The organism is Ruminococcus sp. RTP21484sp1_RTP21281st1_A8_RTP21281_210402 (genome assembly GCF_040914025.1).
In the GTDB taxonomy this organism is placed as follows: domain Bacteria; phylum Bacillota; class Clostridia; order Lachnospirales; family Lachnospiraceae; genus Blautia_A; species Blautia_A faecis.
On record NZ_JBCPGE010000028.1, the window covers coordinates 1 to 57,671 of the forward strand.

The following is a 57,671-nucleotide window of genomic DNA, read 5'->3' on the forward strand; positions in this document are numbered from 1 at the left end:
AACTTTCCTTCTCTTTGGTTTCGGATCAAATCAGCTTCCTTCAATATTGCCAGATGTCTTGATATGGATGCTCCCGTTACTGAAAAATGTGCGCATATTTCTCCGGCTGAAAGCCGCCCATTCTTCAATAAGTTCAAAATCTCACGTCGTATTGGATCTGCCAGTGCTTTTAATGTATCCTGTATACCCAAAAATTCATCACACCCCTTTATTTAACATTTAACCTAATTGTTAAACGTATTATAATGCAAGGGATATCATGTGTCAAGAACCAGTTACTTCAAAAAACTGCCTGGGTAGCAAATAAAGACAGAAGCATGGTTTTCCCTGTTCTGCAGAAACAGATCTGTTTGATGCCGCCATCCTTGCCCATCCGGAGAAGATTATTGTCAAACGTCTCCTGAAAAGTGAATGCCTGGCAGGGCGTGAGCCATACTAGAAAACTGAAATTCACTTATTTGCAACATAAAAGCTCTATCGTATTTTGAAGCACCAAAAATCTAACTTTTGGACAGATCAAAATACGATAGAGCTTTTTGTTATTAGAATCAGTGAGCTTTTTGTGGAAGCTGGCAGTTATAAGCGATTCCAAGCGGTGTGACCAAAAGGGGATGAACCGGCCGGTAAACTGGAAGGTTCAGCTTCTTCTCAAACACGCTGGTAAATTCCTGAAAGCTTGCAGAGCCGCCTACCACATAAACTGCAGGTATCTCATAGCCTTTTAGAAATTTCTCGGTAATGGATGCCATTTTTTCAACCGTTGCCTTAATAACCGGAAAAATTTCCTTCTCTTTTTCCGGAGTGGTCTTCAGAACCTCTGCCTCTTCGTAGGGAATCCGGTAATGACCGGCAACTGTCATCGTCATATGGCTGCCCCCAGTTGCCTCGTCATCCGTATAGATTACCTTGCCATCCTTGAGGATGCTGATGCCGGTTGTGCCGCCGCCCACATCTACAACTGCACCGTCGGTAATCTTTAATACAGCAGCGGCCGCAGTAGGTTCGTCAACAATGTTGGTTACTTCGAAACCGGCACCTTCCAATACATATCCAATGCTCTTCACACTGCCTTCTGAAACTCCCGGAGGAATGGCAGCAGCGGCATAGAGAAGCTCCGTGCCCAGCTTTTCTTCCAGTTCTTCTTTTAATTTTGTAACCAGCTGAACAGATTCGTAATAATTCACAATAACACCGTCACGGATTGCATGGGAGGGTGCAGAGACACCGGCAATAGGACGATTCGTACTATCTACAACTGCAAGAACCGTGTTCGCAGTACCAAGATCCACGCCTACCTTCAAACGCCCTCTGAATTTTTTACATTCACCAGTGCGTACCAGTTCTGCAAAATTTGATAAAGTTCTGTTTTTTAGTTCCATATCCGAACACTCCATTTCTAATAAATCTGGAAGCTGTGAATCAGTGTACTGATACATTCATATTTTGCAGTGATTCGCAGCGATAATGTATTTATTATATATGAAAAAAGGCGAAAAAACAATAATTTTGCCCGGAATATGGCTCATTGCCGGCGTAAATTAAAATGGCAAAGTAAGCTGATCCAGTAGCTTTAAACAGTCCTCCTTTGAATATACCATAGGACTTCCTGGCAGTGACTGAACGAAATCCTGAAAGATCCGGCACAATGATTCGTCTGAAATATGAATATTACAACAATATGTGCCAAATAAAAAAGCGTTTGTCGGGTAAATATTAATCTTGTTTTGCGCACTGACAGAAATGGACAGATAGTCAGGAAGTTTCAGCTGTGTCGGGCGGGTGATAAGGCCACAAATATTATCCTTTGCAATATCTGACCGCAGCTGCCTGAGCATGGCAAGAATGTCTTCGTGCTCAAGAGGAGGTACAAACTGAGGCGGTAAATCTACAATAACATTGCTGTTGAAAAGATCCAGCAGCCCTTTTTCCGTGAATATAGAGTAGTACCGCATAGAATTTTGCCTGAGTACAGAAAAATGCCTTTCCACCAATGCAAGCATATCCTGATACGGAACATTACTGCTTCGCATATACTTGTGAATACCTTGCTGCTTACCCTGGTCAAAACAATGTTTGGAAGCCAGTTTGATAAGGCGGAGAAATTATTAGGGGAAACTCCGGATCCGTTGCTTGTCTATGGAGTAGAAGTTTCGATACAGATGTACATAGCCGAATTGTCAGAACCGTTGAGGGAATTATATGTGGTAGGATATTCTCTTCCTACTACTTCAGAATATATTTATATGAGCACGGCGCAGAAGATTCAGCATATTTTTTCACAATATATAAAAGAAGCAGAATTGAAAGATTTTTATGAAATGGACATTGCCTCTGCCGGAATCACCAGAGGATTTATGGCAAAAAAATGCGACCTCTATTTTACCATGGAGAATAAATTAAGAAGATTACTGAAATGCTGCTTTACCTTATATAAAGTACCGGAAGCCAAACAAGAGGAAGTAATAGGTCAGATCTTAAAAATGGATCTGAAACCAATTGCAGAGAAAATCATAGAAGACACAGTAAGAAAAGCAGAAGAAGGATTTGAAGCAGTTTTGGCAGAAAAGTAAATATTTTGAAAATTATATAAGTATAAAAGGACTGACAAAAACCTGTCAGAAGTAGCAGCGACCTGCACAGAAGATGGATTAACGGAAGTAAGATACTGTGAAATCTGCGGTGCAGTATTTGCAGCACAGAAAGCAGTGAAGGCAACAGGCCATAAAGAAGTAATAGACAAAGAAATAAATGCCACGTATTTTACTCTTTAAGGATCCTGAACCTGAGGAAATTAATGGATTTAAAGACATTACAGAAGCTGTAAACTTTTTAGATATAATTATCCAGTGTGACGGACAATCAATAAATAATAAAGAGCATTTCTGCTTCACTCATAGAACAATTGAACCACATGAGGAGCGACGTGTTGAATATAGCGATGGAAGAACCGAAATGGGATGCTTTAAGTGCGAGACATGCTCCTGGAGAAGAACTATTCGGTATATAAATGAACCATCGTGGTATGCAGATTAAAGATATCCGGGGCACAAATTGTCATGTTGTTCATATCTGTAAGGAAATTTACAGAAATTAAGGGGCTGGAAACAGTCCCTTTTCAAATATTTTTGGAAAGTTACAGGGAAAACATATGGATAAAGTTTTGAAAAACTGTGCGTCGCATTCTCGTTACTTCAGTGATGAGCTAGGCGCACTATTTTTTGAAAATAAGCAGAACAAATGTTTGTAAATTCTATTTGCATATGGTACAATTCATTAGGAAAGTATCAGATTCAGAGCAAACAAAAAGAGCAATTCTGAGAAAAACTGGAACTGCTCTGAATGTGATTCTTTCCAATTGAATTGTCTGGTAATCTATATAGATGAAAAATGGAGTTTGCCTTAATCAAAATGTAATCTAAAAAATGAGATTCCATTGAAAAGCAAAATAATTGGCAGGAGGATATCTTATGTTTCGCGAGATGAGAAGATTTAAGCAACAGGTTTCACAAGATGAATGTAAAAAAATATTAAAAGATGAAAAAAGAGCTGCTTTTTCTGTAATTGGTGATGAAGGGTATCCCTATACCATTCCAATTAATTTTTACTATGAAGAGGCTGATCATACGATTTATTTTCATGGAGCCAGAGAAGGACACAAGATGGATGCAATCCAGAAATGTAATAAAGTGTGTCTGACAACCTGGAACCAGGGTTTCAAAAAAGAAGGGCACTGGGAGTGGAATGCCACAAGTGTTGTTGTGTTTGGAAAAGCAGAACTTATCACAGATATCAAGATTATAGAAGACCGTCTTCGAAAACTGGCAGAAAAATATTACCCTACAGTAGAAGAAGTAGAAAAAGAAATGAATGGTTCTGCAAGAAGCCGTGTCCAGCTATTTGCAATCAGAATTGAGCATATGACAGGGAAGCTTGTAAATGAGAAATAATATGTAAGAGAGTTTGCTGACATAAAAAAGAAGGGAACACATTTATGATTATTCAGACCGGTATGCGGACGGATATCCCGGCGTTTTATTCGGAATGGCTGTGTAACCGGATAAAAGAGGGCTACGTGATGGTTCGGAATCCATATCAGCCGCAGCAGGTAACAAGATATACCTTTTCGCCTTCTGTGGTAGATCTGATTGCGTTCTGCTCGAAAAATCCGGCGCCTATGCTTTCACACATGGATTTACTGAAAACATATGGAATGTACTGGTTCGTTACCATTACCCCTTATGGAAAAGAAATAGAGCCTCTGGTTCCAGATGTAGAAGCGGTAATAGATACATTTCGGCAACTGGCTGAGATTACAGGACCGGATTCCATGGGATGGCGTTATGACCCTATATTCCTGAATGAGACTTATACGCCAGAGGTCCATATCCAAAAGTTTACACAGATCGCACAGGCCCTTGAGGGCTATACCCATACCTGCGTGATCAGTTTCATCGACCTGTACCAGAAAGTGAGAAGAAATTTTCCGGAAGCCCAAGCTGTACCAAAAGAAAAACGTCTGTCACTTGGGAAAACCATGATACAGATAGCCGCGGCACATGGAATGAAAGTATATCCCTGTGGAGAAGGAACAGAATTAGCCTGTTATGGGGCAGATTGCAATGGCTGTATGACACAGGAAACATACGAAAAAGCCCTCCATACCACGCTGGATATACCGAAAAAGCAGCCACTACGGAAAGAATGTGCCTGTTTTATGGGAAATGATATTGGAGCATATAATACCTGCCTTCATGGATGCAAATATTGTTATGCTAATTACGATACCAAAACGGTTCGTCAGAATTATGCTTTGCATGATCCGAAATCCCCGTTTTTGATTGGAAATTTAAAAGCGGATGATAAAATACATCAGGCGGATCAGAAAAGCTGGATCGACGGACAACTGGTTCTGAAATTTGATTGATAGAAGGAAAAGCTATATGGAAAAGCTTTTGAAAGAACACTGAGCATAAGGAGAGTCTGAAAATGGCAAAATTATATTTCCGCTACGGAGCAATGGGAAGCTCGAAATCAGCAAACATACTAATGGTCCGTTATAACTACGAAGAGCGCGGTCAGTATGCCGTTTTGTTAAAACCAAGAACAGACAGCCGGGATGGAGAACGCAAGATCCAGTCTCGTATGGGATTATCTGCTTCAGCAGAATACGTGGATGAATTTTTAAAAGAGATCTCTACGATCTGGAAAAAAGAAAATACAGAATACCGGTATCAGGGAAAGAAAGTGGATGCAGTTCTGGTGGATGAAGCGCAGTTCCTTTCGGAAGCGGAAATAGACACTTTGTCCGACCTTGTGGATTTTTATAATATTCCAGTGATCTGCTATGGACTGCGCACCGATTTCCGCAACCGCTTATTTCCTGGCTCCAGACGTCTGATGGAGATTGCAGATGTCATTGAGGAAGTACCGACTGTCTGTTGGTGTGGAAAACGTGCACAGTGTAATACCCGGTATGCAAATGGAGAAATTGTACGGGAGGGTGCGCAGATCATGCTTGGCTCCAATGAAAGCTATGTGGCGCTTTGCCGGAAGCACTACAAAGAAGGAAAATTATGGAAAGAAGCTGGAGCAGAAAATGAAACGAGCACCAGGAGGAACTGTAAAATTATGGAAAAGGAGTAAGATATAAGAGAAAGGGGACTCTTCTATGAGTAAGAAAAAGGCAGCTTTTATCTGTGTCCATAATTCATGCCGCAGCCAGATAGCAGAAGCATTTGGAAAGCATCTGGCATCTGATATATTTGAAAGCTATTCTGCCGGCACAGAGACAAAACCGCAGATCAATCAGGATGCAGTCCGGATTATGAAAACGTCATATGGAATAGATATGGAAGCAGATGGTCAGTACAGCAAACTGATTCGCGATATTCCAACTCCTGATATCGTGATTTCCATGGGATGCAATGTAGGGTGTCCGTTTATTGACAGGCCTTTTGACGATAACTGGGGACTGGAAGATCCAACGGGAAAAAACGATGAGGCGTTTAAATTAGTTATAGAAGAAATCAGGAAGAAAATCCTTGAATTAAAGAAGAATGCGTCTTGATAACTTGCAAAACGATATTTTGATAGGAACAGATAGATGAAGCATGCTTGATAATCTGGATACCAAGACGTCTGCCAATAATCATGGAAAGGTGTGGAATACCAGAAGAAATCATATCACATGGAGGCTGTATGTGGGTCTGCACATTACCAGATCGCTGCGTACTGGTCCAGAGTTTTGAACAAGCCTGCGATTAAAGCGTATCAGGCATCCAGACGTGGGATTGTTCTGACAGCAAATTATACTGCTACGCAAAAGGGGGTAAAGAAGTGCCTGTCCGGATCTGGTTGTTGTTCCGCCCAGAATGGAGCTTTATCTACAGTTTTCTTCCATGCTGCAGGAGATTTATGGAGAGTATACCGATCTGGTGGAGCCTTATGGATGTGATGAAGCGTGGCTGGATGTGACTGGAAGTACCGCCTTAAAAGGGGATGAAAAAAAGATTGCAGATGAGATTAGAAGCCGTGTAAAAAAGGAATTGGGGATCACAGTCAGTATCGGGATTTCGTGGAATAAGATTTTTGCTAAGCTTGGAAGCGATTATAAAAAACCAGATGCGATCACCCAATTTCATAAAGAAAATTACCAGAGTATCGTCTGGAATCTTCCTGCAGCTAACCTTTTGTATGTCGGAAGATCTACCAGAACGATGTTAAACCGTTATGGGATCAAAACCATTGGGAAAATTGCAACGTCAGATCCAGATTTCCTGGAACGACTGTTCGGGAAGATGGGACTGGTCTTATATTCCTTTGCAAATGGCTGGGATGATTCTCCTGTTGAACCAGAAGGCTATGCGGCTCCCATTAAGTCCATTGGTAACAGTACCACCACACCAAGAGACTTAGCAACTAACCTGAATCCGTGAAGTTCATTCTTTAAGAGAACCAATCTTCCAAAGGTAAGTTTGTTTCATGATGTGAGCATACTTCTGTGGCTTTTTCTGTATCAGCACCGGGAACAAAAGCAGTCACTGGGCAAAAAAGGGTACACGAAATAAGCCTGCTATAAAATTGCTTTGTTACTTATGAGTTTGTGACAGCATATTTCTGACAGATATCAGAAAATATATGTCGCCAGATGTTGCTTCTTCCGAGGCCGGTTATCAACTGGCGTGCATGCATGGTTATATGTCCTGCCATCATAATCAGGTTGCTGATAACTGTGCGTAAACGACGGCGTTTAACATCCCTCTTCTGACGGGGTGCCCGTCCTCCAATTGTGCCCTGACCGATCATACGGAGAATGTTATATGCGATCATCCCTAATTCGAGTATCAGTGCATTGGTCGCGAACTTTCCGGATGGAAGCCGCTCCAGATCCATGTCTGTTTTTACCTCACTATGAAACTGCTCACATTCCCCATGGGCATGATACAGACTGATGATTTCCTCATCCGGGTCACCAAGGTTTGTCCACCAGGCTTCAACTTCAATATCGGGAACAAGGTTGAACTGACCATACTTATCAATGGTTCGCTCTGTAATCTCGTATCCGGCACGGAGTGTATACTCTGTATTGAACTGCTTACTGGTAACGGTTTTCCAGTCACTGCCTATATAGACGGTTTTTCCGTCTCTGGGACTGGTTACATTCCGGCAATACTGCTTTGCCATTTCAAACCAGTCATCCGTGCTTTCTCGGCGAAGTTTTCGCTTGATAATGAAAAAGCTTCAAAGTAAGGTTTGCCCATGCAAAGCATTCCAAGGTAAGTGAGTACAATATCACCATTTTTAATCTGATGCTGAGACCGATTGGATGTCACGTCCATGCGATTGAGTTTTTTGATGAAATCGCTTTTCCCAAGGAGGGCGCCAACAACAGCCAGACCGCTGGCTGGGATAATACGTTCATTTGTAAACTCAACAATAATGTTCTTATTGGTGTTCAGTGTGATTCGGTGGTTGTTATTCATGGTAAAAGACTCCAATCCATAGATTTTGTTATGTCTATTTTACCACAGACTGCTTTCACCTGGTGGGTGAATAACAATATTGGAAAAAAATATTGCAAAAGCATGAAACTATAGGGTTTAAGGAGTATGTGAGGAAATCAACTTCACGGATTCAGGAAAAACCAATAAAGCAGACAATAGATAATATTCTCAGTAACGCAGCCAAAAGTAGAATGTCTCCATGACAGCAGAATATAATAAATTAATTCTAAAAATAAAGGGAGCTCTTTAATGAAGCAAAAACCCTTATTGATCAGCCTGTTAATTTCTCTGGGAACCGGAGTGATTGCAGGCTTTCTTACTTTTAAAAGTATGGAACAATACTAGAATGAGCCGCCTAATAATTGTGAAAATCAAAATTCAGTAATACGGAATATAGAAAATCAGGAAGTTAATCTTTTATCAAAAGAAGAGCTTTGCAAACGGCAAAATCAAATCAGATGAATGTCTTTTTACACTATATTTTGACTATTCACGCAAAAATATAGACAGAGAAACTAGATTTAAATAATATATATAATATAGATATAAAAACAGTTAAAAGAAGAAAGGAGAAAAAATAGAGAAAGCATGTTTGCTATCTTTTGTATTGCTGTTCAGTACTTTAAGTCAAAGTATTGTAGCAACAACCGTGTATGCAGGCAATATTCTTATGATGGAACAAGATTCAGAATTACCTGTAAAAGAAGATCAAGCAGATATTACGGATCAGGATCATCAAGAGAAAAATACTGATACAGAAAACACAAATTCAGATAAAGAACAGGGAACTGAAGAAAGCACGGATTCAGATAAAATAGTTACCGCATATGTATAAAATACAAGGGGGTTAAATCAATGAAATTTGATGTTAAAACACAGGGAAAGAAAATGGAGGTTGCTTTGGAAGGAAGAATGGACTCTGCAACAGCACCGGGATTTGAGAAGGAGATTTTCCAAAAGCTTGATGGAGTTACTGAGCTTGTTCTGGACTTTACCGATCTTGCGTATCTTTCCAGTGCCGGATTAAGAGTTCTTTTATCCTGTCAGAAGAAAATGAATGCAGCAAAGGGAAGTATGGTTGTAAAGCATGTCAATGAAATTATTATGGAAGTATTTGAAGCAACCGGATTTGACAGTATTTTGACAGTCGAACAATAAAAGACAGATGAAAATGGGGAAAAGAATATGACAATTGAAGAGAGAAAATTAACACCTGCCGGACAGGGGAATCTGCAACAGATCAAATTGGGAATACCGGTAGTGGAAGCATTGAATCGGATGGCAGAGGATCCCATGGGGGAAAATGAAAAGCTGCTTTTAAGGATTCTGGAACAAAATAAGGATACGGAATATGGAAGGAAATATGGCTTTGCGAATATTCATTCCATAGAAGAATACCAGAAGAAGGTTCCGGTCAGTGTATACGATGATTATGCAGGCTATATTTTAAGAATGAGTGAGGATGGGGAGGAGAATCTGATTACCTCCGGTAAGGTTGTACATTATAACAAGTCTTCAGGAACGGTTGGAAATCCCAAGCGTATACCGTTGACGGAAGAGGCTTTTCAGGTTTTTCAGAAGTATAATGGTCCCTACCGTATGGGTCTGGTCGCAAAAGAACTCGGAGAAGACTGGATCAACGGACGGAATATGTCCATTGCGGAATCCATTGCAGAGATCCAGCACGTGAAAAGCGGTGTTACTTATGGGGCTTTGTCAGTAAAAATGATCGGTGAATTCCGCCCTTACCTCGGAATGAGTTTTACATCTCCCGATGAAGCAATTTATCCGGAATCGGAAACCAACACCAGATATCTGCATGCACGTTTCGGACTGATGGACCAGGATCTTACGAATATGGCAGCGAACTTTCTTGGATTTTTACTGGAAGTATTGCGTTATATGGAACAGCATTGGGAGCTTCTGGTTAATGATATTGAACAGGGAACGATTGATCTGGGTATTAAAATGTCAGAGGAAGTCCGTTCCAGTCTCTTAAAGAAAATTCAGCCCATGCCGGAGAGAGCGCAGGAACTGAGGGGAATTTTCATGCAGGGGTTTGAGGAACCGATTGTACCGAAGCTGTGGCCTCATGCACAGTTCCTTACCGGTGTCGGTTCCGGTGGATTTAAGGTTTATGCTGATAAGATCAAAGAGAAATATATGGGAGAAAAAATAGCCCGTTATTTTACCGGAATTAATGCATCTGAAGGCATGATCAGTGTCCCGTACCGGTTAAATGATGAGAAGAGCGTGCCGGTTCCGGACAGTATGTTCTATGAATTTCTGCCGACAGACGCAGATGATGATTTCTCCAAAATAGTAACGATAGATCAGCTTGAGACAGGTAAAGAATATGAAGTGATTGTTACGAATCTTTCCGGTTTTTACCGGTATCGTATGCGTGATGCGGTAAAGATTGCAGGAAAATATAAGAATCTGCCGATTCTGGAATTCATCGGACGTATTGATCAGACAGTCAGTATTATGGGGGAGAAGACAACAGAAGTGGCACTCAGGACTGCCGCAGAGGATACAGCAAAGCAGCTTGGCTTTGACATGATTGATTTTACAGTATATCCGGATGTTGAACATGTTCCTCCACGTTATACTTATTTTATGGAAATCGAAAGCCTTCCGGAGGGGATGAAAGCAAAGGAAATCCGTTTTTTTCTGGAGAGGAATCTTGCTAAGGCCAATCCGTCCATGGGAGATAAGGTGGCAAAAGGAATCTGTGCGCCAACTAAGTTAAATATCTTAGAGCCGGAGACATATAGCTTATACCGTGATCTGATGATAATGAAGGGAATTGCGCCGGCACAGCTGAAGCCTGTGCACATCATCCGGAATGAACTGCAGCGGAAATTCTTTTTCAGTCAGACAGAATACGGGGTGGAGCTTGTAAAATAAATGGAAGGACTTTGTGAAAATAAAAGGAGAAGCCTATGAAAATTTTAGCTTTAGTAGCAAGCCAGGACAGTACTGTGGAAGATGTTAAGACAAATGGAAGAAGGCAGATGCAGGCACTGATAGGTAAAGATAAGGAAGTGCTTTTCTGCGAATATTCCACGATTGAAATTTGCAGGAACGGGGAACTTGTGATCACCTGTCTGGGCGAAAAAATGGAAAAGCCGGATTATTTCTGGCCACTACTTGGATCCACGGATGGATTTATTCTGGAGAATATGCTTCAGGATGCGGGAATTCCATCTATTTTAAATCTGCGTGAGCTTCAGGTCGCAAGAAGTAAGATTGCAACTTATCAGAGATTTGCACAGAATGGAATACGGGTGCCTGATACGATGGTGTTTTTCAAAGATTCTGATCCCGAAACACTGTCTGGTCGTTTTGGTTATCCATTTGTTGTGAAGCCGGACAGTGGATTTGGCGGGATTGGTGTAGAACTGATCCATAACGGCCAGGAGCTTAAGGATTACTTTGCAACTCTTTCCTATGGACAGGCTTATGTGGCACAGGAATATATTGCTACTTCCAAAGGAAGAGACATCCGTGTTGTTGTTCTCCATGGCAGATATTATTTTTCGATGGAGCGCCATGCATCGAATCCTGATGAATTCCGTTCGAATGTACATGTGGGTGGAACTACACAGGAGAAGACTCTTACCGAAGAAGAAAAGGTATTCTGTGAAAAGGTGGCGTCCATATTTGATCTTCCGATTATCGGACTGGATCTTATGATTGGTGATGGAGAGTATGTGCTGGCAGAGGTAAATGCATTTCCGGGTATGCCGGGGCGTAAGATGATGGATGCATATGCTTCCGTTATTGATGATTTTATGGAGGGACAGGCATGACCGGATTTTTGCGAAGAGTATTAAGCCCATACAGGGGACTTTTGATACTGGTCATTTTACTGCAGCTTGGTCAGTCCTTTTTAACCATGTATCTGCCAACAATCAATTCCAGAGTGATCGATTATGGTGTGGCGAATGCGGATGCTGCATATATCATGCATCAGGGAATTCTCATGCTGGGAATAGCTCTTATCCAGTTACTGCTATCAACCTTGGCTGGTATTTTCGGAGCAAAGGTGGCACTGATGACCGGACGGGATTTGAGGGAGCAGGTTTATGAGAAGCTGATACATTTTTCACGCAGGATGATCGGAAGCATGGGAGCTCCTACGCTGATTACAAGGGCAACAAACGATGTACAGCAGGTAATCCAGTTTATTACGTTCTTATTTACCGCGATTATCGCAGCACCGATGATGTTTATCGGAGGTCTTGTGCTTGCCTTGTCCCAAAGCGTGAAGCTTTCGGTGGTATTGCTTGTGACGATACCTCTGCTGCTTGGGGTTTCTGTGGTATTTTTAAAGCTGATCCTTCCTTATTATAGAGAACAGCAGACGAAAATAGATGAGATGAATACCGTACTCAGGGATCAGATTTCCGGTATCCGTGTGGTAAAGGCCTTTACGAAGGAACAAGGCGAGAAGGAACGCTTTGAACGGATTAACGGAGATCTTTCAAGGATTAATACCAGCATCGGTAAGATTACAGGGCTGATGCAGCCAATCTTTACCCTGACAATGAGCTTTGCCAATATTTCGCTGATCTGGCTTGGCGGCCGTATGGCGGGGAACGGTCAGGTACAGATTGGACAGGTGATCGGCTTCGTAACCTACATATCCTTTATTCTGACAGCAACCCTGATGGCTTCCATGATTTTTATTATGCTGCCAAGAGCCGAGGTATCGGTTACACGTATTGAAGAGATTTTAAACAGTGAAAGTGAAATTCAGGACAGAGAGGATGCTTTTTTGCCAGAGCAGTTCCGGGGAGAAATATGTTTTGAACATGTGACGTATTCCTATGCACCGGATAATGAGCAGGTGGAGCCTGTATTGAAGGACATTTCCTTCTGCGCACAGCCGGGTAAAACGACGGCGATTATCGGATCTACCGGATGTGGTAAGACTACCTTGCTTGATATGATTCCACGTCTTGCAGATGTGACAGAGGGGACGGTCTTCGTAGATGGCATGGATGTCCGGAAGCTGTTAAGGCATGAGCTTGATCAGGCAATCGGCATGGTTCCGCAGAAGGCTTTCCTGTTTTCGGGGACGCTGGAGGACAATCTGCGGGATGGAAAACCGGATGCAACACAGGAAGAACTCTGGGAGGCTCTTTCGATTGCGCAGGCAAAGGAATTCGTGGAGAAAAACGAACGTGGTCTTAAGATGAAGATTTCCGAAGGGGGAACAAACTTTTCGGGCGGGCAGCGGCAGCGGCTTGCAATCGCAAGAGCAATTGTCCGCAGACCCTCCATCTATTTGTTTGATGATTCGTTCTCTGCACTGGATTACCGGACAGACCAGGAGCTGCGAAGAGCACTGAAGCCGGTTACACAGAATGCGGCTGTGATTATTGTTGCACAGAGAATCAGTACCATTAAGGATGCTGACCAGATCCTTGTGATGAATCAGGGACGTATTGAAGCGGTTGGAACACATGAAGAACTCATGCAAAGCAGCCGGACTTATCAGGAAATTGTGGCTTCCCAGCCCACAGATAAGGAGGTGGCATCATGAGTACAAAGCAGAAAAAGACCATACAAAAGGGGTCTTTCAAGCGGCTGTTAAAGCTCTTCTTCTTTAAAAATAAGATGCTGACCGCTCTTATGCTGTTCAGTATTATTATTTCAGCGGTTGCTACAGCGCTGGGACCGCAGTATCTGGGGTATGCAACGGATTCCATTGTACAGGATATGTCAAACCCGGTAAGCAGTAACATTCACTGGGACCGGTTTTTCTTCTGGGCAGGGATATCGAGTGTGATTTTTCTGATCCAGTTCGTATCGAAATGGCTGTCCGCATGGTTTTCCACACGGATCATCTCTGATACGGCGAAAGAATTGCGCAGTCAGGTAGAGACAAAGCTATGGTCGCTGCCATTAAATTATTTTGATACAAACAGTCACGGAGATATCATGAGCCGGACCACAAATGATATTGATAATGTGGTCACGACTCTGAATTCTTCCGGTGCAGATACGATTTACAGTATTTTCCAGCTGGTCGGGATGATTGTCATGATGACTGCAATTAACTGGAGGCTGGCATTGATCACTGTGATCATTATTCCGGTCTCGGGCTGGATTGTGACCCTGATTTCCAGGTTTGTGCGTAAGGAATATCAGAAGCAGTGGTATTATACCGGAATGATTAACAGTAATGTGGAAGAGAGTGTGAACGGACACAATATTGTGAAGCTTTATGGTCAGGAAGAGAAGTTCGTGGAAGCTTTCAGGAAGCAGAATCGTCTGCTGTATGAATCTTCCTTCAAAGCTATGGCCGTATCGAACCTGATTCAACCATTGTCCCGGTTCTTTACGAATCTGAATTATGTGATTGTGGCATTGGGAGGTGCTTTACGGGTAATATCCGGACAGATGACGGTCGGAGATGTGCAGGCATTTATTCAGTATACCAGACAGTTTCAGACACCCTTTTCCAAGCTGTCCCAGGCGTATTCTTCACTGCAGTCCGGAATAGCGTCTCTTGACCGGATCTATGAGCTGTTAGATAGTGAAGATCAGGCTGAAGAAAAACCGGAAGCCAGAGAGAGCTACCGGTTGCAGGGAAAGATCGATTTCCGGGATGTGAGCTTTTCTTATGTACCTGAGAGGAAGCTGATTGAACATATGAACCTTGTTGTAGAACCGGGCCAGATGGTCGCTATTGTTGGAGGAACTGGTGCCGGCAAGACAACACTTGTAAATCTGATTGAACGATTTTATGAAGTAAACATTGGAGAAATTATTTTTGATGACAAAGTAGAAATTCACGACCTTACAAGAGCATGCCTGCGGGAGAACATTGCAATGGTTCTGCAGGACACCTGGGTGTATAAAGGAACGATCGGAGACAATCTGAAATATGGTTTGAAACGGGAAATCACGGAAGAAGAATTCCGGAATGCATGCCGGGAGACCTTCGTGGATCAGTTTGTAAGTACACTGCCTGATGGTTATCAGACTGTAATTTCCAATGAAATGTCAAGCCTTTCTGCCGGAGAAAAGCAGTTGTTGACGATCTGCAGGGCATTTCTTGTGAAACCGAATATTCTCATTTTGGATGAGGCAACAAGTTCTGTAGATACCAGAACCGAAGCCATGATTGATCAGGCACTTGATAAGCTGCGGGAGGGACGGACAAGCTTTGTCATTGCCCACCGTCTGTCCACAATTCGCAATGCAGACGTAATCCTGGTTATGGAGAACGGGCATATCGTGGAGCAGGGCAGCCACAAAGAGCTATTAGCACAAAACGGAGCCTATGCCAGATTATATCAGGCACAGTTTGAATCATAGAAAATAGGCGGAGGAAGAGATTATGCGTATTGTATTTTATAGTGCGTCAACATCAGCACATTCCAATTCATCAACAAAAACAACCTACCAGCCGTTCCGGGCAGATACCTGGGATGAAATGGACCGGCTTTATCCGGACTGCGAATTTGTTGTAGCAGGACCCCTGAATGGTTCTTACATTTTTGACGTGGCAGATGGGGAAATCTGCAAAAAACCTGAGAAGGTGAAATACGTGCTTTTGGAGAGTGGAATGAGTGCGGAGGATACGGCAGAGCTGATTGCACAGCAGAGACCGGATATTGCTGTAGCAATTGCATCGGGAGCCGTTCCCTTTGACTGGGTACCGATCAAGACCGCTCTCATTGCTGAGGAATTACAGAAAAGAGGAATTGCAACCATTGCCAATAATACGCTGGTGTCAGTGGCAGCATTTGATAAGTGGCGTAGTAATATCATGTTCCGCAGCTTTGTCAAAGCGGCAAAGGGAATCTATATTCACCATGAGCTGTTTCTTGCGGAGAAGAAGAATCCGGGTGTCAGTGTAAATGTATATAAGGAATATGTTTTTTATCGGATTAAGGAAATAAACTTTCCGGTCATTGTGAAGGATACATTAGGTGCAGGGTCAATCGGAGTGGAAATCATGAACTCCTATGAGGAAGTAGAGAGCTTTCTTAATTCCGATCGGAACAATTCAGATATAATGGTGGAAGAACTGATTCAGGGAGAACAGTTCGGAACGGAAATTCATGGTGTAGAGGGACGTTACAGTGTCCTTCCGCCGATCGCCTTTTCTGTAACAAAAGAGGGCATTACAGATCCGTTAAGCTCTGTAAAATTTGGTCCGGTGACGGATCCTTCCTATCATTTTGAAAAGGTACAGGAAGAACTGCTTAATATGGCACAGAGTTTGAAATTTGAAGGAACGGTGCAGGTCGATCTGGTTTACCGGGCAGGAGAATGGTATATTATCGAAATTAATCCAAGATGGTCCGGAATGACAACAACAACGGCTGCCATGGAGGGAAGAAATCCACTATCTATTTTTGTGGACAGTATACTCGGAACTGACAAAAATTACAGTATGAAACGGAACCTGAAATATGCATTGAACTTTAAGATGAAAGCAAGGTCGCAGGAGGATCTGATCCGATTATATGGGAATCCGCATGTGGATTATATTATGCAGCTGGAAACCTCAGTGGCAGGTATGGAGAAGATCAACTATTGCGAGGTTGTTATCAGCACCGATCAGGAAAAAGAAGATATTATGAATATCCTGAATGAACTGGAAGAGGAATTCCCGGGGCTTGTTTCCGATGATGTGAAAGCAAATGCCGGAGAGCTTGTTGCAAAATATCAATGAGAATTCGGCGGTCGATAAAACCGCCGTTTTCTGCTGTTTGGAGAAATTAAAACCATTTTGCAGCGTATTGTTGTAATTGTTCCTGGACATTCCGGTAGCTGTATTTGCTGACCGGGATTATTTCCTGATTATTCAGTGTGATTTCAAAGCGTCTGATTGAACGGACAGCATACAGAGAAACAATGTAGCATCTGTGACATTGCACGAAGATATCTTTCGGCAGAGTTTCACGGACTGCAGAAAGGGATTTATATATCTTCGTGACAGTACCGTCCTGAAGGTGAATCTGCAGTTCTTTATTGATTATTTCAATATAGGTAATATCCCTGATATGAAAGGATACAGTTCTGGACGGAGTGTCGATTATAATGGATTTCGGGATCAGATGTCGGATTGCACGGGTTAGTGCTTCTGCAAGTTTTTGACGGCTGACCGGCTTGAGGATATAACCTACAGGTTCAGCAGAATATGCATCGAATACAAATTTCTCACTGCTGGAAATGAAGATAACGGGAATTTGGTTTTCAGTGTCACGGAGACATTCTGCAAAGCTGATCCCATTGTTTTCACCCAGCATAATATCAAGAATCAGAATGTCACAGCTTTTGGGAGTATTCTGCAATGTATTTTTTAATTCTGAAATAGAAGTATATTTTCGAATCTCGCAGGATTCTCCCATGGATGCTAAAATATCGATGATCATTTCTGATATCTGCGTTAAAAAAATCGGTTCATCATCACAGATGACAATATGGTACATAGTGAAAGCCTCCTATTATTCGTTATTTTCGTCAAGACAAAGCGTTGTTGTTACAGCAAAAAAGCCACCACGTACCTGTACGTTCAGTATACCATTGTATTTTTCGGCGATACCATTGATGATCTTAAGACCGTAACCGTGCCTGTCACTGTTCTTTTTACTGGATTTATATTTTCCATTCGTGATTCTCAAGTTATCCTCATTGCAGGAGTTTTCACATTTAATAAACAGAAAATTTCCCTTTGAATGGAGATTCAGTCGGATGACCCGCTGTCCTTCAGAAACCTTCTGACACCCTTCTACTGCATTTTCCAATATATTTGTCAACATCCGGCACAAATCAATGTCTTCCATGTTGAGTCTTCTGCCAATGATAATACTGTACTCCACTATGGCTTTATAACGGCTGGCACGTTCTGCGAATTCTGAAAGGATGGAATTGACCAGAGCATTGGCTGTGTAGGTGACAAAAGGAAGCTGTTCGGCTTCTTCAGTAAATTTCTGTATATACTGTCTGGCACCTGCATAGTCCTCCTGTTTAAGATAGGAGGACAGGGCATTCATATGATGCCGGATCTCATGGTGTATTTCCAGGATATGTTCATTGTTTTCTGCCTGATTCCGGTAGTTTTCCAGCATGCGCTCGGAAATCCGCTGTTCTTCCTGTTTGCTGCGGATGTATCCCATGACACTGAAGAATACGGCATACACCACGAAAGCAAATACTGCAAACAGTACAAACATAACATGGACAACTATATTATTGGAAAGATTTATTATGCTTGAGAACTGTGCAATGCTGGCAATCAGAATAAACAAAGCAGGGAGGGAGCAGAGAATCTTCCAGATACGTGATTCCAGATCTGCATTGATCATAGTACGGATTCGCTCCATCAGCATGAGAAATGGTTTCGCAAGAACCAGATTTATGATAAGTGTGAGAGCCAGTGCAAAGGGCGGATACATAAAATAATCGGATGGAAACCGGAAAGTACGGTGCAAAAAGGTAACGGTGCTTGTAACAAAGAATCCGTAGCTCATTACAACAAAAAATACAAATAGTTTTTCTGCTATTTTTGCCTGGATGATAAAACAATACAACACTCCGAACAGTAGCAGGGCAATATAAAAAATAACATTCCAGATCAGCTCTTTGTAATCACCGCCGATGTTGAACTGTGCGATAAGAGAAAACGGAATGACCATTACAATAAAAATGGACAGTGCCATAAGCATTGTCTTTTTTGTGCTTAGGCGGAAACGATCCCGGAATGGATACAAACAGAAAAATGCATAAGGAAAAATCTGAAGAGAAAATCCGCAGAAATAACGCAATGCTATCATAAAACCCTCCTGTCATAAAGATAGATAATGGCCAGGTTACCTATTAAAAATAAGTATACCATTGGCAGAGGGCAAAATCAAATCATATGAAGGTCTTTTCACACCATATTTTGACTATTCACGCAAAAATATAGACAAGGAAGTCAAATTCAAATAACATAAATAATATAGATGCAGAAAACTGTCAAAATGAGGAGAGCTTTTGATACGGTATATATGCCCGAAAGTTTGCTTTTACTGGCATCGTAAAGGAAAAAATATAAGAAAAGGAGACTAAAAAATGAAGAAAAGAATGATTATTGTGACGGCACTGATTATGGGAACTCTGGGAGCAGAATGTGTGAGTGTCCAGGCATCGGATACGTTACCTGAACTGACAAAAGACAATGCACTGGAACAGATGATGAAAGCAGGAGAAACAGACAGTCTTGTAAGCAATCATAAAAGCTATGAAGCTACCTGTGAATATATACTGCAGAATACAAAGGTATATGACTATGAAGATTCTGAAGTGATGTATGTAGATATGTATGGTACTACCCAGATGCTCTATAAAGATGGCGAATTAAAATACGGAAAAGAAGGAGATGAGTATCTCTCCTGTCTGTATATTGATGAAGCAGATGGAAATGCAGATGATCTTATAAGCTTTTACACAGATGAAACCATAGAGGAAGAAGTGACGGATCTGAAGGAAGATGGTGATACGATCATTATACAGACAAAGGTACCTGAAGAACTTACGCAGAGCACATTGAATTCTCAGGGAGATGGAGAATCCTACACAGAGGGAGACTGGATTTCTATGGAATATGTGGTTGCTTCGGATGATTACAGACCACTGAAACATACTCAGATTCTGAATCATAGGGACGGCACTTCGGAAGAAGCTTCGAAGATGGAATTCTCCTACGGCGTGGACAGGCCTGAGGATGTAGCAGATCTCTGTGAAAAGTACGAAGAAGCAGAAAAAGCAGAAGGTGATGTACGTAATGTGACAGTTACTGCAGCTCCTGGTACAGAGCAGGAAAAGGATTATACAATCACGGTTCCAGCAGATAATCATGTATGGATCATGCTTCATGACGATAATTCTTATTACATTATGTATACAGATAAGGAGTGTAAAGAACTGTACGAGCCAGAGGAAGATGTGAAAGAAGACACACATCTCTATGCAGAGATTGAGTCTTATGAAGAGGCGGAGGATGAAGTATGAGGAGTTTGAGCGTATTTATCAGGAATATTATCTGAAAATTTTGACATTTATACATAAAAGAGTTCCTGATCTGTATGAAGCGGAAGAACTGACTGGAGATGTATTTCTGTCTTTTTACAGAAATATGGACAGTTATGATGAAGAAAAAGGTAGTATAGCTACCTGGTTGTATGCAATCACAGCAAACCGCCTGAAAAACTATTATAGGGATAAAAAGACTCATTATTCTCTGGAAATCCTGAAGCAGCAGACAATTCCCCGGGAAAAAATGCCGGAAGAGATTGTGGCAAAGATTATGAGAGAAGAGACATTAAGAAAAAGTCTGGAGCAGCTTTCTGACAGAGAACGGGAAATTCTTCTGGGAAGATTTTATTATCAGAAAAGTTCCACAGAGCTTGGCAGGCAGATGAATTTATCACCGGGAAATGTAAGGATGATACAGAAACGTGCTCTGGAGAAGTTGCGAATGATTATGGAAAAACAGGGGGAATAGGCGTTCAGGCTACAGAGACTCTGCCTGAACTGACTGGGGATAATGCATTGTAATAGATTATGAAAGCCGGATGACATATTTCAGATATGAGATATTTGCATATGGGTAGTTTGAAGAGGAGGGAATTGTATATGTGGACAAGGAGAGAATTGAAAGAGTGTGCCAAACAGCTTTTAAAGATAAATTATTGGAAAGCAGTTCTGGCAGGAGTTATATTATCCCTGATTGGAGGTTCAGGAGTGGTCTCGGTAGTAGAAAGGTCTTCTTCCGGAAGTTTTGATGAAGTGATAGGCGCAGTAGAAACTGATGATTTTGGCCTTGTTTTAGGAATTGCACTTGGAATTGTGGCAGTTGCGTTGCTTGTTAACTTTATTATGACGATTTTGATTTGGAATCCTCTGGAGGTGGGATGTAAAAAGCTGTTTATTCAATGTGAATACGGAACAGCGGAGACGAGATGTATCTGGTCGGTGATCAACAGGAGAGATGGAAAGAATGTTGGCTGGATTATGTTTTTGCGGACATTGTTTGTAAGCTTATGGAGTCTTTTGTTTATAATTCCGGGAATTATAAAACAGTATGAGTATATGATGATTCCGTTTTTGTTGGCAGAGAATCCACAGATGAATCGAAAAGAAGCTTTTGAAAAGAGCCGTCAGATGATGAAGGGAAATAAGTGGGCTGCATTTGTATTAGATCTGTCTTTTATAGGATGGAGCCTTCTGGGGATTATAACATTCGGGTTGGTTAATATATTCTTTGCCGGACCATATCAGTATTTAACACAGTCACAGCTTTATTTTCGCCTGAAAGAACAGCAGAAAGAGGAAAGCTATGGATATTGAGTATTTATTGTACCTGCAACAATTTCGCGAAACGGTTGGCAGTATTCTGACACCGCTTATGAATGCAGTAACAAAGCTGTCCGCAGGATTTTTACCTATTGCAATGATGTGTATGATTTACTGGGCATTTGACCGGAAGGCGGGACGAAAAATCCTGGCAGGACTTGGGGGCGGTCTGTTTATCAACGGATTTTTAAAGCTTACTTTCTGTGTCTATCGCCCATGGATACGGGATACACGGATTTTACCCTATGGTGATTCTAAAACAGCAGCTACCGGATATTCATTTCCAAGTGGGCATACAACGCGGGCAACGGCTATGTTCGGTGGAAGTGGACTTTGGTTCATGGAAAAAAAGCACAGTGTCGTTGCAGGTCTGTTGTTTGTGCTGGTATTCCTGACTATGTTTTCACGAAATTATCTGGGAGTACATACTCCGCAGGATGTTCTGGTGGGATTTATATCAACAGCAGTTATGATGTATCTGACCGGGTGGTTGGAATTGTGGAGTGAAAAAGAAAAAAAAAGAGACCTCATGATTCTTGTGGCAGGGCTTTTGATCTGTATTGCTGCTGTGCTGTACTATGAATACAAACCATATCCACTTGATTATCTGCCGGATGGATCACTTCTGGTTGATCCTGCTAAAATGCGGGGAGATGCATATGAAGGAGTCGGATTTATTGCATCCTTTGTCATCTGCAGGATACTGGAAAAAAGACAATTAGATTTTGACAGAATTTCGCAAAAGCTAAGGTTGTTTATCAGTATTTTTGCATTAATTCCTTTGTACTGGTGGATAAATACAGGGTGCCCATATATAATAGAAGAAATAAGCCGAAGCCTTGGCAAGTTCCTCAGATTTGGGCTTGGAATCATATATATCATGGTGCTGGTGCCAGGAACGGTGGTACTGGCAGGAACTCTGACTAATCGTGGAAGTGATAAGGTGACCAGAGAAAAACAGGGGCAGCCCTAAGGCTGCCCGGAAGGATTGATATAGTTATTTACGAATAGGACTTCAACGCTTTTTGAATTTCCTCCATATTCATGCCTCGTTTTAACATATTGTTTATCCTCATCTGCTCCCTATATCTGGGATCATCCATAGTAGGACGGCCAAAACCACCGGCAACATTTTCTAATTCTTCTTCAGATAATTCGTTTGTAATGTTCTGTTTGATTTCGCTCATAATAGTTCTCCTTTCCTGTAAGAATTCGAATGCTTCCTATCTGTTTATAAACATCAGAAGAGAATTTGTCACATTATATGAAGAAAAAATTATTTTTATCTAGAGATCTTTGATGCAAAGCGTCAGAGACCAGATACAATAAACAAATGATAAAAATACAGCATCAGTCAGATGATATGATAAACAAATTGCATACTGGAGGATGGAAAAGTGGATAAACAGAATATATTTAGAAGGGAAAGTCTTGATCGTGTTGAATCTCCGGAACAATTAGATGCATATATTAAGGTGTCTCATCCGAAGGTTTGGTTAATTATGGCGGCACTTCTGGTGGCAGTAATATCTGTGATTGTATGGAGCGTTGTAGGAAGTCTTCCACAGACGATGACAGTGAAAGGAGTTACTGTTGGAGGTAATGTGATTAACTGCTATGAATGTGTAGAAAATGCCAACACAAACCTGATAGGATGTAAGGCAAATATTACACTGCCTGATGGAAGAAACATCAGTGGCAAAGTGGAAGCAGTGAGTCAGAATCCTTATTCACAGGAAGAAATTCGTGCTGAAATATCAGAAGACTGGTTTGCGGATAATGTGCTTGATGGAAACTATTCTTATGAAGTTCGGGTTATAGCTGAAGAAGACATTACCCCAAATATGCTGGCAACAGTTATCATTACAACAGCCGAAATGAAACCAATTCAATTTATTTTGGATTAGGAGCGTGCTATGAAAAAGAGAAAAAAAAGAATTACAGTTCCGGTTATTATGCAGATGGAAGCCCTGGAATGTGGTGCAGCAAGTCTTGCTATGATTCTTGCGTATCATGGCAAGTGGTTACCGCTTGAACAAGTTCGTAGTGATTGTGGAGTATCAAGAGATGGAAGCAAAGCTTCCAGTATTGCAAAAGCTGGAAGAAGTTATGGGCTGGAGGTAAAAGCGCATCGATATGGGGTAGACGAAGTAAAAGAGAATGTTACTTATCCTGCAATTATTCATTGGAACTTTAATCATTTTGTTGTGTTATGCAGTTTTACCAAAAATGCAGCTGTAATTAATGATCCTGCACGTGGAACAATCAAGGTAACAATGGAAGAATTTGATCATTCTTTTACAGGAGTATGTATTGAGTTCACACCAGGAGAAAACTTTGAGAAGGGTGGAAAGCCGGAAAGTGTATTTAAGTTTTTGAAGGATAGACTGGCCAATACAACGGCTTCTGTGATTTTTGTAATGATTACGGCAGCCCTTGTTGCTTTTGTAGGCTTGGTTACTCCCGTGTTTGCCAGAATATTTACGGATCAGATTTTGCCCGGACATAATATGCATTGGCTTGAAATGCTTCTGGTGGCAATGCTTTTCACTGCTATATTCCGAATGATTGTTGGTTTTCTTAATGAGATATATCTTTACAGAATTAAAGGAAAGCTTGCTATTGTATCAAATGCCTCATTTATGTGGCATATGCTTCATCTGCCCATGGATTTTTATGCACAACGAATGGTGGGAGACCTTGCTGGCAGACAAAAACTGAATGATCAGATTGCAGAGACTTTGATCGCAAAGTATGTTTTGGTAGAGACCAAGGCACCGGAAGGCTATGTAAGAAGCGAAAAAGAGGAATCCGTAATCTTTGCGTATGAGGATGGAAACACCAAGGAGATTGAGATTACCAAAGAGCTTACCAATGAACGGATTCCAACAGGCGGCTATTCCAACAGTCCAAAGACTGAGGATGATACCAATATCTGGCTGCCGTTCTTCTTACTGCTCCTGTCAGTAGGAGGAATTGCTGGAATCATCTGGTATACCAAACGGAAAAATCACGATTGAGAAAAACTGGGCTGTCACTTCGGTGGCGGTCCTTTTTTCTTGCAGAAAAATAAGAAACGGAGGATGTTATGAAGCAGATTAAAGAGATTCTGATTGCATCGGTCAGTCTTTTTTTGTTAGGATTTGGAATCTGCATGGCAGTCAGTACCTTTTTTATGTACCGGGAGGGCGAACAAGAATACGAGACCCTACGGGAATATGTAAAAGAGGAAGAAAGAAAAGAGAATGAAAGTGAGGTGCAAGCTCCGACACCGGCAAATAAGACGACCGTTGATTTTCAAGCCTTAAAGAAAATTAATTCGGACATCATTGCCTGGATTCGGATTCCGGATACAAAAATCGATTATCCGGTGGTACAAGGAAAAGACAATGCCTACTATTTAAAGCACACGTTTCAAAAGACGGAGCATGCAGCAGGAAGCATTTTTCTGGATATGGATAATGAAGCTGATTTTTCCAACCGGAAGAGCATCCTGTACGGACACAATATGAAAGATGGCAGTATGTTCCAAGGACTGCACCGCTTTCAAGAGGAATCATATTTAAAAGAACATAATCAGGTATATTTATATCTTCCAGATAATAGAGAACTGGTATATACGGTAACGAAATGTGGATATGTAAAAGCGGATAGTGATACTTTCTGGCTGGGAGAGCCAGTGGAAACGTCACAGCTTCTATTGTCTACCTGTGGTGCTGATTCGTCCAAAAGGCTGGTGGTATGGTGTGAACTGCCGCAGGAGGAAGAAGAAATGACGGAAGAAAACATAAAAGATATTGAAATATTGGATTTTGATTAGTGCGAAATGAATCAGATGTAATAGATGAATAATATTAATTCCTTTATGCGACGGAAAACAAATTTTTGCGTGATATATAGTAAGAAACAAAAATGAAATAATGCAGGAAGGGGGATAGCAACACTGAGTATTTAAAATGCCAAAAAGAAAAGGAGTTGGAAGGTTATGAATGGATTAAAAAAATGGATGGTAGTATTAATGACAGGTGTTACACTTATGGGAAATGTAATTGGAATGGGTACGACAGTTATAGCTTCTAAAAATGAAACGCAGGAATCTTTATCCGGTGTGGATGTTTATATGCCAGAAAATGGTTCTTTGGAAAGAGTAATTAGAGTTTATGAAGATGGTTCTTTTGTAACAGAGCCAATTAATGATATCAGAACGTACGCAACGAATACTCCTTGTGAACATCCAGCGAGATATTTGGAAGCACGCGGTAAAAAAACAGATTTTCAGACTGTGGGAACAGCGGGAATATGTTATAAAGAACGATTGATCATATCAAACAAATGTAAAAAATGTAATCGTATAGGAATAAAAACGTACAGCCCATGGTCTTATTGTAGCAAGCATTCTTATCCTGCATTAAAAAAGACCTGTAAAATATGTGGATACACGAAAAAATAGTAATTTGGGGGAATATCAAAATGAAACGAAAAAAAATATGGATAAGTGTAATTGCCAGTATGCTGATTGGAACTGTTTCCGTAGCTGCCAGTTCTGGTATTGAGTTACATGAATTTTTCAATGAAAAAGGTGAAAAAGTAATTTATCCATGGGAATCAATAGAAAATCCAGATCTGAATTATGACGGTCCTCAGGATCAAGTGTATGTTGGACAGATTATTCAGACGGAAGATGGACCGGAAAAAGTAATTGCTGTTGATGAACAGGGAAGTTATGTAACAGAAGTACTGGAGCAATAAAAAAACGGGCAGGAAAAGAAAGCATGATATGTTTTCTTTTTCTGCTGACAAAAAAATAATAAATTATTTCTATTTTTTATGCGACCAATTATAATAAAAACGTCATATAAAGTAGAAGGAGAAAATTAAAAAAATGGATGATGTACAGATCATAAATTTATATTTTGCAAGAGATGAAAATGCCATTGCTGAAACAAAAAATAAGTATGAAAACATGTGTTATTCCGTTGCCCATAATATTTTATATAACCGGGAAGATTCTGAAGAATGCGTAAATGATACCTGGTTTTTTACTTGGAACAGCATCCCACCCAAAAGACCATCCATTTTAGCTTCTTTTGTATCTAAAATAACAAGGAATACCGCAATTGATCGATACCGTAAGAAGAATGCGCAGAAGCGGACGGATTCTCATATGGAGGACATAGCTGGTGAAGTTGAAAAAATAGGGAACATAATTGCCTCGGATATTGAAACGTATTTAAGAAAAAAAGAAATCATAGATATTTTTGATGCTTTTTTAGGTACACTTTCAGAACGTGACCGGGATATTTTTGTAAGGCGATACTGGTACATGGATTCTATCAAAAGGATAGCGGATAGACACAACTGTGGGGAAAGCAGGATTAAGTCAATTTTAGCCCGTAGTAGAAAGAAACTTTATTATTTATTGACGGAGGCTGGGTATGCAGAATAATAAAGGCTGGGATTTTTTAACAACATTTGCAGACATTAATGATAATTATATATACCAGGCTTCAAAACCATGGAAAGAAAATAAAATAAAAACATTTAAGATGCCATTAAAAAAAGTAATTGCATGTGCAGTAATCGTAATGATTGTCGGATTGGGACTGACACATCAGAATGAAGTAAAAGCAGCCTGGGAGAAAATGACTTCTCTAATTGGACAGATTCTGGGAATCTCTGAAGATACTGGAGAATATATAAAACAGATTCAAAATAAAATCACAAAGAATGGAGTTAAGGTTTCTTTAGAAGAAGTAGCAGTGGATGATGAGAATTTATGGATAGCATATTCCATGACAGATGAAAATGGAAATAATGACGTATCTATGAGCAGCATTGAAGCCAGTGTTGATGGAGTCAAATTAGAATTGGAAAGACAATATTCTAATTATAATAATACCGACTCCAAATCAAAAGATTATGTAGCAAGATTTTCTCTAAAGGCATCTTCAGCTAAACAAAATTTTGAAATTACAATCGGTAATTTTAATACAAAAGGGGACCAGCTTTACATAAAAGATAAATATAATTTTTCTTTTACTGCTGATCCAAAAATACTTGAAAGAGATACAAAAGAAGTATTCATTGACCAATTTATACAATTGGACGAAAAGCAAACTGTAACTATTTCAAAAGCAAAATACAATCTCTTCAGCTGTACTCTTTATGGAACACTTCCAGATATGAATGAAAATACTGAACTATGGATTCGTGGAAAAGATGATGTGGGAAATGAAATTTCATTTAATCTCATTTCTTACCGAAATCCAGAACTGATATTTGAATTAGCAGAGCCTGGAAGTGCGAGGAATGCAAAAAAATTGACACTACAGTTATATCAGTACACAGAGAATGAAGAAAGTAATATTTTATATAAAAAAGAAGATTATGGCGATTTTTATGCAGAGGAAATAGGAAAAGAATACAATGAAAATCAGTCACCAGAAGAATTAGCTGTTCCTGTAGGAAATGAATTTACAGTAGATTTACAAAATTGAATTAGAAAAATGAGAGCAACAAGAAGGGAGGAAATAAGTAATTACCTAATTTACATAAAAAAAGAAAAGGAGATATTTACGATGAGAAAAGTAAAAAGAATTAAGAATGTATTGTGTGTATTGCTTGCAACAATTATATCTTTGGTTAGTATGACAACTGTTAAAGCAGATGGAGAAGTTGCTCCATATGAGGATATGGAAAATGCAACATTGCTTCAAAAAGAATGTTATGATCTGGATGAAGACACAATGATTGAAATTACAACTTATGAAAAAAGTATTCCTTCATTTGCAAGATCTTCATGGAAAACTAAAACTGGAACAAGAACATATAGAATTATAAATAAAAAATCTAATACTGTATTTGTACGTTATATTTTAAAGGGTACGTTTAAATACAATGGAAAAAGTGCACAGTGCACAGATGCAACTACCGAATGCAAAGTATTTGTTCCAAATGTATACAATGTAATTACAAATAGAGCTGAAAAAGCAGGTAATACTGTACTGGGATATTTTTATTGTACGCATGTGAAAACAGGAAAAGGAATGGGTGGCACTTTTTCAATAAAATGTGCCGCTAATGGAACATTAACAATTAACTGACTTTTAAGTATGAATGAATATATAAAAAAGCTCTACTCATATACCGAGTGGAGTTTTTTTCTATTATTGCGCTGTTGCAGAATTACGGCATTTTTCAATAAATAATATCTACAGATATATGGAAAATCATAGCTTTCGGTATATTGTGAACTGAGAGAGAAACAACGGAAGCGGCAACCTACTACGCAGACAGACAAGTGGTGTCTGTAAAAGAAGTTCCTCAAATAGGAGATCGAATCTATACAGATTTCCGTGAGTGCTGCGAGGACCAGAAAGTTTCATATCGCTGGGTATGCAATAAGATGCTGCAGGAAGGCGTTTCTGTCCAAGACGCTGTCAGATATTATAAAAGAAAACAAGAAAAGAAGCTGCAAAAGGCTCAAAAGCAAGTTCCTGTCAAAGGCAAAATGCTTGAACCACAGCCTGTTAATGTTCTGGGAAAGAAATATGAATCAAAAGAACGCTGTTATAAAGGTTTGGGAATAACCAAAAAGTCGGTTCAAAATCATATGAAGAAAACATCCTGTATGTTTGAAGAAGCTGTCGTATATTGCTATGAGAAAAAGCTGGAAAAACAATTTGAATTTCGCAGAGAAATCTATAAAAGCTACAATGCCTGCTGCACTGCGTATAATCTTGCACAGGAATATGTTGCGATAAAAGCAAAGCGGGAAAAAATCACAAGACAGGAAGCTATGGAAAAACTATTAGCACAACGAGAGTCTGAAAAAACCATATAAACAGAACACAATTTCGAAAGGAGAACAGTTATGTTGAAAAGTAGAGGCGGACGAGAAGAAAATGAGAAACTTCTTCTTTCAGTAAAAGAAACTTGCGGACTTACCGGATTGTCTGAAAGGATAGTGCGAACTTTAATGGCAGAAAATGATTTTACCGTTCGGATTGGGCGAAGAACCCTTGTTCATAAGAAAAAATTTGAGAAATGGTTGGAAAAACAGGAGACTTGAATATTTTTCTGGAACGTGTTAATATTCTGATGTACTTGTGATCTGGTCGGGAAAGGATGAAAACCAGATATTATGAGGTGTTTTATATTATTTTAAACACTGGGATGCGTATTGGAGAACTGGCAGCTCTTATGTGGGAAGACATTGATTTTCATGCACACCGAATCCGCATTTACAAAACACTTAATAAAACTACGATATTTTATGATGATAGTAAGAGAAGAATAAGATGAATACAAATGAAACAAAAAATGAAAATACCGTGCAGAAACCGTGCAGTAACACTTCCAAAAGCGGCGCAAATGTAGATAAATCAAGGGGTTCTGGCAAAAGAATGAACATGTCGCCCATACTTGACCGGTGTTTTGTATAATTGATGGAAAAGATTAAAAACACTTGATTTTGCGGTATTTTTTGATTACTCGGAGACTTTTAAGAGTGGCACAAAATAGTAGTAAATAGCATGGTTTATTCTCAAAAACAGTGTAGTGTTCAGTGCAGTAAAACAACCTAGAAAAAATTTTTTAACACCAGATCTTGAGTACAGTTTGGTTATAAGAACATGAGAAGTGGGCCGGATTTTACATTTATTTATGTAAAGTTCGGTCCTTTTTGGACGCTAAAATAGAAAAATATTATTGTTACAGTTGCAACTTTAGAGTATAATAACAATATAGTCGAAGAACAGATTTGATATACTGTAGAAAGGGAGAATACCGTTGAACACAGAGATTAAAAATTCAATTCTTACGACAGATAAAGACGCACAATATGATGAAAGTGCGAAAAGGTTACTTGGTCAGAAAAGCATCCTGGACAAGCTATAACGATATTAAATGCGTTTATTCTATTTGGGTTTGTATGAATATGACTGAAAATAGTCTGAAACATATTCATCTAGTAAAAGAAAGCATTGTGAATTTACATGCCTGGAAGGGAAAACTTGATTTGATCAATATTGTAATGATTGGTCTATCGGAAGATATTCCTATTCATGAAGAAAAATATGAGTTACATAAATTACTGGGAGCTCTGTTGTCTCAGATCTATCTGTAGATGAAAAACTGGATATTATAGAAAATGAATATAAGATTCCGATTGAAAAAGATTTCAGAGAGGATGTGAGTGCCATATGTAATTTGAGTCAGAAAATTAAAGAAGCTGGAATTGAAATTGGTAAACGAGAAATGATTATGAAAATGTGCGATAAAGGCTATACAATCGCTCAGATTGCTGATGTTGCAGGAATGGATGAAAAACAGATTGAAGATACTATAAAAATGCTGAATTGCTATCAGTATAAAAGATTAAACATGATCTAAGCAAACAAATTATATTTTACAGAGTAGGAGCCTGGCGGGATGTTACAGTGAGCATCTCGCCACTTTATTTATTTGACATGGTTTGGCGAAATATCAGAAAATTCTGCGAGTAGAAGAAAATTAGTTAGAATTTATTACAAAATAATAGTGGGGAGTGAATAAAGAACACATATGAAGTTTAACATTGTAAGTAGAAATTGTGTGATGACCAATTCAGAAATCGTTTATTTGACAAATGATAATTGGAATGATTATTTTGAATATCGAACTATGTACCAAATGTATTATAAAAATCAACATATTGGTGGAGTACGAATTGGTAGAATTGGACAAACAGAAGATCGCCCAGATATTCCAGACGAATTTGAAACATTACCTACAGATTATTTTTCACTTGGTGTAAGTTTGGAATATTATAAAAATCTTAAAAGAGAAGGAATTCCACGTGTAGAAATTCTAATAGCATTGCATGATATAGCGTATGATTTGAAGTTATTGGAGACTGTTCGCGAGGAACGCGTTACTCAGCGTTCTCTTATGAGAGACTTTTCATATTATGCAGTCAAAGAACAGTTTCATAGAATTGCGGATGGTGGCGCTGTCCTGACAGATTATGATTTTAAATACATTTTGCCTGATAAAGACATTACTACTGGCGAAAATTTAGAGCTAGATTTTTATGTGGAGGGAGAGAATAATACCCCACCAAGTAATATTTATGTCCTTATAGGAAAAAATGGAATAGGGAAAACTACAATTATAAAAAAAATGCTTAAAACTTTATTATGTAATAATGATTTGCATACATATGGAGAATTCATTACTGGCTGGGGAGGAAACTTTTCAAATATTGTTAATATTTCTTTTAGTATGTTTGATGATCCCATTACTGAAGTTGATGTCTTTGACAAAATGATATTTTATAAGTATATTGGATTGATAGATGTACGTTATGAAAATGATACTCGGAAGCGAAATGTAAAATATGATCAATTGCCAGATATGTTTTTTGAAAGCTACTGGAATGTGATTAAAAGCATTACCAAAAATGAATTATGGAAACGCTCTGTTAAAATCCTAGAAACAGATTCGACGTTTAAAGAATTAGATATAGGATCTTGGATATCTCAAGAAAAAAGTAAGTTAGAGAAAATGATACTTGCAACAGAAAAGTCAATAGAAGAAAAAAATAATATTGAAAAGAATTTCTTTCGCGAAATTATTAATAATCAGTTTTCAAAGTTGAGTTCAGGACATAAAATTATTTTGTTAACGGTTGTAAATTTGGTTAATTTTGTAGAAGAAAAAACACTTGTAATCATGGATGAACCAGAAGAGCATTTACATCCACCGCTTGTATCAGCTTTTATTCGGGCATTATCAGAGTTAATGAGTTACAGAAATGGAGTTGCTATTATTGCAACCCATTCTCCTGTTATTGTGCAGGAAGTGCCTAGAAGATGCGTATGGAAAATTAGGGGACATGGGAAGTATCGAAAATTTGAACATCCAGAAATTGAAACTTTTGGAGAAAATCTGGGGGAAATAACTACAGAGATTTTTGGCTATGATGTTGGAAGCACTGGATTTCATACAATTCTAAAGAATGTTGCTGATAGGAAAAACTCATATGAAAAAGCTCTCAACGAGTTTCAAGGAGAACTTGGAAAAGAAGCCAAATCAATACTTCGAGCGTATATGTATGATAAGGAAAACACTTAATGAAAAAGTTAGAAAAGCCACAGTTTGATATGGAAACGATTATAGATAATTGTTTGGTTCATATGCAAAATCCTCGAAAAAAGAGAATCACATTAGTTAAGGAAAAAATAAAGAAAAAAACAGAAGAATATGATGAATTAGCTCAGCATGGACAATTGCATATAATACCTGAGCATGACACAATTGACAATATTGCAACTAAAGAAGATATGGAAGCTCTATATACGCAAAGATTTGTTCCGAAAAATCAACCGAATAGAGCATTTTATGATAAAATCTTAGCTTTGGCACCCTATGGAAAATGTCCTTATTGTCAACAAAATTTAGTAAAAACAGTGGATCATTTTTTGCCAAAATCAAAGTATGTTGCTTACACTGTTACACCTTATAATCTTATTCCAGCTTGTTCAGATTGTAATACTGGAAAGTTAGATTCAACATTTCATAATCGTGTAGAAGAGCCATTTCATCCATATTATGATAATTTTGATGACTGTGTGTGGCTGAAGGCAAAACTTATAGAAATGGAACCGGTTTCATTTCAATTTTATGCAGATCCACCAATTGATATATCTGAAGAGAAAAGACAGCGAATAAGTCATTCGTTTTCTGAACAAGGATTTTGCTTGAATAATATATATAAATTGCATGCAGCAGAAGAGTATTGCAGTCGGGAAACAAGATTAAAAGAATGTTTTCAAAAAGGAAAAAAGGAACTAGCTGTTGAAGTTTTACAAGATTTGATTAAAGATGAAAAATCCATTTCACTTAATTCATGGAAAACTGCGTTATATCAATCAATTATTGATAGTGAGTGGTACTGGAATGAATATTTGCCAGAAATATGTAAAGGAAAGGACTAATTTCAGCTATTTGTAAGGGAAGAAATAAAATTCAGATGAGGAAAGATAAAATGGAAAATTTTGAGATACTGCCAACAGAGGAAAATTTAATAAAAACATTGGAAGCGGATCTGCTGGGGCGAAATCAGCAATTATCATATTTTTATAATCTGTTGCTTGCGCAGAAGGGAGCAAGTACTATTGCGGTAGATGGAAAATGGGGAAGCGGAAAAACATTTTTTATAAAACAATCTACGATGGTGATTAATGCAAAAAAACCTGTAAGTATAATTGAAAAAGAAAAAAGAGAGAAGATACTATCAAAATTATTCTTGACTGAAAGTGATAATTATGATGATTGTAATCTTGCTATATATTATGATGCATGGGAAAATGATAATGATACAGATCCTATTGTGTCACTTGTATATGAAATCGCGAAGCAGTTGGGGATGACCTATACATTTGATCCTGATACAGATTTTTTTAAATTGGGCGGTGCAGTTTTAGATGTTTTTAGTGGAAAAAATCTTAAGGGAATTATAGAAAATTTGAAGAGCGATAATCCACTCTCAAAATTCAAAGAACAAAAGGCGTTAGAAGAAAAATTGAAAGATTTTTTTTCAGAAGCATTGAATGAGCGTGGAAATCGATTAGTAGTTTTTATTGATGAATTGGATAGATGTAAACCCAGTTTTACAGTTCGATTATTAGAACAAATAAAACATTACATGCACGATGAGAGAATTACATACGTATTATCAATTAACACAGAGGAATTGCAGCATACAATAAAAAATTATTATGGAGATTCATTTGATGCGTGTAGATATTTAGATCGATTCTTTTATTTAAGAATTAACTTGCCTCCGGTTGACAAAAAGAAATTTTACATGAATATAGAGTTAAATGGAAGGTACTATTTAGAAATAATTTCTAGACGTATTATTGATGTTTATAATATGCAATTAAGAGAAATAACTCGTTTTTATCGGCAGGTACGAACTGCGGCCTATGTTCCTACACATGATGATGAAAAATGGAATTGTATATTTCCAGATGGAGAAGCTAGACAATTTATGTTATCTTGTATAGTTCCAATTATTATAGGATTGAAAATGGTAGATATATCAATGTATGAACAGTTTATTTCTGGAAAAAGTGGAAAACCTATGGTTGATATATTAAACACTAAAGAATTTAGTACTGGACTACTTTGTCGTTTCTTAAAAGAGGATGAATCTTTTTCTCAAATAGAAAAAAAGAAATTGATTACACCTGAAGAAAAAATTCTTGAGATTTATAATGCTATATTTGTAAATAAATATTCTGGCAATGATTACCAAAAAACAATAGGTAAATGTGAATTTGATGCTGATTCAAGAAAATTTGTTCTGGTGGCAGCAAGTATGTTATCTCAATATGCGAATTACGAAATATAAAGGTATAAGTATCAGATAAATTATGTGTAGACCAGAGGGGCTAATCAATTAATGATTAGCCTCCTGCTCGGTGTCGATTTATTGGTTACTTTTCAGCTAGGTTATAAGCTTCCAGGGACCAAGGAGAATTCAACTCATTCAATCAATTCCAAAAAGAATTCACTTTCCGTTCCGCAATGTCTTTGGAAACGTTGCATTTTTTTGCAACATAGGAAACTGTGTCTGCGAAAGAACGGCCAAGTTCCTGTGAAAGTTCGACGATGCCTTTTACCTCTGAGGTAAATTTTTCACTTGTAACATAATCACGTAAAACTTCTTCCTGACTATATAAGGTTACCATAATATCAATGACCTCCTTTTCGTGATTTTCAAGATATTCTTTTAAAATATTTTTATCCTTACAAATACGAATAGTTTCTGTAATAGCTGTTTGCGTATTATTTTTATACAGGTTTCTTTGTTCATCAATGACCTTGGTAAATAAAACGTATTGGGTAATAATATCGTTGTTTTTACCGGTTATTAGAACCTTTACCTTTGCATCAATTGCAATTGGTTTTCCAGCAAAAAATTCTTCAGAAAGAGAAATTTCGGTTTTGCTAATTGTTTTGGAACCAGTATATAGAACATATAATTCTGGTTCTGGAAATTCCAATTTCGTCGAAGCGTAAACGCTTTGTTTGGAAGAAATAAAATAATCTTTCCAGGTCTGAGCCAGATACATAATACATCTGACAATAATATTTTCTGTCCAGGTTGACTGTGCTTCTACGAGAATCATTAAGCGGGAACCAACTTTAAATCCAAGATCATTATATGGGTTATTGGCCATTACCTGTTGGAGAGTGACATATTCCAGATCTGATTCCAAGACGGTAGTATCTTCAGGATGCAAAGCCTGGTAAAGTTGCAGCAGATATTCCTTATTTGAAAATAAATCTTCAAAAACACTGGCTTTTACAGTTTGTTTCATATAGTGATCAGATTCCTCATTTGTATGATTTTGAGTATTGGCTGAAAAGTTTATTTCGGCACCTTCTTTCAAGTTAAGTAACTGGATCTTTTTCAAAGTTATATTTTCTAATATTATATTATCATAATGGAAGCGGATTTACAATAAAGCTTAAACTCTAATTATGTCAAAAAATATCGGTCAGTTACTGCTCAGAAGTTAGCTGGACTTGAGAAAAACGAAGGTGCAGACTAATAATTGTCAAAGCCATCAGTTTTCTTATCTGAATATCCCGGACACTCTGTCCAATTATTCGCTGGTTCTTCCAGCCGCATCAAAACAAACATGCTCATGCATTGACAGAGATAATCGATACTTTCGAAACTCCTGAATGTTACAGCCTGCGCCTGTTTCCGCTTATAGCTTCTTAGACGCCTTTCGGCTTCATTATTAGTGGCAGGTACACGGGAATCATGCAGGAACATCAGATTGTTCTGCATATATTTCTCCATTCTCAGAAATAAGTTATACCCATCCCTGTAATACTTGTTTGCTGGAACGTTTCCATATTCCGTTCTGACTGTTTCCAGTACCTCCCGGTACCTTTTTTCTAATTCAGAGATCTTTACCGGCTCTGGTTCCAGAAATGGCTGGCATCCGTTGCAGAAATGAATCATATCCTGTAACAGCGAACGCATCTCTTTGTTCCAAGTGCGGTCAAGCTCATTATCTATACTGTCCTTTAGGTAACGCAGCACATGGGCAAGACATTCCTGGTGATCCGCTCCATAATTATAAACGGTAATATCATGGCCATGGACAAATTCCTTCTTTTGAGAGGTTTTAAATACATAGCTTTAGTTCTTTTGCTAAAGGAATTTTCCAGCTGCCATTACTATCTAATTGAATATAAACAATGCCAGAAATATCATTTGGTAATTCAATATCACCTTTGACTAATGCACACACATTATTTCTACCTAATTTACCAATTAAGTAACCATGTTCAAATACAACATTTTGTCTTGCCCTGGCCTTTTTTTCTTTCTTCTTCCCTTTTACATATCCCAAGTCGCAAGGGGTATATAAAACAATTCCAAATTCTACATCTGAGTATTTTTCAATTTTCTCTATAACTGTCATTCCACTGTTTACTTGTTCGTGCAAAATTATAGGCTCAAGTCCAATTTTTTCTATGAAGCGGGCAACTTCAAGCTTTACTTCATTATCGTGCCCATGAACAATAAAAATTTTTTTCTTTTTACTTGGAACAACAATATTATTAGAAACATTATCAGGAATACAAATTGTGCCATTATTGGTGCTACTAGATTCAATAATCAAGTTTTGAACGTTTATCGTTTTTTCATTTATAAACGTTTCAGGGGGGATTTCAATGCCAATTGATATGGTGTTCTGAATAGTTATGTTATTATCCATTTTCGTGTCCTTTCTGGGACGCATACACAGCGGTCGTTATGATTGGACACCCATTGGCTTAGATTTTTAGTCTGGATAAGAAAAAAACACACAGACAAGGGGTGTCTACACAATCCGCTCATCAGACTTGCTGTTATCATGTAATTTACTGTCTAAGTGCTGAATTGTTATAAACTTCCACTGTCGTATGCATCCGACTTTGAGATATTATTAGTCTTCAAGGCAGGGCATGTTATAATGCATCTTTTAGAGAGTGTGTGGCATTGTGATATCTCATGTCTTTGTTCCCTTGAGGCAAGCTTATAATAATTCAAAATTATGTGCCTTAACAGGACATGGCATGGTAATTAAATTTTCATTCTTTACCTGCTTTTTTCGGGTATTTCATCGCTTAACAAGCTCCAAAATAATAAAAAACAGACATACCGTGAAGTAGTTATCTGTTTACCTAGGACACGGCATGTCCGATTTTTCAAAAATATTTTCAGTTTTTCTTAATATGATTTTGCTTTTGGGGTGATTTCTTTCTCTTTGTTAAGCTTGTGCATAGTATGGTTACTTATATATTTTCAGTTTAAATCACAGTACCTCAAGATATCGTAAGGATACAGAAAGTGAATATTTGTCTCTTGGAAGATAATACCATGAATGGCACAACCACTGACTATAGGTAATTACTTACGCAGTTTTTAGCCCAACAGTTTTTCTAAAAACATTCATCATTGATTTCAGCATTTCTGTGTCCATTCCAGCTAAACTGCTTACATAAGAAATAGTCTCTGCTGGCATCAAATCTTCCAACGTACATTTGTAAACCTTACAGAAGCTAATAAGCTGTGTTAATGAACACATGACTTCTCCATTTTCATAACGCCGAATTTTTCTTGGATCGCAGTCAAAGATTTCAGCGACATCTTCTTGGGTTAGCGGGGTGTTAGCCCTCGCATTTTTTAGATTAGCACCGATTTCTTTTTTGAAATATGTACTATCATTCTGGGCGTTAAGTAGTTCACGGTATCTTTTCAGCTCATCATCCGATAACACTCACAACACCCCCGGACTCCAGACTGCTAAAAATAGCAGTAGAAGTCGGAGGAGTAGGAAGTGAAAGAAGCATCGAATCAGTTACACTGCCCGTATTACTTCTCCCTACATTTGTATTTCTGTTCAACCATGCAGCTCGTATCATCTCACTGACACGTTTTATTTTCAATTTTCTTAATTCACGCAGTTCTTTTCTGCGCTGCAGTAGTCTTTCGTATTCGTGGTAGAGTTCCTCTATGTTCAAATCATATTGAAAATAATCATAGAATAAACCAAATTGTGTTGAACGTTTTACTGTAACAGGCATACCGAATATAGTAGTATCAACAAAATCTGCCGTAACTACTATTGTTTTTTCGTAATCTGTCGTTGGAATGTAGGTAACAGAAATATTGCGCTCATTGTAATCTTGTAAAAAATTGCAGAAACATATACTGGTGAAAATACCAGAGAATAGTTTCGACATGTTTATTTTGGGCTCTTTTATATACCGACTAGCCCGTACATTTCCAGTAGCTAATATTGCAAAATTACGCAACTTTTTCTCATTCTTCTTTTCTTCTTCACGAATGATTGATTTGCTGATGGCATCAACAATCTTGGTCGAATCTAATTCTATTTGTATGCCATCCGGTTTTTTTATACTCACTGAAATAATAATCACCTCTTTTTTGAATATTCCGTTTATCCTCTACTTATAAACACCTCCTATTTTTGAATTTAAGGCCTTTAAAATTAGGTCATGCGAAGGAATAATTCGGTGTATTTATTATAACAGAAAATCTAAGCATACTAAAGAGGAAAGAGAATACACAATTTTATTTTAGGAAATATATCCATGGTTTAAAAATGGATTGCTGAAATAAGTTGGAAGATATATAATATTAGTAGAGTAAAAATTGTGAGATAACAGGAATTAGAAAATATGAAAAATCAACCGCTGAAACCATGGATAAAAGGAAATGAAAGTATAACACCAAATAATTTTTTTTCAAATGCATTGCCCAATTTAGAATATGGAGCTTGGATTTCTTTGGATATTGCAGTGGAATTGTATAAAGCGAATACTATAGATACGGGTTATTTAAAAAAGTCTTGGAATGAACATCATGAATATATAGAGCAAGTCTGTTTATTAACAGGTATCGATGAAGAAAACGGATATGATTTAGATAGGGAAGAAAAGTGGTGGGTGTTACAAGAAATAGGTGAACCTCCATTTGGCTGCTATAATATTTATTTTATTACTATTTATAATGAACATGAAGAAAAACTGGTATATATAGGAAAGACGGATTCTAAAAAAAGTCGATTTTCTAATGGTCATTTGGCAGCATTAAAATTACATAATCCCATTTATAATGGTTACAATAAGCGAGTATATTTTGGAACGGTTATGTTTCTAAGTGATGACAAGGAATATGTGCCACTTGAATTTATTTCGCCTTATAGTAGAGCTGAAAGGTATTTGAGCGAAATGGAAGCATATTTAATTGAAAGATTAAATCCGGAATTAAACAAAAAAAAGGAGCCATTGCATTTGTTAGAAAATCTGTCAAGTGTGCTGATTCAAAATTTTAGTGAAGAGAATGCGTTTATGAAGGATTTCTTTGTCTGATAGAATTGCTCTGAACATGAAAGGCTATTCACAAATAAGTTGCAAAGCAACTGAGTATGTACTGACTTCACCGAAGTTTACTTTGCAGTGCTTGAAATATTAGTAAAATCAAGGATATCTTATGCTGATATATAAAATGAGCATTGCGTAAATGGTATAGTTTATCGTATTTTTGCGCAAAATGAAAAATAAATCTATTCGGCAATGTTGATATAAGTTTAGCATTGGCTTTGTTGTGATTATATTTATATGGCGCAGTAAACTTTTGTGATAAAATTGAAATCTCAATAGTGTCTTATAATAATTTCTTTTTCTATTGAAAAAATCTTAAATAAATCCCAATTTTTTTTATTTTTTTACACATTTCGACAATTTTTTCCATTATTTATAATAGGAGAGTATAGTACCACTCTATAATTCAGAAACGGAGGAAGCGAAAATGTGGCATTTTTGGCTCTTTTTCTTGGCCTTGCTGGCAGTGGTTATTGTACTAATGTATTGCTGCCTTGTTAGAGCTGAAAAAATGGACGATGAGATGGATGAGGCATTTAGAAAACTAAATGAAAAAAGAAAGGATGAGACAAAGCTGTGGCAAGGGGAAGATCAGGAGTAATTTCAAAGGAGTATAAGGGGGAAGATAATACCGCATATCATGATGTAATAAAGTTATTTAAGATATACCGGGTGGTAAACTGGCAAATGCAAATTAAAATCAGCCAGGTAAAAAGAAGATTCCATATGGAGTATGGCACAGATGTGGATGAATTCTTAGACACCATTTATCAGGCTGGAATGGATGTGGAAAGAGATTTAGCATCCGAGAAAGAACGGGTAGAGGCAATCAGCCGATCAAACCAGTATCTACGTTTAATTGATGAAGCAGTCGATCTTATGCGAAGGTATCATCCGCAAGGCGAGCGATACTATTGGGTGCTCTATTACAGCTATCTATCCTCAACAAAACTGGAAAATGTAGAAGAAATATTAGATAAATTGGAGCCTCATTTTCCGCAATATACCAGAATCCATAGAACTACATACTTCCGTTGGAGAGAACAGGCTTTTGAAGCTGTTGGAAGCATATTATGGGGCTATGAAGGGGAAAGCGAGCGCATATTAAAACTGATATGCAAAGATTATGAAGAAAAATAACTATTTCAGAAATCCTATTGACACAGATTTTCCAAAATCACTATAGTGAAATTGCAGAGACGCATACAAGGCGTATAGTAATTTTACATTTGGTTTTGAAGGGAGAAAAAACAAATGATTATTTCAGTTGATACCGGTAATAAGCAGATGAAAACAGAAAACTGTGAATTCAATTCTGGAGTAGAAATTTTAGATACACTGCCAGGGGAATTGGAAGAAGTGATTGAGTATGAAGGAAAATATTATAGGACAACTAATAGAAGAATTTCGTATATGGAGCTTCCTGTATAATAAAAAACGTGGATGTTGAAAATTAAAAATACCTCAGAGTACAATAAGACTACTGACTGGCAGGTTAGTAAAAATCTTATTATACAGAGAGGTATTTACAATGAAGTCTAACACACAGAACGCAAAAATTGAAGCTATTACAGAAAAAACTTTGGTACTCGGAATTGATGTCGGAAGTGAAACGCACTATGCCAGAGCTTTTGATTACAGAGGAATCGAGTATTCGAAGAAGCCATTTAAGTTTAGCAACACAGAGGCTGGATTTGTGACATTTAAGGAATGGATCCTGGACCTCAAAGAAAGACATGAGAAGGATAAGGTGGTTCCAGGTATGGAACCGACCGGGCACTACTGGTTCAATCTTGGAAAGTTTCTACATGATAATGAAATGAAACCGGTTCTTGTAAATCCTCACCATGTGAAAAAATCAAAAGAACTCGACGACAATAATCCGACTAAAAATGACCGTAAGGATCCGAAAGTTATAGCAGGATTAGTTAGAGAGGGACGTTACATGATCCCATACCTGCCGGATGGTGTTTACGCTGATCTTAGAACAGCATCAAACATAAGATTCCAGTTACAGGCGGAACTTACAAGAATTCAAAACAGGATCAGTCGTTGGTTCAATATATATTTTCCTGAATATAAGACGGTATATGGAAAGCCGGATGCCAAGAGCGGAATACTCATCCTTAAAACAGCACCACTCCCTGAAGATATCCTGACGTTAGGTATCGATGGAGTGAACCAAATCTGGCGTGATGCGAAGTTAAGAGCAGTTGGAAAAGCGAGGGCAAAGACCCTGATAGAAGCTGCAGAGCACAGCGTTGGAAGCAAAGAAGGTGCGGTGTCTGCAAGAATGGAAATCCGAATGCTTCTGGAGGACTATGAATCCAGAAATACGCGTCTACAAGAAGTTATGGTTCTAATTGAAGAACTGGTAAGAAAGATTCCGATGGCTGAAAAGCTGTTAGAGATCAAAGGAGTGGGAATCAGGACAGTGTCAGGGTTCCTTGCAGAAGTAGGTGATATCAGCCGCTTCAATAATCCGAAGGAACTGCAGAAGCTTGCAGGATTGGCATTGGTTGAAAATAGTTCGGGAAAGCACAAAGGCGAGACAACAATAAGCAGACGAGGTCGAAAGAGACTCAGATATCTGCTCTTTGAGGTTGCAATGTCACTTGTGTCGAAGAACCAGGAGTTCAGGGAACTCCATAATTATTACACAACCAGAAGGCTGAATCCGTTGAAAAAAATGCAGTCACTTATGGCGATTGCAGCCAAGTTGATACGTGTCTTTTATGCGATGCTGACTAAAGGTGTGGATTATGATCCGAAAAAAATGGTCAGTGACATCAAGAGACCGGCAGTTTATCTACAGGCTGCGTAAGAAAGACAAGTAACTATAGTGGAGGCTGTCATGTGGACAGCCACTGAATCAAGCAGAATGTAACAGATAACGTCCACTGCTCACAGTGCTGGTACAGGAAGCAAGTCAGTAATCAACAATACAAAGAATGAGCCAGTAGTCGGCAGAAATAGTCACCATGGGGCACATGACCCCGTTAAGGAGCATAGCTGACACCCTGGTTATGGGCAGGCAGGACGAAGGGTACGCCCAGAAGGGCATACAGATTAATGAGTGGAAATCTCATCCAGTAAGGTGTAGCCGCACCACTGGTAGCGAGTTTTGGGGATACAGAGGTAACGATGTATTCTAAGTGTAAACAGTTAGGAAATAGGGCTGAAAGTGATTGAGCTCCGAAATCTACGTAACCCGTAGGTCGACGTTTTCTTTCGGGCGGAAGACAATACGTATGTTTCTGTTTGGGTTAGGAAGCATATGCTACGGCGGAGTCTGAGAGCCAGCCATGTTTTACAATGTCTGTATGTTACCTGGGGAGAACCTATACTTTCCTGTGTTAACAGGTATGACGTACGAATGAGAAAAGGAAATCAAATGGAGTATAGGTAGTCGGATGGCCGAATAGTACTAATGAAGGTGGGTAATGCCACTGGAGGGAAGTCGAGAACGGATAACATATATCCAGCCACACGACATCATATCAAAAGGGAAACATTATCTACACTCAGAGGTAGGACAAATAATGACAACAAAACTTGAGAGAATCTCAGAATTATCAAAACAACATCCAGAAATGAAATTTAATTCTATTGGGCATTTGATTAACATTGAGATGCTTAAAGAATGCCACTACAAAATGGATGGCAGAAAAGCGGTCGGGATTGATGGCATTTCAAAAGAAGAATATAACTCAAATCTTGATAACAATCTAAAACAGCTAGTGGAGAAGCTTAAGAATAAAAGTTATCGACCTAAACCAGCACGTAAAGTGGAAATACCAAAAGAGAATGGTAAAACCAGACCTCTTAGTATCTATTCATATGAAGATAAACTGGTTCAGGAAGCACTTAGGAAAGTTTTGGAATCGGTCTTTGAGCCCCATTTCTACAGCAATATGTGCGGCTTCAGACCAAACCGCAACTGCCATGGAGCTATAAGAAAACTAAATGACATGATTGAAGGACATAAGACGAATTATATACTGGATGCCGATATAAAAGGCTTCTTTGATAATTTGAATCATGACTGGATAATGAAATTTATTTCATCACGAATTACAGATAACAGTGTGCTCCGACTGGTAGAAAAGATGCTCAAAGCAGGTATTCTTAAGAATGGAGAATTTTATGTTAACGAATTCGGTGCCGGGCAGGGAAGCGTATGTTCACCAATAATTGCGAACATATATATGCATTATGTTCTTGTATGGTGGTTTAATGAGAAAATAAGACCACTGCTAAAAGGATATGCAGACATAGTTGTCTATGCGGATGATTTTGTGTGCTGCTTTCAATATAAGAATGACGCAGAACTCTTTTATGAACATCTTAAGAGAAGGATGAATCACTTCGGACTGTCCTTAGAGGAATCAAAGACTCGATTAATTTATTTTGGTCGATTCGCTGCTGATAACCTTAAAAGACAGGGGAACAAACCAGAAACATTTGACTTCCTAGGATTCACTCATTATTGTTCCAAAAGCCGAAACGGTAATTTCAGAGTAAAACATAAAACTGCCAATAAGAAATATCGGAAGAAATGTAAACAGATGAATATCACTATACGCGACATGAGATTTGAAAAGAAGAAATATATTCTTGCAAAAGTAAATCAGATTTTAATCGGGTATTACCATTATTATGGAATAAGTGATAACTATCAAATGATGGATAACTTCCGTAAGAGAGTTATTCAGATTCTTTATTTTTGGATGAATAGGCGTAGTCAGAGGAAAAGTTATACATGGGATGGATTCAATCAGTTTTTGAAGGAGCATCCTATAGTAAGACCACGTATTTATGTGAGCCTATATGGATAATCTGAGGCATAAGTGTCGTGAAGAGCCGTATGCCTGAATTGGGCACGTACGGATCTGTGGGGGATATACCTAGTAATAGGTGTTTCTACCCGACAAGTTAGGACCTCTGGAGACAGAGATGATCCTGGTGGATATAGGAGGTTAGCTGCCATAGAGGGAAGGGTATACACAAGGCCAGTAAAGCGAAAATCAATGACGTTTTATTTCGTATACCATTCAACCGCTATTTCAGTACCTGATACATCGAAATGCTCATAGCTGTGGCTTATTCACTGAGATATGAAAGGTTGAAAAACCTTGAATTTTCAATAAAAAACACTTAATTATATGAGGAGTATAATTAGAATGAACAGACAATCCGATGGAACCAGTTTCCACATGGAGAACTTTAAGAGAAGATCTCGCTATACATTGGTTTTTGTTCTGTTGATCCTGGCGTTTGGCCTGATCACAGTTTTGAATATCAATACAGGAAATGTTCATATTTCCCTGTCTGAGATCGTAAATATCCTTTTGAAAAAAGCCACTGACACCAAGGAATACAGCATCATCTGGAAGATCCGTCTTCCCAGGATCCTGATGGCAGCCATCCTTGGAGGTGCATTATCTTTATCTGGTTTTCTTCTTCAGACCTTTTTTGAAAATCCCATTGCAGGACCTTTTGTTCTGGGAATTTCCTCCGGTGCCAAAATGGTAGTTGCACTTACTATGATCTACTATCTTGAAATCGCCCAGAATGTAACCTCTTATACTTTGATCATCGCTGCCTTTATAGGTTCCTTGATTTCCATTGGATTTATTCTTTTGAATTCCAAAAGGATCAAGCACATGGCTACCCTTCTGGTTGCCGGAATCATGATCGGATATATCTGTTCCGCAGTTACAGACTTCGTGGTAACCTTTGCAGATGACTCAAATATTGTAAATCTTCATGGATGGTCACAGGGAAGCTTCTCTGGTATGAGCTGGAGTAATGTTTACATTTCCTGTGCAGTTATAGGTGTCACCCTGCTCCTTACGTTCCTGTTGTCAAAGCCCATTGGAGCTTATCAGCTGGGAGAAGCTTATGCGCAGAGCATGGGTGTGAATATTAAGTTTTTCCGTGTTGCATTAATCCTGCTTTCCAGCATTTTGTCTGCAACAGTAACTGCTTTTGCAGGACCTATTTCCTTTGTTGGAATTGCAGTTCCATTTCTAATGAAAAGAAGCTTTGGTACATCCAGACCGCTGATCATCATTCCGGGAACCTTCCTGGGAGGTGCTGTTTTCTGTATGATGTGTGACCTGATCGCCAGAATGGCGTTCGCGCCTCTGGAGCTGAACATCAGCACCGTTACCTCCATCTTTGGAGCACCAGTAGTTATATTCATGATGTTGCGAAAGAAGAGAGGAAATTAAAATGGACAATTATTATTTTCATATGGACAACCTTTCTGTTGGTTACAATCGAAAGGCACTGATCCACGATATCTGTATTGGAATAAAAAAGGGAGAGATCGTAACTCTCATTGGTCCTAACGGTTCCGGAAAATCTACTATTTTAAAAAGTATTACAAGACAGCTGCAGATCATTGGCGGAAAGGTCTATTTTGACAACCAGAATCTGTTGTCCTTTACCTTTCGGGATCTGTCTACCCGTATGGCTGTAGTTCTTACTGAGAGAATGAAGCCGGAGCTGATGACCTGCCATGACATTGTAGCAACCGGCCGTTATCCTTATACAGGAAGGCTTGGCATTCTTACAAGGGAAGATGAAGAAAAGGTAGAAGAAGCTATGAAGGCGGTACATGCAGAAGCTCTTGGCAGCCGTGATTTTAACAACATCAGTGATGGACAGCGCCAGAGGGTGCTTCTTGCACGCGCGATCTGCCAGGAACCAGATATTATTATTCTGGATGAGCCTACTTCATTCCTGGATATTAAACATAAGCTGGATCTTTTATCTATTCTTCGGGATATGGCGAAGAAAAAGCAGATAACTGTTATCATGTCTCTTCATGAAATTGACCTTGCACAGAAGATTGCGGATAAGATCATCTGTGTAAAGGGAGATACCATTTCCCATTTTGGAAAACCTGAGGAAATTTTCGAGGAAAATATGATCCGGGAGCTTTATGAAATCAACAACGGCTTTTTTGATCCGCTGTTTGGGAGCATTGAACTTCCAAAGCCGGAAGGTGAAGCGAAAACTTTTGTGATCTGTGGAAACGGCACTGGTATTCCCGTATTCCGGCAGCTTCAGAAGGTGCATACTCCTTTTATTGCAGGTGTTCTATACACCAATGATGTGGATTACCGCCTGGCAAGACTGCTGGCCGATCAGGTGATCACAGAGAAACCCTTTATGGAAATCAGCGGGGAAACCTTCCAGAAAGCTTTAAAAGCCATGGAAAGCTGTGACAGGGTTATCTGTACAAGCGTACCTGTTGGAAGCTGCAATAAGCGGCTGGGAGAGCTTATCGAGGCAGCAAAGAAAAGCAGAAAAGTGCAGTTTGTATAAAGAAAAAACTCTATATCAAAAGCAGTGAGGGATTTTAAGCTCATTATATAAAAAATAGAAAAAAACGCTCTATACAGAACACACGTTTTGCGCTATACTAATTTTACTGAAGGGAGGAGATAAAATAACTTATGAAAAAGAAGATTTTTACAAAAGATAACCTGATTTTCTTTTTAATTCTGAATCTGGGATTAATTTTTACAGCAGTTGGAATTTCCATTTTCAAAACGCCAAATCACTTCGCATTTGGCGGTACATCCGGTTTGTCCATTATCCTGTCTACCCTGTTTCCGAAGTGGAATGTAGGCGCATTCATGTGGATCGTCAACGCAGCGCTGGTTGTACTCGGATTTTTCTTTCTGGGAATCCGTTCTATGGGCTGGACTATTTATTCCTCCTTTGCCCTGTCTTTTTATGTAAGTGCCTGTGAAGTGATCTATCCGCTTAGTTTCCCGCTGACACATGATGTATTCCTGGAGCTGTGCTTTGCGGTTATCCTGCCAGCAGTAGGAGCGGCCATGGTATTTAACGTAGGCGCTTCCACTGGTGGTACCGATATTGTAGCCATGATCCTGCATAAATATACCAGTCTGGAGATTGGACGCGCCCTTCTGGTCAGCGATCTTGGAATCGTACTGATCGCCGCTTACCTTTACGGTGCACAGACCGGACTTTACTGTATCCTGGGAATGATCTTGAAATGTACCGTTGTAGACAGTGCCATTGAAAGCCTGAACCTGCGAAAAGTCTGTACCATTATCAGCAAGTACCCAGATCAGGTGGAAGACTTTATTATCAACGATCTTCACCGTTCTGCAACTGAGCAAAATGCCTTCGGTGTTTATACCAAACAGGAGCAGAAGGTACTGATGACTGTTCTCACCAGAAGCGAGACCAACCGCCTTCGCATTCATTTAAGACAGATTGATCCCCACGCTTTCATTACCATTGTAAACAGCAGTGAGATCATTGGAAAAGGCTTTCGGTCTATTTAGTATTTCTGCTCACGAAACACTTATTTCTGCAATCTGTGGGCGTAATTCCAAAGAAATTCCGAAATGCCTTACTGAAATAGTTATTATCGGAATATCCAACCCGGGCAGCAACTTCCTGGATCTTAATAGAAGGATTCTCCAGCAGTTCTTTCGCCCGGGTCATTCTGACCATAAGGAGGTATTCCTGAATGGTCATCTCATAATGCTGGCGAAAAAGGCGTGTGAGATACTCCTGGGTAAAGAAGTACTTCTTCGCATAACTGCTGACCTTAAGGGGCTGTGGATAGTTCTGGTCAATGTCCTGCCGGATCCTGGCGACAACTTCATCAGGGGAAAGCTTTGGCGCTTCTTTTTCTAAACAGGTACCAGTATTTCCCAATGTCTGGACTGCTTTATCAATGGCAGCATTCAATTCTTCCCGTGCAATTGGTTTTAACAGATAATCAATGGCACCACATTTCAAAGCTGCCTTTGCGTAATCAAAATAATCATACCCACTGATTACAATAAAACAGGTATCCCTAAATTCATGGGAAGCCTTTTCCAGAAATTCCATGCCATTCATAACCGGCATCTGCATATCTACAAAAACAATCTGGGGCTTTATTTCCCGCATGGTTTTTAAAGCTGCAGCACCGTTGGTTTCCTGATAAAGCTCTGTAATATGATAATCTGCCCAGTGACCAAGCCTGCTTATTGCAATTCTAGCAGGTGCCTCATCGTCAATAATCAGTACTTTATACATTTTCATTTTCCCTCTTTCTGATTGGAAGTTCCATTTTTACTTCTGTAAACTGATCGCCCTGTGATTCCAGAAACAGACCAGCCTCTCCCTGATAAAGTATTTTCAGACGGCTTGCAAGATTGGGAAGTCCGATGGAATTGCCAGTATCTGCTGATTTTCCGGAAAAAATATCATTCAGTTCTTTCACTTTTTCTGGGAGAATTCCCTTTCCATCGTCATATACACTGATGAGCAGCCGGTTATTTTCCATACATACCCGGATGATAATGTGAAGAACAGCTCCGTTCTCCGGCATTCCGTGTATAATGGCATTTTCTACCAGCATTTGAATACTGATTTTTGGAATCACTGCCAGATTTACCTTTGGATTAATTTTCTTCGTCACTTCCAGGCGCCCGCCTAGTCTTGTTTTCTGCAGAAGAATATACCGGTCTACATAATCAAGTTCCTCCTGCAAGCGGACGAGTTCTCCGCCTTTAATGGTATAACGAAGATTTGCAGACAAAGACACAATCATATCATAAATTTCCTGACAGTCTGCAAGCAATGCTTCTGTAGCAATCGCCTGAAGAGTGTTATAGAGAAAATGGGGATTCAGCTGGGCCTCCAACGCCTGGAGCCTGGAATTTTTCTCATTGATGCTGGAAATATAGTTGGTCTCGATCAATTCATTAATGTGGGCTGCCATGTCGTTATAGCTTTCTGTTAATGCACAGGTTTCCTTACAGCCTCCGCCAAAAGCTGTGGGAGAAAAGTCTCCTTCACCCATTTTTCCCATCTGGTAAGACAGCCTCTTCAATGGAATTGTGATCATCCGGATCATGAGCGTAACAATAATGATCAGACAGATAGTGATCACTGCAATCTGCATTACCAGAGGAAGCAAAAAGTCCCTTGCCCGGTCATCCCAGGCGCTTTTAGGAAGCAGGGAAAGCAGGACAATGCCCGTCTCTTCACTGGTCCTGCGAAGTGCAAGATAAGAAATTCCACCGATATTTACATTTTCAACATCTGAATGAAGCCCAAAAAGCTGCTTTTTTTCTTTTTCTTCCTGATTTCGGATATCCTCAGAACTGGAATATAAAAGTTCACCATCTGAATTATACAGGCATAAGATCTGCCCATAATCCTGATGGTTTTTCATAAGCAGCCGCAGCTGTGTAGTATCTACATCCACATAAGACAAACTGACTGGTTCCCGGTTTCTCAGGCGGATCAGGTAGTGATAATACCGGAAAAACACATCTTCTGAATCCGGGGGCGCCAGATATTCATATTTGTCATTGCTTCCACAGGCAATATAAGGTCTGGATATTTCAGTATCTTTTACAGGGGTCGATAAAATATGCTGTCCCCCAACCCCTGCATTCCGCTCAAAACATAAATCCTGATTCATTGCTGTAATGGAATAAGAACGGATATCTGTTCTGCTATGATAGGAAGACTGGATTTCCTGTTTTATGTCACTGATCTCAGAAGAGGAAAGAGGTTTTCTCTTCAGCAGGGAATTATAGACAGATACATTCAGGCAGGGCTGTACGCAAAAGATCCGCAGACCCTGAATATATTGATCCAGATTTGCCACATCCATCTCCAGAATAGTCTGTGTGGAAGAAGTATATTCCTCTGCAAAAGACCTTGCCTGACCAGAATAACCACTATATAAAATAATTCCAAATGCAAGAACGATCACAGACAGGATCACAACTGTCAGCTGCGTCTGCATGGATAAATTTTCTATTTTCTTTTTCATACATAAAGCTCCTTTTTATTATGGCAATATTATACAACTTGTTGTATTCATTCACAATAGAACAGGTTATAGATATCAAACTTTTACCATAAACAGTTTGATTTTTTCTATTTATTTGTAATATTGCATAGTGTATGATTAGATTATCAAAAACAAAGCAGGCTGCCGTGGGCGAAACGGGCAGCAGCAAAAAGAAGGAGGATATGCATATGCATAAGAAACAAATCGCTTTATTAATGGCCGGTTTAATGACAGTCAGTTCTCTTACAATGGGTTCTGTAACCGTAATGGCAGACGATGATCCGGTAGAGCTTTATTTCATGTTTAATGGTCCGGAATACACAGACGCTTACCATGATCTGATCGATCATTATACAGAAGAACATCCAAATGTATCCATTGAGCTGGAAGTCCTTCAGAATGATTACCAGACTGTACTCCGTTCCAGATTAAATTCCGGTGAGGTTCCGGACCTGTTTCTTTCCAGTGCATACAGCGACAATACTTTATATGCAGATTATATTTATAACCTGGATGACGAAGAGTTTATGAAGAACTTTTCCGAGACAACCCTTACATCTGTAACAGAAGATGGCCATATTACAGGAATGCCATTCCTGGTTCAGTCCCATGGCTTTATCTATAACAAAGCATTATTTGAGCAGGCTGGAATCACAGAACTTCCAACTACCTTAGACGAGCTTCGCACCGTTTGTGAGAAATTGACAGATGCAGGTATTCAGCCATTCAGCTCCGGATTTGGTGAGTGGTGGATCCTTCCACAGACCGTTTATCCGTCCATGAGTGATGCCTATGACGGCGATTATGACAAGCTCTTTGAAGATGTGAAAAACGGAGATCTGAAATTCGGCGAGCTTCCGCAGGTTGATTTTGCACTTGATCTTCTGGATCTGATCAAGGAGTACAGCGGTGACAAGCCAATGGAGTCCACCAATGATCTTCAGTGCTCCGATTTTGCAACAGGAAAAGTTGCCATGATCCACAATGGCTCCTGGGACGAGGCAAGTATCCGCGCCATTGCCCCTGATATTGATATGGGTTATGTTTATATGCCCCGCATGGACGAAAAAGCAGTTCTCGCAGTTGAGTCCAACCTTACCTTCCGTGTAGCAAAAGATTCCGAAAATCTTGATACGGTTCTTGATTTCCTGAACTACATGTGTACTTCTGATTATGGAAGAAGCTGGGTTCCATCAGTTATCGGCGATATCTCCCCACTTACCGGAGCAGATGCACCTGATACACAGCTTGCAGCAGAAACAGCAGCTGCACAGGATAATTCCGTAACATGTCCATGGTGGATCTTTAAAGGACCAGAAGGTGTAGAAGAGCCATTTGGTACCGCATTCCAGAACTATGTTGCAGGAAATGCAGACCGCGACGAGACAAAAGAGGTTCTTACCCAGTTATTTGTTGATGCTTACGATGCAATGTAATTTATTATAAAATGATCGCGTGAATAAAAACGAAAACAGGGCGGCTGACAATTTCGGCAGCCCTGTTTTTCCGAAAAGGACAGGAGGTTTCTTTATGCAGGCAAACAGCCAGAAACGAAGGGCCAGAAAAACAGCATTGGAATTCGCAGGATATGTAGCCCCTGCAGTTTTCTTCATCACGCTGTTTGTAGGAATTCCTTTCGTTATGTGTATTTATTATTCCTTCCGTAAATGGAACGGTATTGGAAAAACATCGGAATTTATCGGACTCGAAAATTATATCCGGCTTTTTACCAATGATCCAGCCTTTGTCAGTGCGCTGAAATATACCTTTATCTATGCCATTGGAACAGTACTGATCGTAAATGTACTTGCCATTTTTTTTGCCGCACTTCTGGAATCCAAGATCAAAGGCAGAGGATTTTTCAGAGCCGCTTTTTATATTCCCAATATCATAAGCCTTGTTATCATTGGATTTATCTGGAAATTTATCTGTACCAGAGTATTTGAAGCACTTATGTCCATAACCGGATGGGGAATTTTCGGTCTTAGCTGGCTGGGAGACTCCCAACTGGCTGTGTTCTCCACCATCATTGTTTCTGTTTGGCAGAGCCTTGGCTTTTATATCCTGATCTACGTTGCAGGTATGCAGGGAGTACCAACGGAACTAAATGAATCCGCAGACCTGGATGGGGCAGGAGCAGTCCGCAGATTTTTCTCAATTACTATCCCGCTGATCATGCCGTCCATTTCCTTCTGCATGTTCCATTCTGTTGCCAATTCCTTAAAAATGTTTGAATTGATCTTCAGCTTGACAGGCGGCGGTCCGGGAACATCTACTACGTCAATTGCACTTGATATTTACAACACTGCATTTAACAACAGCCGCTATGGATATGGAAGCGCCAAAAGTGTAATTCTTTTTATCATCGTTCTGGTGATCTCCGTAATTCAGGTTAATTTCTTTAAAGGTAAGGAGGTAGAGGCATGAGTAAAAAAAGCAAAGCACTTCACGGTGTGATACAGTTATTCCTGATCCTTTTTCTGCTTTTATATCTTTCCCCTCTTTTCCTGGTGGGAATCAATGCCTTTAAAAGCTATCAGGAAATCATGACAGATGTTATGAGCCTTCCATCTGCTTTTACTCTTGACAATATAAAAAATGTATTTCATGATATGAAATATCCAGCTACTTTTTTGAATACACTCATCGCCACAGTAATAGGAACTCTCGGCATTATCGTGATCGCTTCCATGGGAGGCTATAAAATGGCACGTGTGAAAACACGCTACAGCCGTTTCTGTTTCCTGTTCTGCATTGCGCCTATGATGATCCCGTTCCAGTCCTTTATGCTTACTCTGGTAAATGTAGCCACCACTTTACATATCAATGGGAAAATATGGGGACTTGCCATTATTTACTGGGGGCTTGGTGCCCCAATGAGTATTTTCCTGTATCAGGGCTTTGCCAAGGGCATTCCCCTGGAACTGGAAGAGAGCGCACTTATTGACGGCTGCAACCAGTTTCAGCTTTTTACCCGTATTATTTTTCCAATGCTGAAATCCTGTACTGCGACGGTTACGATCATCAATGTAATGTGGATCTGGAATGACTTTCTTCTTCCCCTTCTTATGCTGGGCGGAAGAAAGAGCAGCAAAACCCTGCAGCTTGCAGCCTACAGCTTTATGGGACAGTACAAAATGGAATGGCAGAACATTATGTCTGCTGCGATCCTGATCATTATCCCAGCGCTGATCCTGTATCTGATTTTCCAGAAATCTATTATCAAGGGTGTTGTAGCTGGAGCCGTAAAAGGCTGACCGATTTTCAAAGGAGGAATGGAAGATGAAGTTTACCAATGGCTTCTGGCTTGTGAGAGATGAATTTCAGGCTGATTATGTAAGAGACATTTATGAGGTAGAAGAGCGGGAAAACGAACTCCTGGCTTTTGCCCCCTATAAACAAATCCAGGGACGCGGGGATACCTTAAACATTGGAATGATGACCTATACCTTCACCGCACCAGCAAAGGACATTTTGGGAATCCACATGGTAAATCACGCTGGAAATTACGTAAAAAGCCCATCATTTGAATTGTATGGTGATTTAGATAAAAGTCCGGAACGTAAATGTGAGAAAGCTTCCGGCAAAGAAAAATGGACGTTAAAGTCAGGAAAGCTTTCCCTGGAATTTGAAACTGGTTCCCCTGAAATGAAGTTTTATGGAGATGGAAGGGAGCTTACCTGTATCAAGAGCAAAACTACGGGAATGATGCATCACAAACAAGGCATGAACTATCTGGTCTCCGGACTTAATTTAGGTGTTGGCGAGCTGGTTTATGGCCTTGGGGAACGGTTTACCCCTATGGTAAAAAATGGCCAGACCGTGGATATCTGGAATGAGGATGGCGGTACAGCCAGTGAAATTTCCTATAAGAATATTCCGTTCTATTATACGACCAAAGGCTATGGCGTCTTTGTCAATCATCCGGGACGTGTCAGCTTCGAGGTAGGTAGTGAGAAGGTGGAAACCGTACAGTTTTCTGTAGAAGATGAGGAACTGGAATACTTTGTTATTTATGGTCCTACCCCTTTGGAAATTATAGAAAAATACACAGCCCTTACCGGAAGACCGGCATTGCCGCCTAAGTGGTCCTTTGGCTTATGGCTTACCACATCCTTTACCACCAACTACGACGAGGCTACGGTAAACAGCTTTATTGATGGATTTGAACAGCGCCATATTCCTCTTTCTGTTTTCCATTTTGACTGTTTCTGGATGAAAGGCTTCGAATGGTGCAACTTCACCTGGGATAAAGATATGTTCCCGGATCCGGCAGGTATGCTGGAACGTTTTCATAAGCGAGGCTTAAAAATCTGTGTTTGGATCAATCCCTATATTGCACAGAAGTCGCCTCTGTTTGGAGAAGCCATGGAAAAGGGCTATCTTCTGATGAAAGACAATGGAAGAGTTTGGCAGTGGGATATGTGGCAGGCTGGTATGGGACTGGTAGACTTTACCAATCCAGATGCATGCAGCTGGTACCAGAGTAAGCTGAAAGCACTTCTGGATGTGGGAGTGGATTGTTTCAAAACAGATTTCGGAGAACGTGTTCCTACCAATGTAAAATGGTTCGACGGCTCTGATCCGGAAAAAATGCATAATTATTACACGTATCTTTATAACCAGTGCGTATTTGAGCTTCTGAAAAAAGAAAAAGGAGAAAGCGAAGCTGTTCTTTTTGCACGAAGTGCAGCACCAGGCGGACAAAAATTTCCAGTACACTGGGGCGGAGATTCAACCAGCCAGTATATTTCCATGGCCGAAACCTTAAGGGGCGGGCTTTCCCTTATGGACAGCGGCTTTGGCTTCTGGAGCCACGATATTGGCGGCTTCGAGGATGATGGCTCAGCTGATCTGTACAAAAGGTGGGTGGCTTTCGGACTTTTATCTTCCCACAGTCGTTTACACGGATCCAGTTCTTATCGTGTTCCATGGAATTATGATGAAGAGGCCTGTGAGGTTCTGAAATACTTTACCGAGCTGAAATGGAAGCTTATGCCTTATATTTACAGCCTTGCACAGACTGCCCATGAAAAAGGGCTTCCCGTAATGCGTCCAATGCACATGCAATACCCAAAAGACAGAAACTGCGCATATCTGGATCAGCAATATATGTTGGGAGACCGCATTCTGGTTGCACCTGTATTTTCCTCAGATGGAAAACAGGATTTTTATCTTCCAGAAGGAAACTGGGTACATCTTCTTACCAAAGAACCTGCACAGGGAAACCAGTGGCATACCGGAACCTTTGATTACTTCAGTCTGCCATTGTATGTAAGAGAAGGAGATCCTTTACTAAAAGTTATTTAATAGAAAGATTTTACAGGCACTGTCTGGCATGTTTGTCCCAGACAGTGCCTTTTTAATGTCAAAATATTGTTATTTTCTGTCAGAAAAGGGATAGCTTTTGGGACAGAAAAACAGTATAATACCAAATAGTTTATTTAAATATAGGTATTTACTAAGGAGGGAAAATGAAAAGAATACTTTCAATTGGAAAAGATGATTTTTATCCGCAGATTTTCCGGCTGGCGGTTCCAATTATTATACAGAATCTGCTCAGTGCGGCTGTGAATTCAGCGGATGTGATCATGTTGAATTACGTGGGGCAGTCCGCTATTTCGGCGGTATCCCTGGCAGCCAATTATTCCAATATTTTATTTATGGTGTATTATGGCATCGGTACCGGAGCCTCTCTTTTGTGCTCCCAATATGCCGGTAAAAAGGATTTTCAGGCGATTCATGTAGTAGAGGGAATCGCACTTCGTTTCTCTGTGTTGATTTCCCTGTTGGTTGCCCTGGTTGCATTTACTGCGCCTCAGATGATGCTGAGGCTATTTACCAATGATCCTGAGCTGATCACCATTGGTTCCTCCTATATCCGCATTATGGGCGTTACCTATATCTGCTGGGGAATCTCGGAGATCTATCTGGCAGTTCTTCGAAGTATTGGAAGAGTAACCATCAGTATGGCGCTGAATATGCTGGCATTTATTCTGAATATATTCCTAAATGCAGTTTTTATCTTCGGCCTGTTCGGTGCTCCGAAGCTTGGTGCAACCGGCGTTGCAATCGCCACCGCTGCATCAAGACTGATCCAGCTGATTGGCTGTGTGGTTGTATCTTCCTTTAGTAAAAATGTGAAGCTGAATCTGGCATATATGTTCCTTCGCAGTAAAGTATTGTTTCAGGACTTTATCCGTTTGTCACTTCCGGCACTTGGAAACGACCTGTCCTGGAGCGTTGCTTTTTCCATGTATTCTGTAATCCTGGGACACCTTGGCACTGACGCGGTGGCCGCTAATTCCCTGGTTACTGTGGTGCGGAACATTGGCTCTGTATTCTGTTTTGCCATTGCAAGTGCGGGAACCATTCTTCTTGGGCAGATCATGGGAAAAGGAGACCTGGAAAAATCCAGACGATACGCTTCCAGAATGCTGAAGCTGACTGTGATCACCGGTGCACTTGGAGGGCTGATCGTCCTTGCCATCACTCCTTTTGTGATGAAATTTGCTTCCCTGAATGACACCGCTATGCATTATCTGAAATACATGCTTCTCATTAACACCTACTATATTATGGGATCCGCAGTAAATACTGCGCTGATTGCAGGTGTCTTTCGGGCAGGGGGCGATACGAAATTTGGCTTAATCTGTGACACGGTAGATATGTGGGTATATGCGGTGCCGCTAGGTTTCTTCGCTGCCTTTGTACTGAAGCTTCCAGTGTTGTGGGTTTACTTTCTGCTCTGTACAGACGAATTCGTGAAATGGCCCTGGGTTTTCCATCATTACCGAAAGGGAGAGTGGGCGAAAAATATTACCCGGGAAGATATTTTTGAACAATAGGATCTGATGAAAAATGGACACAGACTGCAATGTCTTTATTACTGAACCTCCAGTAATGGCATTGTGATCTGTGTCCATTTTGGTTAGATTTCTACCAGAATTCCCTTTTCCTTATCATACTTACAATATTTCCCC

General features: G+C 39.5%; 60 protein-coding genes and 1 pseudogene (1 of these 61 running past the window's edge). 46 read left to right on the plus strand and 15 right to left on the minus strand.

What is annotated here, in order from left to right; translation table 11 throughout:
- The 3 genes from AB5170_RS13665 to AB5170_RS13675 form a co-directional block, all read right to left on the minus strand.
- The coding region (locus AB5170_RS13665) for a metalloregulator ArsR/SmtB family transcription factor (RefSeq protein WP_195379850.1) at positions 1-191 on the minus strand (191 nt) is incomplete at its 3' end.
- Between the two features lie 357 nt (positions 192-548).
- The gene (eutJ, locus tag AB5170_RS13670; protein WP_173772019.1) at positions 549-1,379 is read right to left on the minus strand and encodes an ethanolamine utilization protein EutJ; all 831 of its coding nucleotides are present in this window, start codon (positions 1,377-1,379) and stop codon (positions 549-551) included.
- Positions 1,380-1,538: 159 nt separating this feature from the next.
- Positions 1,539-2,030, minus strand: a complete 492-nt coding sequence (locus tag AB5170_RS13675; RefSeq protein ID WP_173717345.1) for a hypothetical protein — start codon at positions 2,028-2,030, stop codon at positions 1,539-1,541.
- A 6-nt stretch (positions 2,031-2,036) separates the two neighbouring features.
- Here AB5170_RS13675 and AB5170_RS13680 point away from each other — a divergent pair, with 6 nt between their 5' ends.
- The 6 genes from AB5170_RS13680 to AB5170_RS13705 all read left to right on the plus strand — a co-directional run bounded on the left by AB5170_RS13680 (position 2,037) and on the right by AB5170_RS13705 (position 6,935).
- Complete coding sequence (locus AB5170_RS13680) at positions 2,037-2,570, plus strand: TetR/AcrR family transcriptional regulator (RefSeq protein WP_173772017.1); 534 nt, start codon at positions 2,037-2,039, stop codon at positions 2,568-2,570.
- A gap of 897 nt (positions 2,571-3,467) precedes the next feature.
- Positions 3,468-3,947 (plus strand): pyridoxamine 5'-phosphate oxidase family protein, encoded by a 480-nt coding sequence (locus AB5170_RS13685; RefSeq protein ID WP_173772015.1) that lies wholly within the window; start codon positions 3,468-3,470, stop codon positions 3,945-3,947.
- 44 nt (positions 3,948-3,991) lie between these two features.
- Positions 3,992-4,924 (plus strand): DUF1848 domain-containing protein, encoded by a 933-nt coding sequence (locus AB5170_RS13690; protein WP_173717344.1) that lies wholly within the window; start codon positions 3,992-3,994, stop codon positions 4,922-4,924.
- 62 nt (positions 4,925-4,986) lie between these two features.
- Positions 4,987-5,643: a thymidine kinase gene (locus AB5170_RS13695; RefSeq protein WP_173718908.1), complete on the plus strand. Its 657-nt coding sequence runs from the start codon at positions 4,987-4,989 to the stop codon at positions 5,641-5,643.
- Positions 5,644-5,668: 25 nt separating this feature from the next.
- Positions 5,669-6,067, plus strand: a complete 399-nt coding sequence (locus AB5170_RS13700) for an arsenate reductase ArsC (protein WP_173718909.1) — start codon at positions 5,669-5,671, stop codon at positions 6,065-6,067.
- Between the two features lie 304 nt (positions 6,068-6,371).
- Positions 6,372-6,935, plus strand: a complete 564-nt coding sequence (locus tag AB5170_RS13705; protein WP_306467748.1) for a hypothetical protein — start codon at positions 6,372-6,374, stop codon at positions 6,933-6,935.
- Positions 6,936-7,092: 157 nt separating this feature from the next.
- Here the strand turns inward: AB5170_RS13705 and AB5170_RS13710 are convergent.
- Positions 7,093-7,982, minus strand: a pseudogene (locus AB5170_RS13710) (transposase).
- 691 nt (positions 7,983-8,673) lie between these two features.
- On the opposite strand from AB5170_RS13710, the gene AB5170_RS13715 reads away from it, so the two are divergent.
- Genes AB5170_RS13715 through AB5170_RS13745 form a run of 7 tightly spaced genes read left to right on the plus strand, consistent with a single transcriptional unit; the run spans position 8,674 to position 16,704 of the window.
- Positions 8,674-8,838: a hypothetical protein gene (locus tag AB5170_RS13715; RefSeq protein ID WP_173717341.1), complete on the plus strand. Its 165-nt coding sequence runs from the start codon at positions 8,674-8,676 to the stop codon at positions 8,836-8,838.
- A gap of 20 nt (positions 8,839-8,858) precedes the next feature.
- Complete coding sequence (locus AB5170_RS13720; protein WP_148462062.1) at positions 8,859-9,161, plus strand: STAS domain-containing protein; 303 nt, start codon at positions 8,859-8,861, stop codon at positions 9,159-9,161.
- Between the two features lie 27 nt (positions 9,162-9,188).
- Positions 9,189-10,913, plus strand: a complete 1,725-nt coding sequence (locus tag AB5170_RS13725; protein WP_148462063.1) for a GH3 auxin-responsive promoter family protein — start codon at positions 9,189-9,191, stop codon at positions 10,911-10,913.
- A gap of 35 nt (positions 10,914-10,948) precedes the next feature.
- Positions 10,949-11,818, plus strand: coding sequence for a RimK family alpha-L-glutamate ligase (locus tag AB5170_RS13730; protein WP_148462064.1), 870 nt, complete (start codon positions 10,949-10,951; stop codon positions 11,816-11,818).
- On the plus strand, positions 11,815-13,557 hold the full coding sequence (locus AB5170_RS13735) for an ABC transporter ATP-binding protein (RefSeq protein WP_173717340.1): 1,743 nt from the start codon (positions 11,815-11,817) through the stop codon (positions 13,555-13,557). Before AB5170_RS13730 ends, AB5170_RS13735 begins: the two co-directional genes overlap by 4 nt.
- Positions 13,554-15,338 carry an ABC transporter ATP-binding protein gene (locus AB5170_RS13740; RefSeq protein WP_148462065.1) on the plus strand — a complete coding sequence of 595 codons (1,785 nt, stop codon included), beginning with the start codon at positions 13,554-13,556 and terminating at the stop codon, positions 15,336-15,338. Before AB5170_RS13735 ends, AB5170_RS13740 begins: the two co-directional genes overlap by 4 nt.
- Positions 15,339-15,360: 22 nt before the next feature.
- A complete protein-coding gene (locus tag AB5170_RS13745) occupies positions 15,361-16,704 on the plus strand; it encodes an ATP-grasp domain-containing protein (RefSeq protein WP_148462066.1) in 1,344 nt (447 codons plus the stop codon).
- A gap of 46 nt (positions 16,705-16,750) precedes the next feature.
- Here the strand turns inward: AB5170_RS13745 and AB5170_RS13750 are convergent, their stop codons facing one another.
- Together AB5170_RS13750 and AB5170_RS13755 are read right to left on the minus strand one after the other, a co-directional pair.
- Positions 16,751-17,464 (minus strand): LytTR family DNA-binding domain-containing protein, encoded by a 714-nt coding sequence (locus AB5170_RS13750; RefSeq protein ID WP_148462067.1) that lies wholly within the window; start codon positions 17,462-17,464, stop codon positions 16,751-16,753.
- Positions 17,465-17,479: 15 nt separating this feature from the next.
- A complete protein-coding gene (locus tag AB5170_RS13755; protein WP_148462068.1) occupies positions 17,480-18,808 on the minus strand; it encodes a GHKL domain-containing protein in 1,329 nt (442 codons plus the stop codon).
- A gap of 280 nt (positions 18,809-19,088) precedes the next feature.
- On the opposite strand from AB5170_RS13755, the gene AB5170_RS13760 reads away from it, so the two are divergent.
- The 4 genes from AB5170_RS13760 (at position 19,089) to AB5170_RS13775 (ending at position 22,344) form a co-directional block, all read left to right on the plus strand.
- Positions 19,089-20,027: a hypothetical protein gene (locus AB5170_RS13760; RefSeq protein ID WP_148462069.1), complete on the plus strand. Its 939-nt coding sequence runs from the start codon at positions 19,089-19,091 to the stop codon at positions 20,025-20,027.
- On the plus strand, positions 20,017-20,520 hold the full coding sequence (locus AB5170_RS13765) for an RNA polymerase sigma factor (protein WP_226815539.1): 504 nt from the start codon (positions 20,017-20,019) through the stop codon (positions 20,518-20,520). The genes AB5170_RS13760 and AB5170_RS13765 overlap by 11 nt, the downstream gene beginning before the upstream one ends.
- A 131-nt stretch (positions 20,521-20,651) precedes the next feature.
- Positions 20,652-21,365, plus strand: a complete 714-nt coding sequence (locus tag AB5170_RS13770; RefSeq protein ID WP_117676027.1) for a DUF975 family protein — start codon at positions 20,652-20,654, stop codon at positions 21,363-21,365.
- Positions 21,355-22,344 carry a phosphatase PAP2 family protein gene (locus AB5170_RS13775; protein WP_118330790.1) on the plus strand — a complete coding sequence of 330 codons (990 nt, stop codon included), beginning with the start codon at positions 21,355-21,357 and terminating at the stop codon, positions 22,342-22,344. The genes AB5170_RS13770 and AB5170_RS13775 overlap by 11 nt, the downstream gene beginning before the upstream one ends.
- Positions 22,345-22,372: 28 nt before the next feature.
- Here the strand turns inward: AB5170_RS13775 and AB5170_RS13780 are convergent, their stop codons facing one another.
- Positions 22,373-22,558, minus strand: a complete 186-nt coding sequence (locus AB5170_RS13780; RefSeq protein WP_148462071.1) for a hypothetical protein — start codon at positions 22,556-22,558, stop codon at positions 22,373-22,375.
- A gap of 210 nt (positions 22,559-22,768) precedes the next feature.
- Between AB5170_RS13780 and AB5170_RS13785 the strand changes: the two genes are divergently transcribed.
- The 15 genes from AB5170_RS13785 to AB5170_RS13855 all read left to right on the plus strand — a co-directional run bounded on the left by AB5170_RS13785 (position 22,769) and on the right by AB5170_RS13855 (position 34,770).
- Positions 22,769-23,278, plus strand: a complete 510-nt coding sequence (locus tag AB5170_RS13785) for a hypothetical protein (protein ID WP_148462072.1) — start codon at positions 22,769-22,771, stop codon at positions 23,276-23,278.
- Positions 23,279-23,287: 9 nt separating this feature from the next.
- On the plus strand, positions 23,288-24,391 hold the full coding sequence (locus tag AB5170_RS13790; protein WP_368361793.1) for a cysteine peptidase family C39 domain-containing protein: 1,104 nt from the start codon (positions 23,288-23,290) through the stop codon (positions 24,389-24,391).
- Positions 24,392-24,459: 68 nt separating this feature from the next.
- Positions 24,460-25,191, plus strand: coding sequence for a class B sortase (srtB, locus tag AB5170_RS13795; RefSeq protein WP_148462073.1), 732 nt, complete (start codon positions 24,460-24,462; stop codon positions 25,189-25,191).
- A gap of 165 nt (positions 25,192-25,356) precedes the next feature.
- The gene (locus AB5170_RS13800) at positions 25,357-25,821 is read left to right on the plus strand and encodes a hypothetical protein (protein WP_148462074.1); all 465 of its coding nucleotides are present in this window, start codon (positions 25,357-25,359) and stop codon (positions 25,819-25,821) included.
- 20 nt (positions 25,822-25,841) lie between these two features.
- On the plus strand, positions 25,842-26,120 hold the full coding sequence (locus AB5170_RS13805; RefSeq protein ID WP_148462075.1) for a hypothetical protein: 279 nt from the start codon (positions 25,842-25,844) through the stop codon (positions 26,118-26,120).
- 133 nt (positions 26,121-26,253) lie between these two features.
- Positions 26,254-26,817: an RNA polymerase sigma factor gene (locus AB5170_RS13810; protein ID WP_148462076.1), complete on the plus strand. Its 564-nt coding sequence runs from the start codon at positions 26,254-26,256 to the stop codon at positions 26,815-26,817.
- Positions 26,807-27,868, plus strand: coding sequence for a DUF4179 domain-containing protein (locus tag AB5170_RS13815; protein WP_148462077.1), 1,062 nt, complete (start codon positions 26,807-26,809; stop codon positions 27,866-27,868). The genes AB5170_RS13810 and AB5170_RS13815 overlap by 11 nt, the downstream gene beginning before the upstream one ends.
- Before the next feature lie 81 nt (positions 27,869-27,949).
- Positions 27,950-28,474 carry a hypothetical protein gene (locus AB5170_RS13820; RefSeq protein WP_148462078.1) on the plus strand — a complete coding sequence of 175 codons (525 nt, stop codon included), beginning with the start codon at positions 27,950-27,952 and terminating at the stop codon, positions 28,472-28,474.
- Positions 28,475-28,671: 197 nt separating this feature from the next.
- A complete protein-coding gene (locus AB5170_RS13825) occupies positions 28,672-29,214 on the plus strand; it encodes a hypothetical protein (protein WP_148462079.1) in 543 nt (180 codons plus the stop codon).
- Positions 29,215-29,244: 30 nt separating this feature from the next.
- Positions 29,245-29,442, plus strand: a complete 198-nt coding sequence (locus AB5170_RS13830) for a helix-turn-helix domain-containing protein (RefSeq protein ID WP_148462080.1) — start codon at positions 29,245-29,247, stop codon at positions 29,440-29,442.
- 56 nt (positions 29,443-29,498) lie between these two features.
- On the plus strand, positions 29,499-29,675 hold the full coding sequence (locus AB5170_RS13835) for a tyrosine-type recombinase/integrase (protein ID WP_148462081.1): 177 nt from the start codon (positions 29,499-29,501) through the stop codon (positions 29,673-29,675).
- A 906-nt stretch (positions 29,676-30,581) separates the two neighbouring features.
- Positions 30,582-30,764 carry a helix-turn-helix domain-containing protein gene (locus AB5170_RS13840; protein ID WP_226815537.1) on the plus strand — a complete coding sequence of 61 codons (183 nt, stop codon included), beginning with the start codon at positions 30,582-30,584 and terminating at the stop codon, positions 30,762-30,764.
- Positions 30,765-30,935: 171 nt separating this feature from the next.
- On the plus strand, positions 30,936-32,486 hold the full coding sequence (locus tag AB5170_RS13845) for an AAA family ATPase (RefSeq protein WP_368365077.1): 1,551 nt from the start codon (positions 30,936-30,938) through the stop codon (positions 32,484-32,486).
- Positions 32,486-33,349 (plus strand): HNH endonuclease, encoded by an 864-nt coding sequence (locus tag AB5170_RS13850; RefSeq protein WP_117854339.1) that lies wholly within the window; start codon positions 32,486-32,488, stop codon positions 33,347-33,349. Before AB5170_RS13845 ends, AB5170_RS13850 begins: the two co-directional genes overlap by 1 nt.
- A gap of 50 nt (positions 33,350-33,399) precedes the next feature.
- A complete protein-coding gene (locus tag AB5170_RS13855) occupies positions 33,400-34,770 on the plus strand; it encodes a P-loop NTPase fold protein (protein WP_148462082.1) in 1,371 nt (456 codons plus the stop codon).
- Between the two features lie 142 nt (positions 34,771-34,912).
- Here the strand turns inward: AB5170_RS13855 and AB5170_RS13860 are convergent, their stop codons facing one another.
- The 5 genes from AB5170_RS13860 to AB5170_RS13880 form a co-directional block, all read right to left on the minus strand.
- Positions 34,913-35,839: a hypothetical protein gene (locus AB5170_RS13860; protein WP_117854342.1), complete on the minus strand. Its 927-nt coding sequence runs from the start codon at positions 35,837-35,839 to the stop codon at positions 34,913-34,915.
- A 134-nt stretch (positions 35,840-35,973) separates the two neighbouring features.
- Entirely contained in the window at positions 35,974-36,480 is a 507-nt protein-coding gene (locus tag AB5170_RS13865) for a transposase (protein WP_237963662.1), read from the minus strand.
- Between the two features lie 85 nt (positions 36,481-36,565).
- Entirely contained in the window at positions 36,566-37,162 is a 597-nt protein-coding gene (locus AB5170_RS13870; RefSeq protein ID WP_226815536.1) for a TIR domain-containing protein, read from the minus strand.
- 678 nt (positions 37,163-37,840) lie between these two features.
- Positions 37,841-38,206, minus strand: a complete 366-nt coding sequence (locus AB5170_RS13875; RefSeq protein WP_117854344.1) for a helix-turn-helix domain-containing protein — start codon at positions 38,204-38,206, stop codon at positions 37,841-37,843.
- On the minus strand, positions 38,193-38,855 hold the full coding sequence (locus tag AB5170_RS13880; RefSeq protein ID WP_117854345.1) for a hypothetical protein: 663 nt from the start codon (positions 38,853-38,855) through the stop codon (positions 38,193-38,195). Before AB5170_RS13880 ends, AB5170_RS13875 begins: the two co-directional genes overlap by 14 nt.
- A 276-nt stretch (positions 38,856-39,131) precedes the next feature.
- Here AB5170_RS13880 and AB5170_RS13885 point away from each other — a divergent pair, with 276 nt between their 5' ends.
- The 9 genes from AB5170_RS13885 to AB5170_RS13925 all read left to right on the plus strand — a co-directional run bounded on the left by AB5170_RS13885 (position 39,132) and on the right by AB5170_RS13925 (position 48,169).
- Positions 39,132-39,824 (plus strand): hypothetical protein, encoded by a 693-nt coding sequence (locus AB5170_RS13885; RefSeq protein WP_117854346.1) that lies wholly within the window; start codon positions 39,132-39,134, stop codon positions 39,822-39,824.
- 439 nt (positions 39,825-40,263) lie between these two features.
- Positions 40,264-40,437: a hypothetical protein gene (locus AB5170_RS13890; protein WP_173736148.1), complete on the plus strand. Its 174-nt coding sequence runs from the start codon at positions 40,264-40,266 to the stop codon at positions 40,435-40,437.
- 86 nt (positions 40,438-40,523) lie between these two features.
- A complete protein-coding gene (locus AB5170_RS13895; protein WP_233456117.1) occupies positions 40,524-40,976 on the plus strand; it encodes a hypothetical protein in 453 nt (150 codons plus the stop codon).
- Between the two features lie 114 nt (positions 40,977-41,090).
- Positions 41,091-41,267 carry a hypothetical protein gene (locus tag AB5170_RS13900; RefSeq protein WP_173736147.1) on the plus strand — a complete coding sequence of 59 codons (177 nt, stop codon included), beginning with the start codon at positions 41,091-41,093 and terminating at the stop codon, positions 41,265-41,267.
- A 100-nt stretch (positions 41,268-41,367) separates the two neighbouring features.
- Positions 41,368-42,660, plus strand: a complete 1,293-nt coding sequence (locus AB5170_RS13905) for an IS110 family transposase (RefSeq protein ID WP_148462084.1) — start codon at positions 41,368-41,370, stop codon at positions 42,658-42,660.
- 718 nt (positions 42,661-43,378) lie between these two features.
- Entirely contained in the window at positions 43,379-44,674 is a 1,296-nt protein-coding gene (gene ltrA / locus AB5170_RS13910; RefSeq protein WP_118580340.1) for a group II intron reverse transcriptase/maturase, read from the plus strand.
- A 345-nt stretch (positions 44,675-45,019) separates the two neighbouring features.
- Positions 45,020-46,072, plus strand: coding sequence for an iron ABC transporter permease (locus tag AB5170_RS13915; protein WP_118580301.1), 1,053 nt, complete (start codon positions 45,020-45,022; stop codon positions 46,070-46,072).
- Position 46,073: 1 nt separating this feature from the next.
- Positions 46,074-47,174, plus strand: a complete 1,101-nt coding sequence (locus AB5170_RS13920) for an ABC transporter ATP-binding protein (RefSeq protein WP_118580298.1) — start codon at positions 46,074-46,076, stop codon at positions 47,172-47,174.
- A 131-nt stretch (positions 47,175-47,305) separates the two neighbouring features.
- The gene (locus AB5170_RS13925) at positions 47,306-48,169 is read left to right on the plus strand and encodes a YitT family protein (protein WP_148462085.1); all 864 of its coding nucleotides are present in this window, start codon (positions 47,306-47,308) and stop codon (positions 48,167-48,169) included.
- On the opposite strand, the gene AB5170_RS13930 is transcribed toward AB5170_RS13925, so the two are convergent.
- Both AB5170_RS13930 and AB5170_RS13935 read right to left on the minus strand, forming a co-directional pair.
- Entirely contained in the window at positions 48,162-48,920 is a 759-nt protein-coding gene (locus tag AB5170_RS13930) for a helix-turn-helix domain-containing protein (protein WP_118580295.1), read from the minus strand. The genes AB5170_RS13925 and AB5170_RS13930 overlap by 8 nt on opposite strands.
- Positions 48,907-50,667 (minus strand): sensor histidine kinase, encoded by a 1,761-nt coding sequence (locus AB5170_RS13935; RefSeq protein ID WP_118580292.1) that lies wholly within the window; start codon positions 50,665-50,667, stop codon positions 48,907-48,909. Before AB5170_RS13935 ends, AB5170_RS13930 begins: the two co-directional genes overlap by 14 nt.
- Before the next feature lie 209 nt (positions 50,668-50,876).
- On the opposite strand from AB5170_RS13935, the gene AB5170_RS13940 reads away from it, so the two are divergent.
- From AB5170_RS13940 to AB5170_RS13960, 5 genes are all read left to right on the plus strand, one after another.
- Positions 50,877-52,124 carry an ABC transporter substrate-binding protein gene (locus AB5170_RS13940; protein WP_173717309.1) on the plus strand — a complete coding sequence of 416 codons (1,248 nt, stop codon included), beginning with the start codon at positions 50,877-50,879 and terminating at the stop codon, positions 52,122-52,124.
- A 94-nt stretch (positions 52,125-52,218) separates the two neighbouring features.
- Positions 52,219-53,115 carry a carbohydrate ABC transporter permease gene (locus AB5170_RS13945; RefSeq protein WP_118580286.1) on the plus strand — a complete coding sequence of 299 codons (897 nt, stop codon included), beginning with the start codon at positions 52,219-52,221 and terminating at the stop codon, positions 53,113-53,115.
- Complete coding sequence (locus AB5170_RS13950; protein ID WP_118580283.1) at positions 53,112-53,945, plus strand: carbohydrate ABC transporter permease; 834 nt, start codon at positions 53,112-53,114, stop codon at positions 53,943-53,945. Before AB5170_RS13945 ends, AB5170_RS13950 begins: the two co-directional genes overlap by 4 nt.
- Positions 53,946-53,970: 25 nt before the next feature.
- Positions 53,971-55,998: an alpha-xylosidase gene (yicI, locus tag AB5170_RS13955; RefSeq protein ID WP_173736502.1), complete on the plus strand. Its 2,028-nt coding sequence runs from the start codon at positions 53,971-53,973 to the stop codon at positions 55,996-55,998.
- 164 nt (positions 55,999-56,162) lie between these two features.
- Entirely contained in the window at positions 56,163-57,536 is a 1,374-nt protein-coding gene (locus tag AB5170_RS13960) for an MATE family efflux transporter (protein WP_118580280.1), read from the plus strand.
- Positions 57,537-57,619: 83 nt separating this feature from the next.
- Here the strand turns inward: AB5170_RS13960 and AB5170_RS13965 are convergent, their stop codons facing one another.
- Positions 57,620-57,671 carry the final stretch of a hypothetical protein gene (locus AB5170_RS13965; protein WP_148462090.1) on the minus strand. 470 nt of this gene lie beyond the right edge of the window, so only the last 52 of its 522 coding nucleotides appear in the window; its start codon lies off the right edge, out of view; its stop codon occupies positions 57,620-57,622.

Bases quoted from the DNA above. Each gene is read 5' to 3' on its own strand.
- eutJ (WP_173772019.1), bottom strand. From the start codon at position 1,379: ATGGAACTAAAAAACAGAACTTTATCAAATTTTGCAGAACTGGTACGC.
- AB5170_RS13675 (WP_173717345.1), bottom strand. From the start codon at position 2,030: ATGCGAAGCAGTAATGTTCCGTATCAGGATATGCTTGCATTGGTGGAA.
- AB5170_RS13685 (WP_173772015.1), top strand. From the start codon at position 3,468: ATGTTTCGCGAGATGAGAAGATTTAAGCAACAGGTTTCACAAGATGAA.
- AB5170_RS13690 (WP_173717344.1), top strand. From the start codon at position 3,992: ATGATTATTCAGACCGGTATGCGGACGGATATCCCGGCGTTTTATTCG.
- AB5170_RS13695 (WP_173718908.1), top strand. From the start codon at position 4,987: ATGGCAAAATTATATTTCCGCTACGGAGCAATGGGAAGCTCGAAATCA.
- AB5170_RS13700 (WP_173718909.1), top strand. From the start codon at position 5,669: ATGAGTAAGAAAAAGGCAGCTTTTATCTGTGTCCATAATTCATGCCGC.
- AB5170_RS13705 (WP_306467748.1), top strand. From the start codon at position 6,372: ATGGAGCTTTATCTACAGTTTTCTTCCATGCTGCAGGAGATTTATGGA.
- AB5170_RS13715 (WP_173717341.1), top strand. From the start codon at position 8,674: ATGATGGAACAAGATTCAGAATTACCTGTAAAAGAAGATCAAGCAGAT.
- AB5170_RS13720 (WP_148462062.1), top strand. From the start codon at position 8,859: ATGAAATTTGATGTTAAAACACAGGGAAAGAAAATGGAGGTTGCTTTG.
- AB5170_RS13725 (WP_148462063.1), top strand. From the start codon at position 9,189: ATGACAATTGAAGAGAGAAAATTAACACCTGCCGGACAGGGGAATCTG.
- AB5170_RS13730 (WP_148462064.1), top strand. From the start codon at position 10,949: ATGAAAATTTTAGCTTTAGTAGCAAGCCAGGACAGTACTGTGGAAGAT.
- AB5170_RS13735 (WP_173717340.1), top strand. From the start codon at position 11,815: ATGACCGGATTTTTGCGAAGAGTATTAAGCCCATACAGGGGACTTTTG.
- AB5170_RS13740 (WP_148462065.1), top strand. From the start codon at position 13,554: ATGAGTACAAAGCAGAAAAAGACCATACAAAAGGGGTCTTTCAAGCGG.
- AB5170_RS13745 (WP_148462066.1), top strand. From the start codon at position 15,361: ATGCGTATTGTATTTTATAGTGCGTCAACATCAGCACATTCCAATTCA.
- AB5170_RS13750 (WP_148462067.1), bottom strand. From the start codon at position 17,464: ATGTACCATATTGTCATCTGTGATGATGAACCGATTTTTTTAACGCAG.
- AB5170_RS13755 (WP_148462068.1), bottom strand. From the start codon at position 18,808: ATGATAGCATTGCGTTATTTCTGCGGATTTTCTCTTCAGATTTTTCCT.
- AB5170_RS13760 (WP_148462069.1), top strand. From the start codon at position 19,089: ATGAAGAAAAGAATGATTATTGTGACGGCACTGATTATGGGAACTCTG.
- AB5170_RS13765 (WP_226815539.1), top strand. From the start codon at position 20,017: ATGAAGTATGAGGAGTTTGAGCGTATTTATCAGGAATATTATCTGAAA.
- AB5170_RS13770 (WP_117676027.1), top strand. From the start codon at position 20,652: ATGTGGACAAGGAGAGAATTGAAAGAGTGTGCCAAACAGCTTTTAAAG.
- AB5170_RS13775 (WP_118330790.1), top strand. From the start codon at position 21,355: ATGGATATTGAGTATTTATTGTACCTGCAACAATTTCGCGAAACGGTT.
- AB5170_RS13780 (WP_148462071.1), bottom strand. From the start codon at position 22,558: ATGAGCGAAATCAAACAGAACATTACAAACGAATTATCTGAAGAAGAA.
- AB5170_RS13790 (WP_368361793.1), top strand. From the start codon at position 23,288: ATGAAAAAGAGAAAAAAAAGAATTACAGTTCCGGTTATTATGCAGATG.
- srtB (WP_148462073.1), top strand. From the start codon at position 24,460: ATGAAGCAGATTAAAGAGATTCTGATTGCATCGGTCAGTCTTTTTTTG.
- AB5170_RS13800 (WP_148462074.1), top strand. From the start codon at position 25,357: ATGAATGGATTAAAAAAATGGATGGTAGTATTAATGACAGGTGTTACA.
- AB5170_RS13805 (WP_148462075.1), top strand. From the start codon at position 25,842: ATGAAACGAAAAAAAATATGGATAAGTGTAATTGCCAGTATGCTGATT.
- AB5170_RS13810 (WP_148462076.1), top strand. From the start codon at position 26,254: ATGGATGATGTACAGATCATAAATTTATATTTTGCAAGAGATGAAAAT.
- AB5170_RS13815 (WP_148462077.1), top strand. From the start codon at position 26,807: ATGCAGAATAATAAAGGCTGGGATTTTTTAACAACATTTGCAGACATT.
- AB5170_RS13820 (WP_148462078.1), top strand. From the start codon at position 27,950: ATGAGAAAAGTAAAAAGAATTAAGAATGTATTGTGTGTATTGCTTGCA.
- AB5170_RS13830 (WP_148462080.1), top strand. From the start codon at position 29,245: ATGTTGAAAAGTAGAGGCGGACGAGAAGAAAATGAGAAACTTCTTCTT.
- AB5170_RS13835 (WP_148462081.1), top strand. From the start codon at position 29,499: ATGAAAACCAGATATTATGAGGTGTTTTATATTATTTTAAACACTGGG.
- AB5170_RS13845 (WP_368365077.1), top strand. From the start codon at position 30,936: ATGAAGTTTAACATTGTAAGTAGAAATTGTGTGATGACCAATTCAGAA.
- AB5170_RS13850 (WP_117854339.1), top strand. From the start codon at position 32,486: ATGAAAAAGTTAGAAAAGCCACAGTTTGATATGGAAACGATTATAGAT.
- AB5170_RS13855 (WP_148462082.1), top strand. From the start codon at position 33,400: ATGGAAAATTTTGAGATACTGCCAACAGAGGAAAATTTAATAAAAACA.
- AB5170_RS13870 (WP_226815536.1), bottom strand. From the start codon at position 37,162: ATGGATAATAACATAACTATTCAGAACACCATATCAATTGGCATTGAA.
- AB5170_RS13885 (WP_117854346.1), top strand. From the start codon at position 39,132: ATGAAAAATCAACCGCTGAAACCATGGATAAAAGGAAATGAAAGTATA.
- AB5170_RS13890 (WP_173736148.1), top strand. From the start codon at position 40,264: ATGTGGCATTTTTGGCTCTTTTTCTTGGCCTTGCTGGCAGTGGTTATT.
- AB5170_RS13895 (WP_233456117.1), top strand. From the start codon at position 40,524: ATGCAAATTAAAATCAGCCAGGTAAAAAGAAGATTCCATATGGAGTAT.
- AB5170_RS13900 (WP_173736147.1), top strand. From the start codon at position 41,091: ATGATTATTTCAGTTGATACCGGTAATAAGCAGATGAAAACAGAAAAC.
- AB5170_RS13905 (WP_148462084.1), top strand. From the start codon at position 41,368: ATGAAGTCTAACACACAGAACGCAAAAATTGAAGCTATTACAGAAAAA.
- ltrA (WP_118580340.1), top strand. From the start codon at position 43,379: ATGACAACAAAACTTGAGAGAATCTCAGAATTATCAAAACAACATCCA.
- AB5170_RS13915 (WP_118580301.1), top strand. From the start codon at position 45,020: ATGAACAGACAATCCGATGGAACCAGTTTCCACATGGAGAACTTTAAG.
- AB5170_RS13920 (WP_118580298.1), top strand. From the start codon at position 46,074: ATGGACAATTATTATTTTCATATGGACAACCTTTCTGTTGGTTACAAT.
- AB5170_RS13925 (WP_148462085.1), top strand. From the start codon at position 47,306: ATGAAAAAGAAGATTTTTACAAAAGATAACCTGATTTTCTTTTTAATT.
- AB5170_RS13930 (WP_118580295.1), bottom strand. From the start codon at position 48,920: ATGAAAATGTATAAAGTACTGATTATTGACGATGAGGCACCTGCTAGA.
- AB5170_RS13935 (WP_118580292.1), bottom strand. From the start codon at position 50,667: ATGAAAAAGAAAATAGAAAATTTATCCATGCAGACGCAGCTGACAGTT.
- AB5170_RS13940 (WP_173717309.1), top strand. From the start codon at position 50,877: ATGCATAAGAAACAAATCGCTTTATTAATGGCCGGTTTAATGACAGTC.
- AB5170_RS13945 (WP_118580286.1), top strand. From the start codon at position 52,219: ATGCAGGCAAACAGCCAGAAACGAAGGGCCAGAAAAACAGCATTGGAA.
- AB5170_RS13950 (WP_118580283.1), top strand. From the start codon at position 53,112: ATGAGTAAAAAAAGCAAAGCACTTCACGGTGTGATACAGTTATTCCTG.
- yicI (WP_173736502.1), top strand. From the start codon at position 53,971: ATGAAGTTTACCAATGGCTTCTGGCTTGTGAGAGATGAATTTCAGGCT.
- AB5170_RS13960 (WP_118580280.1), top strand. From the start codon at position 56,163: ATGAAAAGAATACTTTCAATTGGAAAAGATGATTTTTATCCGCAGATT.